The organism is Chromobacterium sp. FG22 (assembly GCF_057809415.1).
The window spans coordinates 1-48,129 of sequence record NZ_JBMDJX010000031.1 but is presented as its reverse complement, the minus strand read 5'-3'; the positions used below and the strand labels follow the sequence as shown (position 1 = coordinate 48,129).

The following is a 48,129-nucleotide window of genomic DNA, read 5'->3' as shown; positions in this document are numbered from 1 at the left end:
CATCCTCTCGGGCGGTCTTCTCCGAGTTTTCTAAGCTGCCTATCCGGCAGTGAACCATTTCAATGTGGTTCGTAAGTTTTTTGCAGTTTTCTAAGCTGCCTATCCGGCAGTGAACAAGAAGGCGAAACAAAAGACAGAGCCAGCGCATTTCTAAGCTGCCTATCCGGCAGTGAACATCCACGGCTATCAGCTCGGCCAGAAATTCTAGTTTCTAAGCTGCCTATCCGGCAGTGAACTAGAGTCTACACCGCCCACAGTCCTTATGGCGTGGGCATTTGCAGCGATTCTTTCGGCTTTGACCCAAATTTTCAGCTTATCGCTAAGTCATTGTTTTTAAATGTAAGCTCCAGGGGGCAAAAAAAAGGGTAGCCCGCGCTGGCTGTCCCTGCGCTCATGCCCATGGCAAGATGCGCTGTCGCGTTCCATCCCGAAGGTATCGCCATGTCCGATTTTTCCCCGTCCGATCTCAAGAGCATTCTGCATTCCAAGCGCGCCAATCTTTACTATCTGCAGCACTGCCGGGTGCTGGTCAATGGCGGGCGGGTGGAATATGTCACCGACGCGGGCAAGGCTTCGCTGTATTGGAATATCCCCATCGCCAACACTAGTTGCATCCTGCTGGGCACTGGCACCTCGGTGACGCAGGCGGCGATGCGGGAGCTGGCCAAGGCCGGGGTGATGGTGGGGTTTTGCGGCGGGGGCGGCACGCCCTTGTTCAGCGCCAATGAGCTGGAGCAGGAGGCGGCGTGGTTTGCGCCGCAAAGCGAGTACCGGCCCACCGAATATCTGCAGTACTGGGTGCGTTTCTGGTTTGACGACGCGCAGCGGCTGGCTGCGGCCAAGGATGTGCAGCTGGCGCGGCTGGGCTGCTTGCAGCGGCATTGGCTGGGTAGCCGCGCCTTGCGCGAAGCCGGTTTTGTGGTGGAGGAGGCCGGTCTGGAGGCGGCCTTGCAGGCTTCGCGCCAGGCGATCGCCCAGGCGCCGGACCACGCGCATTTGCTGACCGAGGAGGCGCGGCTGACCAAGTTGCTGTTCCGCCTGGCGGCGCAGGCCACCGGTTATGGCGATTTCAGCCGCGCCAAGCGCGGCGCCGGCACGGACCCGGCCAACGCCTTTCTGGATCACGGCAATTACCTGGCTTACGGCCTGGGCGCCACCGCGGCCTGGGTGCTGGGCTTGCCGCACGGCCTGGCGGTGCTACACGGCAAGACCCGGCGCGGCGGGCTGGTGTTCGACGCGGCGGATCTGGTCAAGGACGCGCTGATCCTGCCGCAGGCCTTTGTTTCCGCGATGCGCGGCGATGATGAGCAGACTTTCCGCCAGGCCTGCATCGAGGCGCTGACCCGCGGCGAGGCGCTGGACTTCATCATCGACACCTTGAAGGACATTGCCGAGCGGCGGGGGCGGGCGGCATGAATATCCTGCTGATTTCACAATGCGACAAGAAGGCGCTGACGCGCAGCCGGCAGATCCTGGACCAGTTCGCCGAGCGTCGCGGCGATCGCGTCTGGCAAACGCCCATCACCCAGGCCGGGCTGGACACGCTGCGGCGCTTGCTGCGCCAGAGCGCGCGCAAGAACACCGCGGTGGCCTGTCACTGGATACGCGGCCAGGACCATAGCGAGCTGCTGTGGATCGTCGGCGATGCCAGCCGCTTCAACGCCGACGGCGCCACGCCCACGCACAGCACCCGCCGTAATGTGCTGCGCAACGCGGACGAGAACGATTGGCACAGCGGCGAGGACATCCAGCTGCTGGCCGGCCTGGCGGCCTTGCTGCACGACTTGGGCAAGGCTAGCCAGGCGTTTCAGCAACGGCTGCGCGGCGAGCGGAGCGAGCGCAATCTCTACCGCCACGAGTGGGTGTCGCTGCGCTTGTTCCAGGCCTTTGTCGGCGATGACGACGACGCCGGCTGGCTGGCGCGCTTGCGGCAGCCGACGGAGCAGGATCACGCCAGCTGGCTGGCGCGTTTGCAGGCGGACGGCATGGGGGAGGCGTGCGAACCGCCGTTTTCCCGTCTGCCGCCGTTGGCCGCCGCGGTGGGCTGGCTGGTGCTGACGCATCACCGGCTGCCGCTGATACCGGAGTTCGAGCAGGAGCGGCAATGCCGCTTGGGCGGCAAGCTGCAGGGCTTTCAAAGCCGCATGCTGTTGAACATTCCGGCTCATATCGACGCGCGCTGGAACGAATGGCGGGAGACGGAGGCCGAGCCGGCGCAGCTGGCGCCGTATTGGCGTTTCCCGCAGGGCCTGCCGGTGAATACGCCGGCCTGGAGCCGCCGCGCCGCGCGGCTGGCGGACAAGCTGGCGGCGCGGCTGACCGCGCGGGGCGAGACGCGCTGGCTGGACAATCTTTACGCGATGCACGTGGCGCGGCTGAGCCTGATGCTGGCGGATCACCATTTTTCCAGCCTGGATTACGCCCAGCTGCGGCACAAGCGCGGCCAGGCCGGCTATCCGCTATGGGCGAATACCCATGGCCGGTCCGGCGATTTCAATCAACCGCTGGACGAGCATTTGCTGGGCGTGGCGGAGCAGAGCGCCCTGGTATGCCGCGCCTTGCCCGGTTTTGAGCGCGAGCTGCCGCGGCTGTCGCGGCGCAAGCGCTTGCTGCAGCGCAGCGCCGATGGGCGCTTCCACTGGCAGGACCGCGCCGCGGACCTGGCCGCGGGAATGCGCGAGCGGGCGGCGGAGCAGGGCGCTTTCATCGTCAACATGGCGTCCACCGGCTGCGGCAAGACGCTGGGCAATGCGCGGATCATGTACGCCTTGGCGGACCCGGCGCTGGGCCTGCGTTGCGCGTTTGCCTTGGGCTTGCGCGCGCTGACGCTGCAAACCGGCCAGGCCTTCCGCCAGCGGCTGCGCCTGAACGAGGACGATCTGGCCATCTGCGTGGGCGGCAGCGCCAACACCCAGTTGTTCAAACACTATCAACAGCAGGCGGAGGCCAGCGGCTCGGCCTCGCGCCAGGCTTTGTGGGACGAGGGCGGCGAGGTGCGTTACGAGGCCGGCGGCGAGCACCCGCTGTTGTCGCGCGCGCTGCGCGATCCGCAAACGGCCAAGCTGCTGCAGGCGCCGCTGCTGGTGTGCACCATAGACCATCTGACGCCGGCGACGGAAAGCCAGCGCGGCGGGCGGCAGATCGCGCCCATGCTGCGGCTGATGAGCGGGGACCTGGTGCTGGACGAGCCGGACGATTTCGACCTGGCGGACTTGCCGGCGCTGACCCGGCTGGCGCATTGGGCCGGCTTGCTGGGCAGCCGGCTGCTGCTGTCGTCCGCCACCTTGCCGCCGGCGCTGATTGAAGGCTTGTTCGAGGCCTATCTGGCCGGCCGCCGTCAGTTCCAGGCCAATCGCGGCCAGCCGGGGCGGCCACTGGCGGTGTGCTGCGCCTGGGTGGATGAACAGGACCGGGCCCAGGAAGACTGCGCCGATGTCGACGCTTTCCGCCGGCGGCAACGCCAGTTCGCCGGCCGGCGAGCCGATTGGCTGGCCACGCAGCCGGCGCGGCGCCATGCCGAGCTGCTGCCGTTGAGCTTCGGCCAGGGGCAGGCGCCGGCCTTGCGTCGGGAGTTCGCCGCTCAGTTGCAGCCGGCTATCGAGCGCTTGCACCGGCTCAATCAGCAGCGGGACCCGATCAGCGGCCAGGCGGTCAGCTTCGGCCTGGTGCGCATGGCCAATATCCAGCCCTTGTTCGAGGTGGCGCTGGCCTTGTACGCGCTGCCGTGGCCGGCGCACTGGCAGCTGCATTTATGCGTCTACCACTCGCAATACCCCTTGCTGCTGCGTTCCGCCATCGAGCGCCAGCTGGACGAGGCGCTGAATCGTTCCGATCCGCAGGCGGTGTTCACGCTGCCGGCCATCCGCCGCGAGCTGGACGCGGAGCCGGAGCGCGAGCATGTGTTCATCGTGCTGGGCTCGCCGGTGACCGAGGTGGGGCGCGATCACGATTACGACTGGGCGATCGTCGAGCCCTCGTCGATGCGTTCGCTGATCCAGTTGGCCGGCCGGCTGCGCCGCCACCGTCCGGAGCCTTGGGACAAGGTGAATGTGCTGATTGGCGAGCGCAATCTGCGCAGCGTGGAACAGCCAAGGAGGCCGCCAGGGAAACAGCCGGCCTTCTGCTGGCCGGGCTTCGAGAGCGAGACGTTTGCCTTGGACAGCCATCTGCTGAGCGAGCTGCTGGAGGAGGATGAGTACCGGCATCTGGACGCGCGGCCGCGCATCGTGCAGCCGGAGCCGTTGCAGCCGAAGCGGCGCTTGTCGCACCTGGAGCATGCGCGGCTGGCGCAGATGATGTCGCCGGCCGGCCAGGCCAAAGCCGCCAGCAGCCGGCCGGGGCGCGAGGGTCAGGCCATCGCGCCCTTGGGCGCGTATAGCTGTTGGCAGCAGCCGCAGGCGCTGCTCAGCGGAGTGTTGGCGCAGCAGCAGCCTTTCCGCGCCGGCGGGGAGCCGGAGGTGGATTTGCTGTTATTGCCCACCGAGGACGGGGGCAATTATGTGCTGCACCGGGTGGTGGCCCAGCCGTGGCCGAAGCCGCCGGACTTTATTCCGGCTGAGAAACAGAAGAACCAGCGGGTGCCAGACGCGGCGTTGACGCAGCCGAATATCCGAGCCTGGGGCGTCAGCGATTATCCGGCGGCCTTGGCCGAGCTGGCGGCGGAACTGGGCATGGAGCTGGACGCCTGCGCGCGGCGCTTTGGCGGGCTGAGCTTGCCGCAGTCGGACAATGGCTGGCGCTTCCATCCGGCGCTGGGGTTTTGCAGGGCTTGAGGCGCGCTAGTCATGAAAACGGCCGAGGCGGCGTGCGACCTCGGCCGTGTGTCGGTTTTAAGGTCTTGCAAGCCAGGTGCGAAAACCCCGCGGATCGTAAACCAGTCCTCAGCGCAAACCGCTGTGCAGCCCGTCCACCAGCACATGCGGCACGCCCTGGGAGCAGCGCTCCACCCGGCCGCTGACGCCGTAGACGCGGCGCAGGCTTTGGCTGTCTATCACCTCGTCCGGCGCGCCGTTGGCTTGCAGCGCGCCGTCCTTCAGCATCAGCACCCGGTCGCAGTGGCGCAGCGCCACATTGAGGTCGTGCAGCACAATGACGGTGACCATGCCGCGGCGGCGGGTTTCGCGGCGCAGCAAGTCCATCACGTGGAACTGGTAGTTGAGGTCCAGCGCCGACAGCGGCTCGTCCAGCAGCAGCACCGCCGGTTCGCGGATCAGCGCCTGGGCGATGCCTACCAGCTGGCGTTGGCCGCCGGACAACTGGTCCAGGTAGCGCAGCGCCAGTTGCTCGATGCCCAGCGATTGCAGCAGCGCGAACACCTGTTGGTCGTCATGGCGGCGCGACAGGCCGGCGGCGGTGGCCTGGCCGGCCACCATCAGCGATTCGAACACCGACAGATGCACGCTGGGCGGCAGGGTCTGCGGCAGGTAGGCCACTTCGCCGCGCTGGCGGCTGAGCGCGCGCTGGTCCAGGCGGACGTCGCCACTGCTGTGCTGCAGGCCGGCCAAGGCGCGCAGCAAGGTGGACTTGCCGCTGCCGTTGGGGCCCAGCAAGGCCGTGATGTCGCCCGCCCGCAGACAGGGCACGTCCAGCCCGCGTATCACCTGACGCTTGCCGTAGCTGACCGAGAGTTGATGGATGGACAGGGCGGAGCTCATTGGCGGCCTCCGTTGCGCAGCACGATGGCGATGAAGAAGGGGATGCCCACCAGCGAGGTGACGATGCCCACCGGCACGATGACGCCGGGCACCAGATTCTTGGTCACCACCGAGGCCATGGACAGGATGGCGGCGCCGGTCAGCGCGCTCACCGGCAGGTAGAAGCGGTGATCCTCGCCCACCAGCCGGCGCGCGATATGCGGCGCGATCAGGCCGATGAAGCCTATGGTGCCGACGAAGGCCACCGCCAGCGCGGTGAGCAGGCTGGCGCGCAGCAGCGAGCTGAGCCGGAGCCGGCGCACATTGATGCCGAAGCTGGCGGCGCGGTCTTCGCCCAGCCGCAGCGCGGTCAGCCGCCAGGACTGGCTCAGCGACCAGGGCAGGATCAGCGCGAAAGCGCCGAACAGCAAAGCGATCTTGGCCCAGTCCGCGCGCGACAGGCTGCCCATCAGCCAGAACACCAAGTCTTGCAGCGAGTCCGCGGTGGAGACGAATTGCAGCAGGGACACCAGGGCGTTGAAGCTGAAGAACAGCGCGATGCCGAACAGCACCACGCCGCTGGTGGGCATATTGCTCCAGCGCGCCACCACGTCCAGCAGCAGCGCGGAACCGAGCGCGAACACGAAGGCGTTGACCGGCAGCATCCACGGGCCGGGGATGCCGGGGAGGCTGACATCCAGCAGGATGGCCAGCGCCGCGCCGAAGGCGGCCGCCGGCTGCAGGCCCAGGGTGAACGGGTCCGCCAGCGGGTTGTGCAGCACGGTCTGCATTTCGGCGCCGGCCAGACCCAGCGCCAGGCCGGCGGCGATGGCGATCAGCGCATAGGGCAGGCGGATCTGCCAAACGATCACCTCGGTGGCCGGATCGGCGGCGGCCGGGTGCCACAGCGTTTGCCAGAACTCGGCCAGCGGCATGCCGCTGGCGCCGGTGGTGACGTCCAGCGTCAGCGAGACGGCGAGCAGGCTCAGCAGCACGGCCACCAGCAGCAGCCGGCGCAGCAGGGTGCGGCGGTAGTCCGCCGCCACCATGGCGGCGGAAAGCGTTAGGGTTTCGCCGCTCATTTAACGCCCTTGATCCAGTAAGTGCCTTGCGGCTCTATGGCCAGGAAGTCGCGGTGCAGCTGCTTCCAGCTGGCGTCCGGGTCCAGCTTGGCGAAGCGCGTCGGTTGCAGTTCCTTGGCGAAGGCTTCCAGCAGCACGATGTGGTAAGGCGTGTTGTAGAAGTGGTGCCAGGCGCCGAAGGTGCGGCCTTCGCGCACCGCGCGCAAGGCGCCCACCGGGCTGCGCGCGGCGGTGCGCTTGAGCGAGGCCTGCGCCTGCGCCGCGCTGATGTTGGCGCCGAACTGAATGCCGGTCTTGTCGGCGGCGTCCGCGGTGCCGGTGCCGATGTAAAGATCCGGATTGCTGGCCAGCACATGCTCCATATTCACTTCGCCCACCGTGCCGGGAATCAGCTTGTCGGCGATATTGACGCCGCCGGCGGCGTCCACCAGCTCGCCCAGGCTGCCGCGGCCGGCGCTGGTGACGTTGCTGAAGGCGCCGGCGCGAAGGTCCAGGAAGGCCTTGGGCTTTTGCTGCGCCGGGATGGCGGCGACGACTTTGCGGATGGCGTCCATCTTGCCTTGGTAGAAGCGGATGAAGCGCTCGGCCTCGGCCTCGCGCTGCAGCGCCTTGCCCATGATGCGCAGGCTGGGCACGGTGTGTTCCAGCGGCGCGTTGCGGAAATCGACGAAGACCACCGGCACCTTGGCTGCTTGCAATTGCTGCACGATGGGATTGTTCAGTCCCGGGCCGTGGCCGGAGATGCTGAACACGGCGATGTCGGGGCGCAGCGTCAGCACTTTTTCGGCGCTGACCGAGTTCTCGCTGGTTTTGCCGATCAGCGGAATCTGGTCGATGGCCGGGAAGCGTTGTTTGTACTGGGCGTAGGTTTGCGGGTCCAGCTGGCGGAAGTCGCCCTGCCAGCCGGCGATGCGGGCGATGGGCTGCTTGCCTTCCAGCAGGGCCAGCGCGTAGAACAGCCGGCCTTCGCCCAGGAGGATGCGGTTGACCTTGGCCGGCACTTCCACTTTACGGCCGGCGATGTCGGTGACGGTGGCGGCTTGGGCCGCCAGCGTGGCCGCGGCCAGCGCGCCGGCCAGCAGCAGACGGGAGAACAGTGTTTTCATTGTGATTCCTTGAGCGATACGGCTCCGCTGCCAAAGCCCGCCGCGGTGGAGAGGGCGGGTGGACGGGCTTTAGCCGTGGAGCGGGTGGCAAGCATCATACAGAAACGGGAGCCGCCGGGCAGGCCCGGCGCGCTCGGAAAACGCGGCTGGGCTGGGGTTCTTACTCGGTCTTGGCCCAATCCAGTTTCAAGTCCGGCGTCTTGGCCATCAGGCCCAGGTGCTCGTCCATGATGAATTCGATCTTGGCCAGCTTGTCGGCGGCGTCGGCGGCACAGATCATGTCCAGGGTGTCGTCCTGGCGCTGAATCCGGCATTCGCCGATGGGGAAGTGCACATGAGCCTGGTGGCTGTCGAACTCCACCGGGACTTTCAGCGCGTAGTGCTTGCACAGCTTGTACAGCACCTTGTCGGCATTGGGCGTGGTCAATTGGGCGCGGCTGCTCAACATCATCAATTCTCCAATCGTAAAAACGGGAACAGGCAGTTGGCGAATCCGGCGGATTCGGCAACTGCCGTGCGGTGTTTCCGGCCCGTCCGGGGACGGGCCGTCAGGGTGCGGCTTAGAAGCTGTTCACGGTGTTTGTGAACCCGTGAACCCCTTCTTAGAACTTGCCGGTCAAGGTCAGCCAATAGCGGCGGCCCTCGTCGACCATCCAGTTGCCATCAAGACCGCCGTCGCGATCGCGGTTGTCGACAGCGACAGTACGGTCGGCCAGGTTGTACACGGCGAAGTTGACGTCAAAGCTCTTGTTCAGCTTGTAGCTGCCGCCAAAGTCCCAGGTGCTGGAACCGCCTCGGGTACGTACGTTGTTGGCGCCGTTGCGGAAGCCGGTGTAGTACTGTTTGCCCTCGAAGTTCATGCGCGTGTACAGATCCAGCTTTTCCATCGGTGCCCAAGCCAGTTTCACATTGCCGGAGTGTTCCGGTGTTTTATCCAGCGGTTTGCCATCGAGAGAGTGACCATCGAAAGTGGTTTCTTTGCCGCCTTCGCGTTTGGACTTGGTGTAGGTGTAATTACCGGATAGCGTCCATTTCGGCATGAAAGTCCAGCTGCTGGACAGTTCTAGGCCACGGATGTTTACCGAGTCAACATTGTCATATACATAGACAGTTTGCGGAGTGCCTTGAACCGGTGGAACGAGGGGGTTGACGACGCCAGTATCGAAGCTGACGACTTTGTTCTTAAAGTCGTTATTGAACAAAGTAGCGTTTGCGCTCAAGCCTTTCTCATTATCAAAGTACAAGCCCACTTCATAAGAAGTGCTTTCCTCTGGCTTCAGGTTTGGATTGCCGCATAGCGTGCCGCGTTTTTTGGAGGAAGACCCCGTCGGCATGCAGAAGTTCGCGCTGCTTTGGCGAATGGTTGGTGCTTTGAAGCCTTTACCTACGCCGCCTTTTAGTGTCCATTGCGAGCTGAGGTGGTCAACAAAATACAAGCGCGGAGTAAAGTGTGTGCCGAAAGTGCTATGGTGATCGACTCGCGCACCCGCAGTAATGGTGAGGCTATCGGTTGCCTCATAGCTGTCTTCTGCAAATAAGGCCCAAGTATTGACTGTGACTTTGTCGGGATTAGCAGCGCCTTTGTAGCCACGAATTGCTTCGGTATTGCTCAGCCCACTAGCCTCCTGATTACCGAATTGGACCCCCGTCTTAAGGGTATGGCGATCCAATAAGAAGGAAAGTTGGCCATCCAAGGTAGTATTAATAACCTTGATATTTTGATTGTTGCTGACATTGTTAATGTCTTGACGACTCTTTTCTATCTCTTGATAAAGAGAGAGATTAGAACGGACATTACTATATTTACCATTGTGGCTGAGGCTCCAGTGGTCGCGGGTATCCAATTTGTCGTACTTGTTGTCACCTGCTAAAGATTTGCCGGGTGTTGTGGTCTTGCGAAGCTTATTATGACCAGCTTCAAAAGTAATGTCGTGGTCTTGGTTAGGAGTGAACGTCAGCTTGGCATTAATATCAGCTACGTGATTAGTATCCTTGCCGCCTACATCACCAGGAGAGTAGTAGATACTATCTTCGGCTTGGTTGTTCAGCGCGCCGTAGACTTGCAGCGACAGCAGGTCTTTCATCAGCGGACCGCCCAGCCAGAAGCTGCTCTGACCGGTATTGCCTTCGTTCGAATGTTCGGTGATGGTGCCGCCCAGCGTCATCGAGCCGTGCCATTCCTTGGGGGCTTTGCGGGTGATGATGTTGACCACGCCGCCCATGGCGTCGGAACCGTATAGCGAGGACATCGGGCCGCGCACCACTTCGATGCGCTCAATCGCCTCCATCGGCGGGATCTGGTATTGCTGGAAACCGCCGGTGCCGCGGCTGCGAGCCTCGCGGGTATTTTGGCGGCGACCATCCACCAAAATCAGCGTGTATTCGCCGGGCATGCCGCGGATGGAGATATCTTTGTCCGTTGGGTCTGCGCCATTGATGCTGACGCCTTCCAGATCACGAATGGCGTCGGTCAGGTTGGTGAACGGTTTCTTTTCCAGATCTTCGCGGGTAATCACCGAGATGCTGGCCGGGGCTTGTTTGATTTTTTGCTCGTAACCGGAAGCGGTGACCACGACCGAGGGCAGCGTGGCTTCGACTTCCGCCGCGTGGGCGGCGGGCAGGTAGAGGGCGGAAACCGCCGCGGACAACAGGGCAAGGCGCACGCCGTGACGGGCGGCGGAGTCAAAGGTTTTCATTATCGTGGATACCTGGAAATCATCACATGAACGAAGCCCATTTGATCCGCGTCCCGGCAAGGCCGGCGCTGTGTGCATGCCGTTGGCGTTTAGTTTGCGCAAGGAATGTCAAATGGGACCATAAGTATCCCACCGAATTAATGCGAACGCAAATGCGAATCGTTATTGATTGAGGGTGTGATTGTACTCGGTCGCCACAAATCTGGCGCGGATATGACCTGGCTCAAACTTTGCGCGGGGTGGGAGAAATGGCGAAATGGCTTGGGAACCAAGGCGCTATCCGTCAGTCTCAAGCCTGTTCCGGACTCAGCCCCCTACCTGAATCGATGCCTATTCGTCTGCCCTTGCTACTGTTGCTAACGTGTCTGCTGCTCTTGCCGCAGGCGGGTTGGAGCATGGGCGGACGCGTGGACGCCAGCGCGCCCTGCGTCTGGATGGCCGACGACGGCGCGGCTTGCCATACCCAGCCGGCCAGCGCCGCTCAGGCCGCCGCTTGCTGCCAGTTGCCGGCCGCCCCATGGCCGGCGGCGCCCAGCCTGCCCTTGCAGGCGATCCGCCCGGTGCTGCAGGCCAAGGCTGAAATAGTGTGGTCCGGTTTCATCCCCGCGCCGCCGGAGCGGCCTCCCCAATCTGTTGAATGATCCTTTTTTTGCGCCAACCGCGGTTTTGCGGGCTGGTTCGCTTTTTAATTCAAATAGCATTGGATTTCATCTCATGAATAAACGCATGTATTGGGCCGCCGCCGCGCTGGCAGTTTCCTTGATGTCCCCCGTGGTGGCCGCCGCCGGCGGCGTGATGCACAAGGACCCGTATTGTGGTTGCTGCACCGCCTGGGCCGAGCATATGCAGCAGAACGGCGTGGCGCTGCAAAGCCGCAATGAGGCGGATATGTCAGCGTTGAAGGCCCGCTTGAAGGTGCCGGCGGATCTGCGTTCCTGCCATACCGCCGAGATCGGCGGCTATGTGTTCGAAGGCCATGTGCCGGCGGATCTGGTGAAGAAGGTGCTGAAGGACAAGCCCAAGATCGTCGGCCTGGCGGTGCCGGGCATGCCCATGGGCAGCCCGGGCATGGAGGGGCCGAGCAAGCAGGCCTATCAGGTGTTGAGCTTTGATGGGCAGGGGAGGCGCAGCGTCTACGCCACGCGTTAAGACCCGCTAACAAAACCCCCTGATCCTGCGTTGCGCCTCCTTGTCGTACGACTTGTACTGCCTGCGTCGGCGCGCCTTGGCTCTGGTACGCTGCGCGGTTTTGTTAGCGACTCTAAGAACCTGTTTACGATCTGCTGCGCTGCGGCGGGATGGATAGAAAAGGGCGTTGGAAAAGACCTCAGAATGCTGATGTACCGTATGTACATTCCGCTTCTTCGGTCGTTTCCGCCTTGTCTCGCTCTAGCTCGCAAGACTTTGAACAGACTCTAGATTAGCGATGCGCCAGCCGCCTTGCAGCGGCTTGCTTGAGTGTATGACGGGCGTTCCGGCAAGCCGGAACGCCCGTCTTGCGTCAGCGCATTGAGAACGCCTCGTGGTGGAAAGTCGGCGCCTGCGCGCCGCGTTGTTTCAGGCCGCGCCGCAGCGCCTCGCCCAAGCCTTGCGGGCCGCAGAACCAGACCTCGTCCACTTCCGGCAGCATGCCGGCGTTCAACTGTGCCCCGGCTTCGCTTTCGATCAGATGCAACCGCACGCCGTGCTGATGGCAGGCTTGCCGCATTTCTTCCAGCCGCGCCGCTTCGCCGCGGCTGCGCACGCAATAGTAGAAGTCCACGTCCAGCTGCTTCTCCTTCAGTTCCCGGCTTTGCAGCCAGGCCAGGAAGGGGGTGACGCCTATGCCGCCGGCCACCCAGGCCTGACGCGCGCCGCCGCGCGGCTGGAAGCGGCCGTAAGGGCCTTCCACGGTGACGGCCTGGCCGATCTGGAGTTCGGTTGGCAGGCGGCGGGTGTAATCGCCCAGCGCCTTGATGATGAAACGCAGCCGGCCGTCGCCATGGTCGGCGCTGGCGATGGTGAAGGGGTGGGCGCCTTCGGCGGCGTCGAAGCTGACCAGGGCGAATTGTCCGGCGCGGTGGCCGGGCCAGGCGTCCATCTGGCAGATCACTTCCAGTTGTCCGGCCGGCAGCGCTTCGATGTCGCACACCCGGCCGGCGCATTGGCTCTGCTTGCCGATGCGGCCGGCCAGCGAGTAGAGCGCGCAGCCGGAGCCGATCAGCATCAGCGCGGCCAGCAGCCAGCCCACCGGCTGCGCCCACATCTCGGCCGGCATCAGGATCAGGCCGTGGAAGGCGCCCATCAGGTAGAGCGGGGCGAACAGCTGGTGCAGCTTGCGCCAGAAGCGATAGGGCACGGCGCGCAGCAGCGCCAGGATCACCATGGCCAGCACCGCCCAGGCCGCCCATTCGCCCACGTCCTTGGCCAGCGAGACCAGCGGGTCTTTGCCGCCGCCGCCGCTCTTGATGCGCGGGGCGACCCAGTCCAGCGCCAGCATCAGCTTGGGCGACAGCTTGATCAGCCAGTGAGCCGCCAGCAGCAGGCCGGCGGCGATGCCCAGCTGCTTGTGCAGCGCGTAGAGGCGGTCCAGGCCGCCCAGCAGCGGTTCCAGCCAGCGCGGGCGCGCGGCCAGCAGCATGGCGGCGCTCATCACGGCCATCAATTGCACGCCGCTGAGCAGCACCAGTTCGTGTCGCCATTGCCAGTAGTTGGCCGGCAGGCCGCTTTGCCACAGGCTGGCGGCGGCGTACAAGGCGCCGCTGGCGAGCAGCAGCAGGCTGAGCAGGGGGAGTCTAGGGTTCATCGCCATGTCCTTTCTTGCGATAGGGGATTAAGGCGATTGGAACACCGCAAACTTAAGCGCAGCTTAAACGCGGCGCGGGGGCGGGTTTAGCGCGGCGGCGCGTCGGCGGCTAAGGCGCCGCCGCCCAGCGCCTTGTACAGCGCGATCAGGTCGGCGGACAGCGTTTGCCGCGCGGCCAGCCGCTGTTCGCGCAATGCGGCAAGCTGCAATTGCGCTTCCAGCGCATGGCTTTGCGCTGCCTCGCCGACGGCGACGCGCTGGCGGGCGTAGCCAAGCTGGCGTTGCAGCGCGGCTTCTCCCTCGGCCAGCCGCGCGTCCTGGACGCGGCCGGCCTGGCTGCGCAGCAGCGCGGTTTCCACATCGGCCAGCGCTTGCAGCACCGCCTTGCGGTATTGCGCCAGCGCGGCGTCGTAGCCGGCCTCGCGCGCCCGGACCTGGGCTTGCAGCCGGCCGCCGGCGAACAGCGGCAGGCTCAGTTGCGGCCCCAAACTCCAGTAGCGGCTGGCCTGGGAGGCGAAGTCGCCGGGGCGGACGCTGTCCCAGCCGCCGCTGGCCAGCAGGCTGAAGCGCGGGTATTGCTCGGCCGCGGCCACGCCGATGTCGGCGCTGGCGGCCGCCAGCTGCCGTTCCGCGGCGCGCAGGTCCGGCCGGCGCAGCAGCAGTTCCGACGGCAGGCCGGCGGCGGGCGCGGCGGGCAGCCGCGGGGCGGGCGCGGCGGCGTCCAGCAGCGCGCGCAGCTGTTCCGTCGGCAGCGCGGTCAGCGGGCCCAGTGCGGCGAGCGCGGCCTGGCGGGCGGCGAGCAGCGGTTGCAACTGCGCGTCGGCGCGCAGCTTTTCGGTTTCCGCCTGATCCAGTTCGCCGGCGCCGGCGAGGCCGGCCTGGACTTGCAGCCGGCTCAGCCGCGCCAGTTCCGCGCGCCAGCGGACCTGGGCGGCGGCGTTGTCGGCGCGTAAGCCCCAGTAGCGGTAGTCCAGCGCCAGCCGCGCGGTTTCGGCGGCCACGCGCAAGGCGGCGTCGGCGGCTTGCTCTCGGCTGGCGTCCAGCCGGGCGCGGCCGGCTTCCACGCTGCGGGCGGTATGGCCGAACAGATCGATTTCCCAACTGGCGTCGAAGCCGGCGCGGTAGTCGGTAAATAGGGTTTGTGGGTTGGCGAAGGGGATATTGGCCAGCGCTTCGCCGCGGCGGCTTAGTTGGTCGCGGCTGATGCGGCCGCCGGCGTTGAGTTGAGGCCATTGCGCGCCGGTGTTGATCTCCAGCGCGGCGCGCGCCTGACGGATGTTGGCGTCGGCGCTGGCCAGGTCCGGGCTATGGCGCAGCGCGGCGCCGACCAGGCGGTTCAGCGCCGGATCCTGGAAGGCCTGCCACCAGCCGGCGGCTTCCGGCTCGGTTTCCGCGCTGGCGGCGGGCAGCAGTTGCGCCGGCGTTGGCGGCCGGTAGTCGGGGCCGATGGCGCAGCCGGCGAGCAGGGCTAGCAAGACACAGATGGCGAGGCGAGATGGATTCATTGTCCGCTCCGGTGACGGAAGATCAGGTAGGCCAGGCCAAGGGTGGCGGCGGCGATGAGCAGCAGCGGCCACAAGTGCGGCCAGGCCTCGGCCGCGCCGTAGCCTTTGAGAAACAGGCCCTTGATCACGATGATGAAATGGCTGAGCGGGTCCGCGGCGCTGAGCGCGCGCAGCGGCCAGGGCATGTTTTCCACCGGCGCCATATAACCGGACAGAATCACCGCCGGGGCCATGAAGCCGAACACGCCGAGAAAGGCCTGCTGCTGGTTGGCGCACAGCGCCGAGATCAGCAGGCCGCAGCCGGACAGGGCCAGGCCGTAACACAGCATGGAAAGATAGAGCAGGGCGATGCCGCCGCCGAAGGGTACTTGGTAGATCCATACCGCGGCGGCGGAAATGACGCTGCCTTGCAGCGCGGCCACCAGCATGCCGGGCACGGCCTTGCCGGCCATGATGTAGCCGGGGGTCAGCGGGGTGACCAGCAATTGGTCGAACGTGCCTTCCTCGCGTTCGCGCGCCAATGACAGCGCGGTGACCATCAGACAGCCTATGGTGGTGATGATGGCCACCAGGCTGGGCAGCACGAACCAGCGGTATTCCAGATTGGGGTTGTACAGATGGCGAACCAGCAACTGGGCCGGCGGCGGCGCGGGGCTGAGTTCGCGCGCGTACTGGGCGACGATTTGCTGGGCGTAGCCGAAGGCGATTTGCGCGCTATTGGAGCGGCGGCCGTCGATGACGGCTTGCAGCGGCGGCGCGCTGCCTTGAGCCAGCCGCCGGGAGAAATCCGGCGGAATGCGGATGGCCAGCAGCGCTTGCTGGCGGTCTATGGCGTCGCGCAACTGGGCTTCGCTGCGGATATTGAGCAGTTGCGGAAAAGCCTGGGCCGCGGCCAGGCGCTGGGACAGTTCGATGGAGGCGGCGCCGCCGTCCTGGTTGTAGATGGCCAGGGTACTGTTCTTGACTTCCAGCGTGGCGGCGAAGGGGAACAGCAGCAGTTGCAACAGCACCGGCATGATCAGCAGCCGGCGGCTTTGCGGGTTGGACAGCAAGGCCCGCAGTTCTTTGTGGATCAGGGTTAGCAGTGAGTGCCACATGAGAACCCTTTCTAACCGTCCAGCCGACGGCGGAATTTAAGCGCGGTCAGCCCCAGCCAGAAGGCCGCGGACAGCAGCAGCCAGACGGTGTTGAGCAACAACACCGGCCAGATGTCGCCGGCCTGGAACAGGGTTTGCAGCGCGTTGACGAAATAGCGCGCCGGCACCAGATAGGTGGCGGCCTGCACCGGCGGCGGCATGCTGTTGATCTCGAATACGAAGCCGGACAGCATGGTGGCCGGCAGGAAGGCGGCGGTGAGCGCGCCCTGGGCGGCGACGAACTGGTTGCGTGTGACGGTGGAGAGCAGCAGGCCCAGGCCGAGGGCGCTGCCCAGGAAGAGGCTGCTGACGATGAACAATAGCCACCAGGAGCCGCGCAGCGGCGCGTCCATCAACAGGGTGGCCGCCAGCACGCAGACCAGCATCGCGGCCATGCCCAGCAGGTAATAGGGCAGGATTTTGGACAGCAGCAGTTCGGCGCGGGTCACCGGGGTGGACAGCAGCGCCTCCATGGTGCCGCGCTCCCATTCGCGCGCCACCACCAGCGAGGTGAGCAGCGCGCCGATGATGGTCATGATCACCGAGATGGAGCCGGGCACCAGATAGTTGCGGCTGACGGTGTCGGGATTGAACCAGTAGCGCGGTTCCAGCCGCAGCTGGGCCGGCGGCGGCTGGCCGCGATCCTGCGCGCGCTGGGTCTGCCAGATCTGCCAGGCGCCTTGCAGATAGCTGGCGAGGAAGTTGGCGGTATTGGGCTCGGCGCCGTCGGTGAGCAGCTGCGCCGCGGCCGCGCCGCGTCCCTGGAGGGTTTTGGCGGAGAAGTCGGCGGGAATCACCACCATGCCGCGCACTTCGCCGGCGGCCAGCCGCGCGCGCATCTCGGCGCGGTCATGTCCGGCACGGACGTCCAGATAGGGCGAGCCCGCCAACGCGTCGGCGAAGCGGCGGGCTTCGACGCCGCTGTCTTCCAGCACCACGCCGATGCGCACCTTGTTGGCGTCCAGATTGATGCCGTAGCCGAAGATGAACAGCAGCACCATCGGCAGCACGAAGGCGATCAGGATGCTGCTGGGGTCGCGCACGATCTGCATGGCTTCCTTGCGGCACAAGGCCAGCAGGCGGGCGGGTTTGACGGCGGCGCTCATGCGGGGGCTCCGGCGCGGTCGTCGGCCGCCACCAGGCGGATGAAGGCTTCCTCCATGGTGATGTCTTCATCGACGCCGGCGGCCTGGCGCTTGAGCTGGTCCGGCGTGCCGCTGGCGATCAGCCGGCCGCGGTAGACCAGGCCGATGCGGTCGCAGTATTCGGCCTCGTCCATGAAGTGGGTGGTGACCATCACGGTGACGCCCTTGTCCACCAGTCCGTTGATATGGGTCCAGAATTCGCGGCGGGTGATGGGGTCGACGCCCGAGGTGGGCTCGTCCAGAAACAGCAGCGGCGGCCGGTGCATCAGCGCGCAGGCCAGCGCCAGCCGCTGTTTGAAGCCCAGGGGCAGCGCGCCGGCGAGCATGTCCAGATAGGGCGCGAGCGCGAACACACGGACCATTTCGGCGACGGTGTCGCGTTGCGTCTGGCCGCTCAGGCCGTAGATGCCGGAGAAGAAGTCCAGATTGTGGGCGACGCTGAGATTGCCGTAGAGCACGAATTTCTGCGCCATATAGCCCAGCTGCCGGCGCGCGCGGCTGGCGCTGCGTTTCAGGTCTATGCCCATCACGCTGGCCTGGCCGGCGCTGGGCCGCAGCAGGCCGCACAGCATTTTGAAAGTGGTGGACTTGCCGGCGCCGTTGGGGCCGAGCAGGCCGTAGATCTCGCCGCGCCGCACCTGGAAGTCGATATTGTCGGCGGCGACGAAATCGCCGAAACGGCGTGTGAGCTGTTCGGCGCGGATCACAGCGTCCGGGTCCACGCCGGCCGGCAGTTGCGCCGGCGGCATCTGCTCGGCCAGGCCCGAGTCGCCGCCGGGGCCGCCGCCCAGCAGTTCGATGAAGGCGTCCTCCAGCCGCGGCGGAACCACGACGAAACAGGCGTCCGGCCCGGCCTGCAAGGCGTTCAGCTCAGGCGGCCGGCCGGCCAGGCGCAGCACCAGGCGCAGCGCCTGGCCCTGGATCACCCCGTCCAGCACTTGCGGCTGACGCAGTGCGCGCCGCAGTATCTGACGAGGGTTGCCGGCGATGCCGCGCAGTTGCACGCTGCGGCCCTCCATGCGTCGGATCAGCTCGCCGGGCGCGCCGGCGTAGCTCAGCTGGCCGGCGTTGATCAGCAGCACTTCGTCGCAGCGTTCGGCCTCGTCCAGATAGGAGGTGCTCCACAGCACGGTCATGCCGTCGGCGGCCAGTTCGCCCACCATCTTCCACAGTTCGCGCCGGGAAATCGGATCGACGCCGACGCTGGGCTCGTCCAGCAGCAAGACCCTCGGCTCGCCCAGCAGCGCGCAGGCCAGGCCCAGCTTCTGCTTCATGCCGCCGGACAGTTTGCCGGCCGGCCGAGCGGTGAAACGGGCCAGGTCGGTGAAGGCCAGCAGGCGTTCGAAGCTGTGCCGGCGGCGCTCGCCGGCGACGCCGCGCAGATCGGCGTACAGCTCCAGGTTTTCCAGCACCGTCAGGTCTTCGTACAGGCCGAATTGCTGCGGCATATAGCCGATCAGCGCGCGCAGCGCGTCGCCGTCGGCGATGGGGTCCAGCCCTTCGACGCGGACGGCGCCGTCGCTGGCTTGCAGCAGGCCGGCCAGCAGCCGCAGCAAGGTGGTCTTGCCGGCGCCGTCCGGCCCGGCCAGGCCGGTGATCGCGCCGCGGCGTATCGTCGCGTCTATGCCGGCCAGCGCCTCGTGCGCGTCGAAGCGCTGGCGCAGCCCGCGCAGGACGATGGCGTTTTGCGCATCCATCTCAGCGGCCGTCCGCCAGCGTCACCGTCACCGGCATGCCTTGGCGCAGCGCGGCGTCCGGGTTTTGCACCACCACGCGCAGCCGGTAGACCAGAGCGGTGCGCAGGTCCTGGGTTTCCACGTTCTTGGGAGTGAATTCAGCGCTGGGGGAGACGAAGCCGACCACGCCGTCGTAAGGCTGGGCGCGGCCGTCGCTGCGGACTTTGACCTTGGTTCCGGGGGCTACCTTGCCCAGCTCGGGCTCGGCGACGTAGGCGCGCACCCACACGGGCCGGGTCAGTGACAGGGTGAACACCGGGCCGCCGGCGCTCAGCATGCCGCCGGGTTCGACCGCGCGGGTGAGGATGACGCCGTCGGCCGGGGCCAGCAGCCGGGTGTCGGCCAACTGCAGCTGGGCCTGGGCCTGCTGCGCCGCCGCGCGTTCTGCGTTGGCGTCGGCCTCGGCGATTTCCTCCTTGCGGTAGCCGCGCTTGAGCGCCTGCCATTGCTGGCGCGCCGCCTCGGCCTGCGCCGCCGCCTGGTCGCGCTGCGCGCGGGCCTCGTCCAGCGCGCGTTGGGCGGAGGCGCCGGTGTCGGCCAGTTGGCGCTGGCGCTGGTAGGTCTGCTCGGCGTTGAGCCGCGCGGCGCGACGCGCGTCCAGATTGGCCTGCGCCTGTTCGATGTCCTCGCCGCGCGGGCCGGCGCGGTACAGCGCCCTGCGCGCCTGCGCGGCGGCCAGGCCGGCGTCGGCGTCGCGCAAGGCGTTCTGATAAGGCCGCGCGTCCAGTTCGCCCAGCAGCTCGCCGGCGCGTACGCTGGCGCCTTCGTCCACGTTCAGGCTCCGCAAGCGGCCGGCCACCCGGAAGGACAGACTGACTTCGCGGATGTCGACGTTGCCGGACAGGCTCAGGCGTTCTTGGGCGAGTTGCCGTTGCCGCCAGGCGTAGCCGCCTCCGGCGATCAGGGCGACGACGATGAGGCCGATGAGCAGAGGGGGACGCTTCATGGCTGTGGCTCCAATGGGCGCAAACCGCGCAGCGCCCATTGCAGGCGTTGCTCGATATGGCGCGGATCGATGGCGTAGGTGTTGAAAGCTTGCTGGATCAGGCCGGGCAGCAGCGGCTTGCCGGCGATGATGTGCTGGGCCAGCGCCGGCAGACCCAGCGCCGACATCAGGAACAACGCCTGGTGCAGCGGGTCGCCGCGCTCCAGTTCGCCGGCCTGTTGCGCGTCGGCAATACTTTGCAGCAGCAGCTTGGGATGACGGGGCGCCAGCGTGGACAGAAAGCCCTGCGCGGCGGTTTCGCCGGCGGCCGCGTCCAGCAGCATGTGGGCGATCAGCTCGCCGTGTTCGGCGACGAAGGCCAGCAGTTGGCGCAGCAGGGTCTGCAGCCGCGGCAAGGCCGACGCTTGCTGCTGCAACTGCGATTGCATGTGCCGGAACAGCGGCGCGTACCAGTTTTCCAGCAGTTCGGCCAAGTAGCGGTCGCGGCTGCCGAAGTGGTAGACGAAGCTGCCCGGATTGACCCCGGCGCGCTGGCACAGGCCGCGCACGGTGAGCGCGCGCAGACCGGCTTCCTTGGCCATGGCCAGTCCGCAGTCCAGCAATTGCTGTCGAGTCGCGTTGTTCGGTTTCATACCTCTATTCTTATACGAACGTATAAGTCCATGCAAACCGAATTTGTACATCTGTATAAATCATCGGGAATTCCAGGCGGCTCGCCAAGTGCTTGTTTTCAAAAGCGGCCGTCGCCAGCCTTGCGGCCGCGGGTAAATTCACCGCGCGGCGGCATGTGCCGGCGGAAAATAATCGGCCATAATTGGAGCGTCGGCGCTCCGCCGCAAGCAAGAATCCCACAGCCGCCCAGCTCAGGCCGCGGCAAAAACAGCGATTCGTCGCGCCATTACAAGGGGACACATCATGTTGGCCATCATCGGCGGCAGCGGCCTGGCCCAGCTGCCCGTATTGGAAGTCACCCACCGTCAAGTTGTGCGCACCCCGTACGGCGATCCCTCCTGCGCGCTGACCTTCGGCCTATTGAACGGGCAGAACGTGGTGTTCATCGCGCGCCACGGCTACGGCCATTCGCTGGCGCCGCATGAAATCAATTACCGCGCCAATATCTGGGCGCTGCACGATCAAGGCGTCAAAGGCGTGATCGCCATCGGCACTGTGGGCGGCATCCGCCCCGACATGCCGCCGGGCCGCCTGGTGGTGCCGGACAACATCATCGACTACAGCTGGGGCCGCAAGCACACTTTCTTCGAGGGGCTGGACCGCCCTGTGGTGCACGCCGAATTCTCCTCGCCTTATGACGAGGCGTTGCGAGAGCGCCTGATCCGCGCGATGGCGGACAGCGGCCACAGCGGCGTGGTGGGCGGCGTTTACGCCTGCACTCAGGGGCCGCGTTTGGAAAGCGCCGCGGAAATATTGAAGTTGGAGCGGGATGGCGCCGATATAGTCGGCATGACCGGCATGCCGGAGGCGGCCTTGGCGCGGGAGATGAATCTGCCTTATGCGCATCTGTGCCTGGTCAGCAACTGGGCGGCCGGCAAGGGCGGCGCGGCGACGGTGGAGTTCGACGCCACCACCGGGGCGATGGGGGTGGAGATGTGCACCGGGGTGTTGCAGGCCTTGTTGAGCGCAGCGGCCTGAGCGAGAGAGAGGCTTCCACATGACAAACGCCCGGGCATGCCCGGGCGTTTGTCTTGGGGGCGTTTATTTAAACGCTTGAGTGGGGTGGTCGGCCGCCAGCACTTTGGCGCGCCCTTGCTTGATTTCGGGGATGTCCATATCGCTGTAGCGGCTGTAAATCTCAATGAAGTCCTGTTTCATGCCCTGCCAGGCACGCACGGTGCGGGAGTCGTATTCCTGACCGTTGCCGAGTCGGCGGCGGACTTGCACGGTGATGTCGTTGAAGTGGACAAAAGGAATGGCCCGCGACAGGCGGATCAGCAGGTCCCAGTCCTCGTGTGAGGGCAGTTCCTCGTCAAAACCACCTACCTGATCGATGATCAGAAGCGGATGCGCCAGCACATTGATGGGAATGTAATTGGTGATTTGCAGACGGTTGAAGTCGAACTGTTTGCAGGCCATTAGGGCGCGGCCTTTTTCTTCGCGTAGGCCGCAACTCAGTTGCTCAGTGATGAAGTGGGCGTTGCCGAAGACCAGGGCGCCGGGGTGCTTGCTGGCCTCATGGTGCAAACGCGCCAAGTGGTGAGCGTACATGATGTCGTCGTCGTCCAGATATACCACGTACTGGCCTCGGGAGAGACGCAGCGCCAGGTTGCGCGCCGCGGCCACCCCGCGATTGGGTTGGCGCACATAGGTGACCTGAATATCCTTGCCCAGCCATTCGACCAGCGATTCCTGAGGCAGGCCGCCATCATTGACCACGATGACTTCGAAGTCGCGGAAGCTTTGGTCGGCGATGCTTTGCAACGCGTTGACCGCCAGATGAGGACGGTCGTATGTGGTGAAAATGATGCTGAAGAAGGGCTGGTCCGGGTTAGCCTCCCTCGCGGTGCTTTCCTGCGGCAGCGTGGACTCGGTGAAAGACTGGGCGCTGTCTTGCGAGTGCTGGCTAATCTGTCGCTCAATGCCGGTGAGGATGTCGTTGGCGCGCTGTTCCGCCAGCGCCTTGCGCTCCTGAAACTCCGGCAGCGCCTGGCTGAGGAAGTACTCGAATTTGGACTGGTAGAGCCGGATGATGTCGGCGAGATGGGGCAGCAGTCGTTCGAGATGTTCCGCGGTGAAGTATTTTTCCAGCAGGATGGAGTGCTCGAAGAAGGCCAGGCCGGAGCGGCCGTAGCGATCGCCGGAGGAGGCCTGCTCGTCGTGCAAGCGGAAGATGGAGATGTTTTTGTTGATGAAAGCGCTTTTCACGCCGCGCAGCGACAACTTGATCATCTTCTCCCAATCCGTGGCGCGGAAGAAGCGCTCGCTGTCGAAGGCGGATAAGGAAGTGTCGAAGAAATCTTCGTCGCCAAGGGTTTCCTTGCGGAACATGGCGGCGCCGATATTGATATAGCAATCGAACTTCAGCAGATTGGGAAATTCGTCGCGGCTGCCAAAGTAGTCCTGATTCAGCCAGCCGGGGTGTTGCAGCGGAATATGCTGGTTGTGGCTGTTGATCATGGTGTAGCGGCCAAATGCGTAACCGCAGTCCGGGTGCTGATCCAAGGCCTGCTTCAGCGTGTTCAGACTGCCTGGTGCCAGCATGTCGTCGGCGCCGATCAGGACGATGTAGTCTCCATTGGCTTTTTTGATGCCCTGATTGATGTTCGGCGTCGCACCCAGATTCTTTTCGTTGAGAAAATAGTGAATGCGGGAGTCCTGCTTGGCGAAGCCTTCGACCACCGCGCGGGTGTCGTCGGTGGAGCAATCGTCGCAAACGATGATTTCCATATCGTCCACGCCTTGCTGCAACACGCTGTTCAGGGTGTCAGGCAGGTACCTGGCATAGTTGTACGCCGGAATGACAATCGAGATCATAGAACGGGATTTCCAATAAACGAATCGGGCGGGCCGGGCAGCGGCGCCGCCCGGCTAAGCTGGAGTGTATTATATAAAGTTGATGTGTTCCGGCGGGTTCTTCAAATCCCAGAGGAATTTATTGACATAGTCCTGGCGGCAGCCGATGGCGCAGTCCTTGTGCACGTCCACGGATTCGCTGACGTCCTTGTGCACCGCCCAGTAACGGTCTCCCATCACTATGTCGAAGAACGACTGTTCGTGCAGGTCGCCGATATAGAAGCGTTCCTTGTTGAAGAAGGGGCCGCAGGGGTAGATCTTGCCATTGCCGGAAATTTGCAGCAGGAAGGGCGTGCCGTGGCAGACGTCGTACTTACGGAAGCCGTTCTTGTATAGGGCGGATTCGGAGGCCGCGTTGATCTTGTTCCACTTGGCCTGCACTACGTAGTCAGTAGTGGAATACCCTTCCGCTTCCTTGAGCATGTCGCCTATCGTCAGATATTCATCATAGTTGATGCCGATTTCCTTGTACTCGGAGTCGGAGCAGTGTTTGATGACGAAGTAATCCACGCCGAGTTCTGCGCCCAGTTTGGCCTCGGGAATGACTTCGTCGAAGCATTCCGGGATCAGCACCATCTGCAAGCCCAACGTGCACTTGTAGCCGTACTCTTTCTTGATCTGCACCAGTGCGCGGATCTTTTCCACCAGCAGGTCGAAGTTGGCTTCCTTGGATTGGTGCACGCGACGGAAACCCTCGCGAGTGCCGGCGGACAGGTTGAAGCGGATCCAGCTCATGTTCTTGAGCAGGTCGTGGGCGCGGTCCATGTCCAGGAGCAGTCCATTGGTGGCCATCGAGGTGTCCACACCCAGTTCGCCGGCCAGTACGGTGGCGTCGTACAGCGCCGGGTTGAGCGTGGGCTCGCCGTCGCCGATGAAGCCGATGGAACGCACCCCCAGGCGGCCGCAATCCTTGATGTAGGACAGCAGCGCATCACGGCCTATCATGGTGCCCTTGGTCATGTTCTGCACCACCGCGTAGCAGTAGATACAGGCGGTATTGCAGAACTTGGTCAGGCCCATATCGATATGGATGGGCGCGAAGCGCTCGCCACGCTGCCAGGCCAGCACACGGTCCAGATGATGCATCATCTTGTGGCCGTCGAAGCGGAAACGCTGCGGCGGGTTGCGGAAGCTGGGGCCGGTGAACTGGTTGGGCACATGTTCGTCGCCGTCGCCCTCCGACATGCGGATCACGCCAATCTGGTTGCCTTCGCTGTAAAACTGGATCTTCTGGCCAGTGCTTTTTTCCAGCTGATAACTATCCAGCTGCGCTTCGGCATCGGTCAGCGCCTTGCGATTGACGATGACGTTGGAAGTGCGCAACTTGTGGCCGGGATTGCGGGCCAGCGGCGCCTCCTCCGGAATCATGGTGGTGGTCTTTTGACCGAAGCGATTGACGCCTTCCTTGGGTTTGTTCTCGCTCATGGCAAGCTCCTTAAGTCTTTCAGAATGGCCCGGTGAACCAGTCCCCCGGCACATCGTGGTGGGAACGGGCGGGGGGGAGGGCATCCAGGGGAAGGGTTGCCAATCCCAACATGTCGCCGACGGCTGTGATGATGTCGGCGGCTTCTGTGTAAAACGCCTTGCTCAAGCCATAGCTGGTGGGTTCCGGACAATCCGGCGCGCACAGGCGTCGCGGCGGGCAACGGAACGAGGACCAGTGGCTGATGCTGAGCCGGGCGATGATTTCGCCGGCGACGGATCCGGTGGCCGCGCCGGTGTCCAGCACCAGCAGACGGCCGGTCTTGGCCAGAGAACGCTCCAGCGCGGGCATGTCCAGCGGCTTGATGCTGCGCAAGTCGATCAGATCGCAGTGCACGCCTGCCTGGGCCAAGGCCTGGCAGGCGTGGCGCGCTTCCGCCACCAGATAGGACATGGCGACGATGGTGACGGCATCGCCCTCCATTACGGTCTTGGCTTTGCCGATGGGAACACGGACATCGCCTTCGGGTACGTCGTCGGTGGCCGGATGCACCCAGCGGTGCTCCAGAAAGACCACAGGGTCGTCGTCGAAGATCGCCGACAACAGCAGGCCTTTCGCATCGGCGGCGCTGGCTGGCATCACTACTTTCAAGCCTGGCACATGGGCGAACCAGGCTTGCAGGTTTTGCGAGTGCGTGGGGCCTTGGCCCCAACCGCGCCCTAGGATCAGCCGCAGCGTGAAGGGCACCCGGTGCTGCGCGCCGAAGGTATAGCGCCATTTGGCCGCGTTGTTGACCAGTTGATCCATGGCCAGCAGGAAGAAGTCCAGCCGCTGGTGACACATCACCGGCCGCAATCCGCCCAGCGCCGCGCCGACGCCGATGCCGGTCATCGCGTTTTCCGAGGTGGGCATGTCGAACACCCGCTGCGGGCCGAACTGCTGTTGCAGGCCGGAGGTGGTGCCGAAGATGGTTTTGGGGTCGTCTACGCCCAGGCCATAGCAGATGACCGCCGGGTCTTGCTCCATGGCCAAGCGCAGCGCCTGGTTGATGGCCTGGGCGGCGTTGATCATGCTCATGCTCGCTCTCCCAGTGGCGTGGCGTAGATGCCGTCTTGCGCGCTGTCCGCGTCAGGGAACGGCGCGGCCTCGGCTTTGGCGAAGGCCGTATCCACGCGGGCGGCGACGCGCGCCTCGCAGGCGGCCAGCCATTCGCGGCTGACGCCGGCGCGCTCGATCTGGCGCGGAATCGGGTCGCGCTCCTTCCAGACCTGCAATTCGCCCTCCGGCCGGTAGTTCAGATGGTCGTCGTCAAACGCGCCGCAATGCTCAAGCCAGCGATAGGTCGGCATCTCGATGAAACAAGGGCCGGCGCCGTTGCGGATTGTTGTAACGGCTTCGCATGCCGCGGCGTAGACGGCCTCCGCGTCATTGCCGTCCACGGTGATGGCGCGCAGGCCGATGGCTTCGGCGAAGCCCGCCAGCGAACGGCCGGCGGGCTGGCGTTTGGACAGAGGGCTATAGACTGAGTAAAGGTTGTTCTCGCAGGCAAACAGCACCGGCAGCTTGCGCACGATGGCGAAGTTGGCGCTTTCAAAGAACACGCCTTCTTCCGTAGCGCCGTCGCCTAGAAAGACGCAGCTGATTTGGCGAGAGCCTTGCTGCTGCTGGGCCAACGCCATGCCGACGCCAATGGGTATGCTGTTGCCGACGATGGCAGTGCTGGCCAGGAAGCCGGCTTGCGGGTCGGACAAATGCATAGAACCGCCGCGGCCGCCGCAGCATCCGCTGGCCTTGCCGTACAGTTCGGCGATCATCGCGTCGAGGTCGCCGCCCTTGGCCAGGTAGTGGGCGTGGGCGCGGTGGGTGCTGACCGCCTGATCCTGCCGCTCCAGCGCCAGACCGACGCCGGCGGCGGCGGCCTCCTGGCCTATGGACAGGTGAACCGGGCAGCGCATCCGTTGCTCCGGATAGCGGCGGGCGATGGCCTCTTCCGTACGCCGGATCAGCAGCATGTTTTCCAATAATGCGTGAGCGGAGTTCATGGCGGCGCTCAGATGAAGTTGATGTGAGGTACCGACTGGTTCACCAGGCGGTCTAGATAACGGTTGATTTCATCCATCCGGCAGTTGCGGCGGCAATCCTTGATGTCCAAGTGATTGCGGATGAAATGGAAGCTTTCCTTGCGACGTTCGCCTTCCCAGATTTCCTGGAAGCCGGCCTGGTTCAGGTTGCCGTATTCGAAGCGCTTGTCCAGCAGATAAGCGCTGCAGCCGTAGACGCTGCCGTCGGCCATCACATAGCCCCAGACAAAGGGCGTGGCATGGCATTTCTGATAACGGGCCTCCGGTTTTTCCAGATACTTCTGCATGGTGTGGCTGCGGAAGATCAGCTGGAAATCGGGGCCGTTGAACGCCGCCAGTTCTTCTTCCATCGCTAGATAGGGATGGTAGTTGATGTCTTCGTACTGATGGGTCTCGCTGTACAAGTGTTGGGAGTAGGGCTTGATCACCAGGTAGTCGGCGCCGATCTCGTCGCGGCAGATGCGCGCCAGTTCGGGCATGTCCGCGGCGTTTTCCGGCAGCAGCACCGCTTGCACGCCTATGGTGCAGGCAATATTGTGCTGGCGCTTATAGGCGGCGGCGTATTTCAGATTGTCCACCACGCGCTGGAAGTCGCGCTCCCGGGTCTGATGCACTGCGGCGTAGGAAGCGGCGGTGCCGGCGTTCAGCGAAACCTTGATCCAGGAGGTTTTGTCCAGTGAGCGTTCGACAAACTCAGTGTTCAGCAGCACGCCATTGGTGGTGAAGGACACATCGATGCCGGAGGCCTTGGTCAAGGCGACGATCTCGTTGATCTTCTTGTGCAGCAGCGGCTCGCCCTCACCGGCGTACATGATGCTTTTCACGCCGAGCCGCCCCATTTCCGGCAGCCTTTGTTCCAGCATCGCGTAATCCAGCATCACCGACTTATAGCCGATGTAGTCCACCGCACAGAAGGTGCAGCGATGGTTGCAGGCGCCTACCGGCGACAACTCCAGATAGATCGGGTAGATGTGTTTGGCTTTTTCCCAGTCGTCGCCGGACTCTATCAGGTCGGCGACGCGGCGCGGGTGGTAGACCAGCTTGTGGCTGTCGATCAGAAAGGTGTCCATGAGCGTTACTCCTTCACTTCAACAGCGTGGTCGCATACTTGGCGAACAGGACCGGGTCGATCGGCTCGCGGTTGCAGACGATTTGGACATCCAGCGCCGCGGCGATGCTGCCGGCCAGCACTGCCATTTCGGACGAAGCGCCCGAGGCCATGCACAGGCCTGCCAGCGACAGGAAGGCGTCGCCGGCCCCGATACGGTCCACCACGTGTGAGGACAAGGCCGGAATGGGCACCGCGCGGTCGTGGTCGACGATCAGCGCGCCCTTGGCGCCGCGGGTGATGGCCATCGCCCGAGCATCCAGCTGGGCGCGCAGGTCGGCGGCGACTTCTTCCAACGGGGACTGGCGGTCATGGGTGGCCAGCCGCGCTTCCGGCTCGTTCAGGCAGAGGAAGTCCGCCTTCGGATAACGGGTGATGATGTGGTAGCCGCGGTTGCCGCTGTTGATTTGGGTATTGATCGCCAGGAAGGCCGCATGCTGGGAGATGCTGTGCGCCATCTTGCGGCTGATCAGGCCGTTGCCGAAGTCGGGCACGATTACGGCGTCGAAGGCGCCGGCGTGCAGGGCGATCCAGTCGCAGAAGGATTGTTCCAGCGCTTCGTCCTCCTGCTCTTCGCCGCCAAAGTAAATCTCGAACAGACGCTGCAGCTCCTGATCGACGAAACGGCGTTTGATCAGTGTCGGGGCGGTTTTGAAGAAGCGGTGCTCTAGTTGGACATTGGCCTTTAATTTACTGCTGACGTATTCCAGCGAATCGTCGTGTTGGCCCAGCGCGGTCAACAGGGTGACGTTGGCGGCGAAGCCGGCGATGTGGTTGGCTACCGCGATGGCGCCGCCGGCGAAGCGTTCCTCGCTTTGATAGCGCACCGCCAGCGAGGTGCCCTTGCCGGTCTGCCCCAGGGTGTGGACGTAGTGGTATTCATCAATGATGGCGTCACCAACTACCAGCACCTTCATCTTGGCCAGCGCCTGGACATGGGCCAGGAAATCTTCCAAGGGGCAACTTTTCTTGAAGCTTTCCAGAAACAGGCGGGTGTCTTGCGGCAGAACGTCGAAATGGTCGTTCAGCAACTTGGTGGAACTGAAGGTGATTTCGTCGGTGAAGTAGACATCGCCTCCGTGCTGGCGTACGGCGGCGACTTCGCGCGCGATATTGCCGCTGGGGTCCTGGCTGGCGTCGGCGTAGTCGCTGCCCTTCACGTAGAGATGGGGTTGGATGTGTTCAATGGCGGTGCTCGCGGTTTCGGCGTCGCTGATCGCCAGATAGTCGACGCAGGCCAGTGCCGCCAGATTCTCCGCTCGCAGCAGTTCTGTGAAGACCGGTCGTCCCGGTCCCTTGCGCACGAAGGCGTCCGAGGTAACGGTGACCACCAGCATGTCGCCTAATGAGCGAGCATGCTGCAGATGCTTGATATGCCCCGTGTGCATCAGGTCGAAAGTGCCATGGCAGTGGATCACTTTGCGGCCCGCTTGCTTGGCCTGTTGCGCCAGTTCACCCAGCGCGTCCAGGCTTTTGATTTTTTCCGTGCTCATGCTATTTCTCTGCTAGCGCGTCCGACAGGTAGTGAAGTATCAGCTGGTGTCCGACTTCGACTTCGCCGTAATCGTCCGACGGCAGCCAGATGTTGACATGACCGGCGCCGCGCAAGGGATTGTCGGGCGCGAAGCCGGACAGGGTGATGATTTGGGCTGACCGGGTGGACGCGGCTTCGGCGGCCGCCAGGATATTGGCGGAACGGCCGGAACTGCTGACCGCGATCAGGATATCACCGCTTCTGAGATAGCGTTCCAGCAATTCCGCATAGGCGCGGGAGTAACCGTAGTCGTTGCTCATGCAGGTCATCAGCGCCGGCTCGTGCAGCACATGGGCGCGCAGCCGCGCCTTGTTGACCAGGTCGTTCTGGACGTGCGCCACCAGTGCGGCGCTGCCGCCATTGCCTATCAAGTAGACCGCGCGGTCTTCCGCTTTGGCCCTGCGCAGCAAATCAAGCGTGCGCAGCAAGCCGGTTTCGGCCGCCAGTTCCTGGCCTGCCGCCGTGACGCGCAGGCTGGACAGGACTTGCTGGAAGCGGGCCAGCGCCGCGGAAAAACTATGGGTGATCATGATGCTTGTCCCAGATGGGTGAACCAGCTGCGGGTGGCGGTATCGATGCTGCTGGGGGTCCAAACCGGCGCGTCGGCCCAGTCCTGAATGCAGCGGCGCATGATGTCCACGCCTTGTTCGAAACTAACTTTGGGTTGCCAGCCCAGGCGTTCTCTGATCAGGCGGGTATCGGCAAAAGTGCAGTCCGGTTCGCCGGGGCGCTTGGGGATGTAGGTGCGTTCGCCGCCCAATAAATCCACCAGGTAATTGACGCTGTAATGGTTGCCGCTGCCGACGTTGAGCGCTTCGCCGCTTAGGGAGGAGCCGGCTGCGGTGACAAAGGCGTTGGCGACATCGGTGACGAAAGTGAAGTCGCGGGTTTGACTGCCGTCGCCGACTATGGTCAGCGGCAGACCTTTGAGCTTTTGTGCCAGGAAGACGCCGAATACCGCGCCGTAAGCGCCGTTGGTGCGGGAGCGCGGGCCGTAGACATTGAACAGACGCAGCGACAGCGCGGGCAATTGGTAGACGCGAGCCCAGTGCAGCACCAGTTCTTCGCCCATGGCCTTGGTCAGCGCATAGGGGTACTCAGCCTTGATCGGGGTGTTTTCCGGAGTCGGATACGTGTCGGGGATGCCGTAGCTGGAAGACGACGCGGCGTAAACCAGTTTTTTTACGCCATGCTGTTTGGCGGCTTGCAGCACGTTCAGCGTGCCGTTGACGTTGACGTCGAAATAGTCTTCCGGCTGTTCGATGGAAGGTACGATGTCGGAGCGCCCGGCCAGGTGAATGACCCAGTCGACGCCGGCGAAATGAGGTTTGATGGCTTCGCGCTCGCGGATGTCTGCGCGCACGAAACGGAAATGGGTGTGTGCGGCAAATGCAGACAGATTGCGCTCGTTGCCGGTGGACAAATCGTCCAGTGCAACGACGGAGTGGCCTTCGTTCAGAAGCAGATCGCAGACATGGCTGCCGATGAAGCCGGCGGCTCCAGTTACCAAGACTTGCATGGAGGATTCCTTGTGATGCCAATGTGTGCGGGCTAGCATTTTATCGTCTGGCGCACCTTAAACTTGAGTGGCAGCAGACTATAGAAAGGGCATGCTTGCGGCAAGGTCGACAATGGCGTAAACCAAGGCGGGCATTGATCAAAATTGCAAGATATCGCAAAAGAAAAGCACTTGGCATGTGATTTTTGCCTTATTGCCAGTTTGGCCATTTCAGTTTTGCATCCTTTGTTCTGCATATCGGGTCGGCGCCAGGTTCGCGCGTCGCTGCGGAACAGGGGAGGGCAAGGGGGCGCGTCCGCCCCTGTGTTTTCGCGCCTTTGACCTGGGCTTCGAGTCGAAGCGCAGCGGTTTGGCGGGGATGAAGAGCCGCGCCGCATGTTTTTGATATAGTGGAGTGAGACCGTTTATGGCGAGCTTCCCTTAAGACGTCGATGAACGGGACATCACTTGTCCGGCTGTTGGAACAGCGCCAGAATGCGCCTTTCGGCCGAAGGTTCAGCCGCATCCTCCCATTAAGAAAGAGACCCGAAAATGAGTGAGAGCAAGCTTCAGCATCGTCTGCTCGACATGATCAACAAAAAGCCCAAGGTGGGAGTGTTGACGCGGGACGGTCTGGACGCCGCCTGCTTCAGACTGCGCTTGGGCGATGTGCTGAACATGTTGTCTCCCGTATTCGAGTCTTGCCTGTATCGCAATTCGGCGATTCATATGCCAAACGGAAACTATCCGTTCGCCAGCGATGAGGAGTTTGTGGCCGCCATGGATATGTTCGTGGTGCAGCGCGCTTTTCCATCTTCGTCGTATCAGCCGCTATTGCAAGCGATGGTGGATTCCGGCAAGCCGATTATTTACGAAGTGGACGACTGGCTGCTGGGCATGCCGGAAAGCCACCCGATGTACGATGACTTCCATACCTTGTTCCCGGTGATCGAGTGGCTGATGCCCTTGTGCGCGCAAGTGATCGCGGCGACCGAGCCATTGGCGGAGCGGGTGCGGCGCTATAACAGCAATGTGGCGGTATTGCCCAACCGCCTGGCATCGGCGCGCTTGGTGGCGCCGCTGGAACGCAGCGATCCTCTGGTCACCATCGGCTTCGCCGGCACCGGCACGCATAAAAAAGACCTGGATCATCTGTCCTCGGCCCTGTTCCGCATTTATCACGACTACGCCGGCCAGGTGCGCTTCGTGTTCTGGGGAGAGGTTCCGCCCTCCCTGGTGGGGCTCAAGGGGGTGAGGCAGGTATCCAGCTTTCTGCCCTACAGCGAGTATTTGCCGACTCTGGCGGACTTGCGCATCGATATTGGCCTGGCGCCGTTGAAGTCCAGCGAATTCAACGACGGCAAATCCGACTTGAAGTGGCTGGAATACTCCTTGGCCGGGGCCGCCAGCGTGGTGTCCGACGTGCCGGCTTACGCTTGGCTAAAGGGCACGGGCCTGGCCGCCGTGGTGGAAAACACCGAGCAGGGCTGGTTCGATGCGATCGCCGCCCTGATAGACAAGCCGGAAGCGCGCCGTGCGCAGGCCGAAGCGGCGCGCCAGCATGTCTTGGAGCACCGCTTGCTGGATCAAGCGATGCCGCAGATTTTTGAGCTGTGGAATCACGTGCTGCCGCCGCTGCAGCGCAAGGCCATGCCCGCTCAATGGGGCGAGGTGGATGCTTCGCCGATGACGGGCTGGGATATCGCGGAACTGATGCGTTACCACCATTGGTTGAAAAATTACAACTTCCGCGAAATTCATGTCGAGCAGTTGGCCGAAAGCATGATGAAGCAATGGAGCACGCGGCCGACGTTCAATTTGCTGTGCCTGGCGAGCCAGCCGGAACTGACGCGATTGGCGGAAAGCTTCAAGGCGATGGAGAGCCAGCTGTATCCGCATTGGCGTCTGATCGTGCTGGCCGATACGCCGGTGCCGGATCCCGTGTTCGAAAACAGCGATCAGCTGGGCTGGTTGCAATTGGCCGACCTTTCCGATTATGAAACGGTGGTGGCCGCCGTCAACGGCGTGATCGCGGATGTGCCGGCGGAATGGACCATGCTGTTGCCCGCCGGCTTCCGGCTGCAGCCACAGGCCTTGTTGCGCGTGGGAGAGGCGATTTACGCCCGGCCGGATTGGCAGGCGGTTTACTTTGACCATGACGTGGTGTCGCCGATGGGCGAGCGCTTTTTACCGGCCTTCCTGCCGGAGTTCTCGCCGGATTATCTGCGCTCCATGGACTACATCGGCAGCGCGGTGGCGTTTTCCACCGCGGGCTTGGCGAAGCTTGGCGGCTTTCAGACCTTTCCCAACGCCTACCACTACGACGCCTTGTTGCGCTTGCTGGCGGCCGAGGGCGAGAGCGTCATCGGTCATGTCGACGACATCCTGCTTTCATTGCCGTGGCGACGACTGGAGGCGGACCCGTTGGGCGGGGCCGCGCGCCTGGTCGCCTTGCAGAACCACGCGGCCAGTCTGCCGATGCCGGCGGAAGTCAGCGAGGGACTGGCGCTGGGCACTTACCATTTCAATTATCGAGTGATGGGTCAGCCGCTGGTGTCGGTGGTGATTCCGACTCGCGACAAGCTGGAATATCTGATGCCCTGCGTCGAGAGTCTGTTCCAGAAGACGGCCTACCCGCATTTCGAGTTGCTGCTGGTGGATAACCGCTCGGAGCAGCCTGAAACCGCCGAGTACTATCAGCAATTGGTGGAACGCTATCCCGACCGGGTGCGGGTGCTGCAGTACGACGCGCCGTTCAACTTCTCGGCGCAATGCAATCTGGCCGCCGAGCAGGCCAAGGGCGAGTATCTGCTATTGCTGAACAATGACACCGAGGTGATCCTGCCCTCCTGGCTGGAGCGCATGCTGGGCGCGGCGCAGCAGCCTGGCGTCGGCGCCGTCGGCGCGCGCCTGATCTACCCGGAAATCGGCAAAATCCAGCACGCAGGCATCGTGATGGGCTTGCCGGGCACGATGCATTCGATTGGCGAGCATGTGTTCGAAGGGCAGGATATCACCGAGAACGGCTACCTTAACCGCGTGGTGACCATGCAGAACTACTCCGCCGTGACCGGCGCGTGCCTGCTGGTGCAAAAAGAGATTTATGCCGCGGTTGGCGGCATGGATGAAGACGCGTTCAAGGTTTGCTTCAATGACGTCGATCTGTGTTTGAAGATACAGGCGGGAGGATTGCGCAACCTTTATAACCCGTTTGCGGTGTTGTATCACCATCATGCCAAGAGCATCGGTCGCAAAACATCGGACCCCGTGGTTCTGCTGGAGGCCGCGGTTAGAGAGCGCGGCGAGCGCGAAGCCATGTTGCACCGCTGGCTGCCCGCATTGGCCTATGACCCAGGGTTTAATCGCCACTTGTCGTTGCGAGGCCGCTGCATGGAGTTTGAAGTGCGCAGCATTGTCTCCTGGGACCGCAAGGTGGCTGGACGGCAGCGGGTGCTTGGCCTGCCGGTGCCTGGCGGCAGCGGCGAGTATCGCCTGAGCCAGCCTTTGTCGGTGCTGCAGGAGCAGGGCAAGCTGGATGGCGAGATCCACCAGCCCTCCCACGGTCTGCTGTCGATTGTTGAAATGGCCAGGCATGCGCCCGACGCCTTCTTGGTGCACACCGGCATCAATGACGCCATCTATGAGGCTTTGACCGCGTATCGGGAGTTCATTCCCGATATGAGAGTGGTGTTCGGCCTTGACGATTTGATTGGCGGAACACCGGAAAAAAGCAATCTATACGATCAGTGGAAGCGTTTGTACCCGGACGCCAAGCAGCGTTTGCGCAAGGCGCTGCGATTATGCGACGCGCTGGTGGTCTCCACCGAGCCGCTGGAGCAGTTCACGCGCGACATGATTGATCAACGCATCGTGATTCCCAACCGGCTGCGCAGGAGCGTGTGGGGCGATTTGCGCGCTCAGCGACGCGTAGGCCGCAAGCCGCGGGTTGGTTGGGTGGGCGCGTCGCAGCACCGCGGCGACTTGGAGTTGTTGTTGGAAGTGATCAAACAGACGGCGGACGAGGTGGAGTGGGTCTTCATGGGCATGTGCTTGCCGCAGTTCCGCCCCTATGTCGCGGAAGTCCATCATTCGGTGCCGTTTGCCCAATACCCCGAAGCCGTCGTAAAGCTGAACCTGGATCTGGCTGTGGCGCCGTTGGAGATCAACGCCTTCAACGAGGCGAAGAGCAATTTGCGCTTGCTGGAGTATGGCGCGATGGCTTGGCCGGTGGTGTGCACCGATATCTTCCCTTATCAGACCAATGACGCGCCGGTATGCCGGGTGCCGAACGAAGCGAGCGTCTGGGTCGAGGCGATTCGCAGCCGCATCCATGATCTGGACGCCACCGAGAGTGAGGGCGACGCCTTGCGCGCCTGGGTGGAACAACATTACTGGCTGGAAGATCACAACGACGACTGGTTCCGCGTTTTGAGCGGCTGAGCGGGCGTTGTTGTCCTGAGGCTGGCGGCGCGCGTGGATTCACGCCCGCCGCCAGCGGGCCGCCTCGGTTTTCCTTGCCTGACGAATATTTGGTAAAAATACCATTTTGGTCAAGTTTATTAACCTTTAGACGATCTAGTAAGCATGCTGCGCAAATTACGGAATTCCGCTCTTGACGCAGATGGATCTCTAGGGGAATAACATGGCTATTACAGTAAACACCAACATCGCGTCGCTGAATGCGCAGCGCAACCTCGGCAACTCCAACAACTCGCTGCAAGTTTCGCTGCAACGCCTGTCTTCCGGTCTGCGCGTCAACAGCGCCAAGGACGACGCCGCAGGTCTGGCCATCTCGCAGACGCTGACCTCGGCCATTCGCGGCAACAACCAGGCGATCAAGAACGCCAACGACGGCATCTCCGTCGGTCAGACGGCGGAAGGCGCCTTGGGCCAGCTCGCCAACAACCTGCAGCGCATTCGTGAAATCGCGGTGCAGGCTTCCAACGGCTCGGTCAGCAACACCAACCGTTCGCAGCTGCAGAACGAAGTGGACCAGCTGACCCAGGAAATTTCGCGTATCGTGCAAACCACCCAGTTCAACGGCACCAGCCTGTTGTCCGGTGGTTCGGTACTGACCTTCCAAGTGGGCTCGTCCGGCGCGACCACCAACCAAGTGTCGATCTCGTCCACCGACCTGACTTCGGCCGGCGTGATGAACGCGTACAACTCCGGTCTGACCAATACCGGCACCATCAATGTCACCACGCAGGCCAACGCTTCCGGCGCGCTGTCGTCGCTGGACGCCGACATCGCCCAGATTTCGAACATCCGTTCGACCTTCGGCGCGGTACAGAACCGTTTCGACGCGGTGGTAGCCAACCTGCAGAACTATACTGAGAACCTGACCGCAGCCAACAGCCGCATCATCGATGTGGACTTCGCGGCGGAAACGGCCAACCTGACCAAGAACCAGATCCTGCAACAAGCCGGCACTTCGATTCTGAAGAACGCCAACTCGCTGCCGCAGTCGGCGCTGACTTTGCTGCAGTAAGGTGAACGCGTAGCGGAGAACTCCGCCCGCAAGGGCGGGGTTCTTTATCGGGTGTCGTGTTGGAAAGCGGGGCGCGGGCGTGTCGGTAAAATTTACATTGCTGCTATAAAGTTTATTATTGCCTTGACGATATGGTGAATAAGCAAGTCGCTTTGCCCAACTGGACATCAGGAGAATCACCATGGCTATTACCGTCAACACTAACATCGCTTCGCTGAACGCGCAGCGCAACCTCGGCAACTCCAACAACGCGCTGCAAGTTTCGCTGCAACGCCTGTCTTCCGGCCTGCGCGTCAACAGCGCGAAGGACGATGCCGCCGGTCTGGCGATTTCCCAGACCTTGAGTGCCGCCATCCGCGGTAACAACCAAGCGATCAAGAACGCCAACGACGGCATCTCCGTCGGTCAGACGGCGGAAGGCGCCTTGGGGCAGATCGCCAACAACCTGCAGCGTATCCGTGAAATCGCGGTACAAGCGTCCAACGGTTCGGTCAGCAACACCAACCGTTCGCAGCTGCAAAACGAAGTGGACCAGCTGACCCAGGAAATCTCGCGTATCGTGCAAACCACCCAGTTCAACGGCACCAGCCTGTTGTCCGGCGGTTCGGTACTGACTTTCCAAGTAGGCTCGTCCGGCGCGACCACCAACCAGGTGTCGATCTCGTCTACCGACTTGACTTCGGCCGGCGTATTGAACGCGTACAACTCCGGTCTGACCAATACCGGCAGTATCAACGTGACGACGCAAACCAACGCTTCCGGCGCGCTGTCGTCGCTGGACGCCGACATCGCCCAGATCTCGAACATCCGTTCGACCTTCGGCGCGGTGCAGAACCGTTTCGACGCGGTGGTGGCCAACCTGCAGAACTACGTGGAAAACCTGACCGCAGCCAACAGCCGCATCATCGATGTGGACTTCGCGGCGGAAACTGCTAACCTGACCAAGAACCAGATTCTGCAACAGGCCGGCACTTCGATTCTGAAGAACGCCAACTCGCTGCCGCAATCGGCACTGACCCTGCTGCAATAAGTCTAGAATGATGGTATGAGCCAGCGGCGGCTCCGGTTGGTTGGGCAACCGGAGCTGCGCGCGTCAGGAGAGTAGCCATGCAAATACCTTCTTTACAATCGCTGCCGATTGCCAACGCGGGCGCTTCCGCGCCGCGGCAGCAAACGGTGGAGCTGGCGCAAAGTGGGCAGGGCGCCGACAAAGCCACCGCCTTGCCGGATAATGCCCAGGCTGTTGCCGCCACAGGACAAGCGCAGCAGCAGCAGGCGCAAAACACCGCGGCCAAGAACAAGCCATCAGTTACCGAGCAGCTGCAGTCATCGTTGAAGCAGCTGAATAGCGTGGCCTCGCTGTACAATAACCAGCTGGAGTTCTCGGTGGACAAGGACACCGATCTGCAGGTGGTGAAAGTCGTGGACAAGGAAACTCAGAAGGTCATTCGGCAGATACCTTCCGAGGATGCAATCCGGATCGCCAAGGCGATCGGCGACTTCAAAGGCATGCTGCTGAAGGACAAAGCTTGAGTCCCGGGAGCGGCTCAACCAATACACATTAAAGGGTGATGAACATGGCAGGGATAACCACAGCAGTCGGCGCGCTCGACGTCCAAACCATCGTAAGCCAGTTGATGGCGATTGATTCCCGGCCATTGGTCGCCAGCCAGAAAAAACTGGAGGGCTACAACACCCAGCTGAGCGATCTCGGCAAGATCGGGTCCGCGCTGTCCGCGCTGCAAAGCGCGATCACCAGCCTGTCTTCCGGGTCGTTTTTGCAAGCGTTCAAAGCCTCATCCAGCGACTCATCCGTCGCGGGAGTGAGTACCACCTCCGGAGGCGTCAGCGGCACCTATGTAGTTAACGTCACGAAGCTGGCGACGTCCCGGCAACTGGTGTTCGATCAGTTCAATAATACAGACATCAAGGATGCGCAAGCCGAACTCGCCAGCGCGCCGGATACGCTGAAGTTCACCATTAATGGTAAAGAACAGACGGTCAAGCTACGCGAGAAGCCCGGCGAAAAAGTCACCCTGCAGTCCATTTCCGACAAGATCAACGCCGAAGGCATGGGTATTAACGCGTCCGTGGTGAAAAACGGCGAGAACTACAAGCTGGTGCTGGCATCGACAGCCTCCGGCACCGACAATAAATTTACTATCAGCGTCGGCGGCACCGACTCCGGCGGAACCAGCGGTTCGACGCTGGCGGGATTGTCGCAAAGCGCGACCGCTGCCACCGAATCCAAAGATGCTGGCAATGCGGACCTGACCGTAAATGGCGTTCAGGTGACTTCAGGTAGCAACAAGGTCAGCACGGCGATTCCCGGTGTCGACTTGGACCTGTATAAGGCCAGTTCGTCGACCACCATTACCCTGAGTCAAGACTCCGCCGGTATCAACAAAGGCGTGCAAGGCTTTGTCGACGCTTATAATCAGGTGCTCAGCGCGATCAAAGATGCGCGGGGTGGCAGCATGAAAGGGAATGCCTCCATTCTGTCCATCCAGCAGCAGCTGCAGAATGTACTGACTAAGTCGATTCCAGGTGTCGACCCGGTCAACTCCTACGCTTATCTGTCTCAGGCGGGGATATCGATCCAGAAGGACGGTACGCTTAAACTGGATACGACCAAATTCAACGATGCGTTGAAAAAAGATCCCACGGCGATCAAGAATCTGTTTGGCAACACCAGCAATAACGGCATCGCTCAACTGTTGAACAAGGAAATCAATAGTTTGTTGGGACCGAACGGCGTGGTGGAAAGCAGTAAAAGTTCGATAAACTCGCGCATCAGCACCGAGAAAGCCTCGCAGGATTCTCTAAGCGCCCGGCTGACCGCGCGGCAGAAACAATATATCCAGCAATACACCGCGTTGAACTCAACGTTGGCTAAAATGCAGGCCTCGACCAATAATTTGAACGGTCTGATGTCTCAAGTATAAGCTTGGCACTTCGACATGATTTTACGCTGAGGCCGGATCGGGCTGGATCGCCCGCCGACCCGGCACAGCCGGTGGCAACAATATGCTGAACTCCAGAATGTTGAAGCAATTCAACAAAGCTTATGAAAACGACGCCCTGAAGGCCGCGGTGTACGGCGCCAGCCCGATCGGGATCGTGGTCATGCTGTACGAAGGCGCGATCAAGGCGATCATGACCGCCGGCATTGCGATCGAAGCTCAGCGCTTCGATGAAAAGGCGCGCATGATCTCGAAGGCGATGGACATCATCGAAGGCCTGCGCATCGCGCTGGACGTGGAAGCCGGCAGCGAGGCGGCCGTCAACCTGAACGAGCTGTACCTCTATATGAAGACGCGCTTGGGACAAGCCAGCCTCAAGAACGATCTGACCATTTTGGGGGAAGTCCGCAGCCTGTTGGAAACGATTCTCCCCGCTTGGCAGCAAGTCGACCGCAGTCAGCCCGCGGCCAGCGCGGCGGCGGGCGCATGACGGCGACGGCGCGCGCGACGACCTTGGGACAGCTGGTGGCGGAACTGGAAGCCTTGACGCCTCAGGTGTCCGCCGCGGTGTTCGCCAAGGACTACGAGCGTTTCAACGCCTTACAGGCGCAGCAGGAAAAGCTGATGTCGCGCCTGTTGGCCTCGCTGACCCAGGAAACGTTGTCCGGCTTGGAGGAGGCTCAGCGTGACAGACTGCGCGAACTGGTGCGGCGGCGCGAGGAGATCCAGGCCGATCTGGTCCAGTGGTCGGAAGCGTTGCGCTCGGAGCTGGTGCTGATCAATCAGAGTTCCCGGGTGCTGAAACACTATCGTTGACCGTAAGTCGCCGCGACGGCCCGGCCAGGACGGCGGAGTCGATTTGATGGCGGGTTGGCCTTGGGTTGTTGGAGGTTTCGCCATAAAATTAAGTCACGGCGGAAACTCTTCCATGGGGAACCAAGATGTCCGGCACCTTTTTCCCATACCTGATGGTCGTGCTCTGGCTGATGCTGGCCATGGCGGTGGCGTATGTCTACTGGCGCGTGCTGCGTCTGGAAACCAAACGCGACAGCTTGACCACCATGTATCTCGACCAGCAGCAACAGCAGATCAGCGCTATGCAGCGGGATATGTCGCGCCTGTTGTCCCGGGTGGAGCAGCAGGCGCACGGGGATGTCGGACTCAGCCCTTACAATCAGGCGATCGAGATGATACGCCAGGGCTTGACGGCTTCCGAAGTGGCCTCCCGCTGCGGCATCTCCCGCAGCGAGGCTGAGTTGATCGTTTCCCTGTACCGAAATAGTCCCACCTCATGATTCCGTCGATCAATACCGGCGTCTTGCCGGCGCAGCAGATCAACCCCTCGCAGCTATTGGGCGAGGGCGCCAAGCTGCTGCTGGAGACCGCGACCCTTCCCAGCCGCTTGCCGACGCTGCTGTTGGGCGAGCAGGTGACGGCGCGCGTGGCGGATCGCCTCGACAATAATCAGCTGGCGGTATTGATCAAGAATTCGCTGTTCACGCTTAACCTGCCCCAAGGCGCGACGGTAAGCGGCGATACGTTGCAGCTGAAGGTGGCGTCGCTGCAACCGGCGCTGACCTTTTTATTGCAGGACGGCGGCAAGGAGAGCGCGGAGCAGACCAAGGGCAGTTCGGTGCAAGTGGCCCTGAGCCCGGCTTCCCGTTATCTGACTCATCTGCTGTCCACCCAGACCAGCGACGCCGGCAAGCCGGTGCTGGTCAACGCGGCGCAGCAGCCGCCGCCCAAGGTGGCGGAGGATTTGCAGCAGGGCGTGGCCAAGAGCGGTCTGTTTTACGAATCCCACCTGAAGGATTTCGCCGACGGCCGCACCAGCCTGGCCGAGATCAAGCAGGAGCCGCAGGCCAAGATGAGCCAAGCCTTGGCCAATACCGAGCACGCGGCGGCCAGCGCGCGGCCGCAGGCGCAGGCTCAAGCCCAGGAGTTGGGCAATCTGGTGCAAAGGCAGCTCAACGGCCTGGAAAACCAGCAACTGCAGTTTCAAGGCATGGCCTGGCCCGGCCAGCCCATGCAGATGGTGATCGAACAGGAAAAGACCGAGGCCGACCGCGAAGGCAACGGCCAGCAGGAGATGCAGGCCTGGTCGACCAATCTGTCCTTGAATCTGCCGGCCCTGGGCGGCATGGCCGCGCGCATTCGTCTGGTGGGCCAGTCGGTGCAGGTGTCGTTCTCCGCCGAGGACGAACAGGCCGGGCAGTTGATCACCCAGAACGCCGGCCGGCTGGAGGCGGGTTTGGCCTCGGCCGGCCTGGCCTTGGCCAGCCTGGTGGTGAAGGACGATGGCGCGGCCGCCGAGTGAGGACAAGCGCCGCTCCGCGGTGGCTTTGTCTTACCAGGAGGGGCACCGTTCGCCCAAGGTAGTCGCCAAGGGTTATGGCGAGCTGGCCGAGCGCATCATAGACCGCGCGCGGGAGGCCGGCGTGTTCGTGCACGACTCGCCGGAGCTGGTGTCTTTGCTGATGCAGGTGGACCTGGACAAGAACATTCCGCCGGAGCTCTACCGCGCGGTGGCCGAGGTCCTGGCCTTCGTCTACTTTCTGGAGCATCACGCCTCCGGCAAGGATTATGAATTCGAGGCCTGGCTGGGCGGGCGCAAGCCCGCGCCTTTGCCCGAGCCCTGATTCTCCCCGCCGCGCGCTGGCGTTGCGGCGCGCTTCCCCTTATCCTCGATGAATCTCGTCGTTTTCATCGTGGAGTCGCAAATGAAAGTCGCTTATATCGGTCTGGGCATCATGGGCCGTCCCTGCGTATTGAACCTGCTGAAGGCGGGCCACCAGGTGACGGTGTGGGCGCGCAGCCGCGAACGGGCCGAGCCCTTGTTGCAGGCGGGCGCAAGCTGGGCGGACAGCCCGGCCGAGCTGGCCGGCCAGGTCGAGCTGCTGATCACCAATGTGTCGGACACCGCGGACGTGGAACAAGTGCTGCTGGGCGAGCAAGGCGCGGTTCACGGCGCCGGCGCGGGCCTGGTCTGCGCGGACATGAGCACCATCGCGCCCAACGGCGCGCGCCGCATCGCGGAGAGACTGGCGGCTTACGGCGTGGACTTTCTGGACTGTCCGGTGTCCGGCGGAGAGTTGGGCGCCGTCAACGGCACGCTGACCATCATGGTCGGCGGCAAGGCCGAGGCCCTGGAGCGCGCGCGTCCGGCCCTGCAGGCCATGGGGCAGACCATTACCCATATCGGCGCCAGCGGCGCCGGCCAGGTGGCCAAGGCCTGCAACCAGATCGCGGTCGGCGTCGGCGTCGCCGCGGTGGCGGAAATCATGAAGCTGGCCCAGGCCTGCAATGTCGATCCCGCGCCGGTGCGAGCCGCGCTGCTGGGCGGTTTCGCGCAGAGCAAGGTGTTGGATGTCCACGGCCAGCGGATGATAGACGACAACTACGCGCCGGGCTTCAAGGCCAAGCTGCACGCCAAGGACATGCGCATCGTGCTGGAGACGGCGCGCGAGCAGGGCATCCGCTTGCCGGAGGCGGAACGGGTGTCGGGCCTGATCGATCAGCTGGTGGCCGAGGGCGAGGGCGAGCTGGATTCGTCGGCGATCGCGCGGCTGATCTGGCGGCAGAACTGAGACGGCGGACAAAAAAACGGCGAGGCCCGGCCTCGCCGTTTTAGCAGAAGCGCCGGAGGGTGCCTCAGGCGACCTTGTCTTTCAGCTGCTTGCTGGGCAGAAACACCACTTTGCGCTTGGCGGCGATCTCGATGGTCTCGCCGGTCTTGGGATTGCGGCCGGTGCGGGCGGCGCTTTCCTTGACTTTGTATTTGCCCACCACGGTGGTGATTTCGTCGCCGTTGGCCAGCGCGTTTTGCAGCACTTCGTCAAAAGCGCCCAACACCCGGAGCACGTCGGCCTTGCTCAGGCCGGATGTCTCGGCCAAGGCCGCGATCAGTTCTGCTTTGGTCATGTTTTGGTCTTTCCCTAAGGTCTAGGAGGGCTTGCCGCGGCGGCTCTGGCCGCCGGCGCCGCGCTTACTCGATATTCTGGATCTGCTCGCGCATCTGTTCAATCAGTACTTTCAACTCCACCGAGGCCTGCGTGGTTTCCGTGGAGACCGATTTGGACCCCAGCGTGTTGGCTTCGCGATTCAACTCCTGCATCAGGAAGTCCAGACGCTTGCCGGACTGACCGCCGGCTTTCAGGATGCGGCGCACTTCGCTGAGATGGGTGCTGAGGCGGGCCAGTTCTTCATCGACGTCTATTTTCTGAGCGAACAGCGCGAATTCCTGCTTCAGCCGGTCTTCGTCGACATTGCCCAGCGCCTCTTGCAGGCGGCTGGACAGTTTGGACATATGAGCGTCCAGAATGGCCGGCAGCTTGGGCTTGATGGCGACGACGATGGCTTCCATGCCGGTGATGCGTTCTTCCAGCACCACCTTGAGTTTTTCGCCTTCGCGGCCGCGCGAGGCGTTGAAGTCCTTCAGCGCCACCGCCAGGCTTTCCGTGCACAGCTGCTGCAGCACTTCCGGCGGCAACTCGTTGGTTTTCATCACGCCGGGCCAGCGCATCAGCTCGCCTACCGACAGGCCGCGGTTTTCGCCGGCCTGCTCGCGCACCTGCTGCGAGACCTCGATCAGGCGCTGCAGCACGGCCTGGTTCAATTCCAGCGTCGGCACGGCGCTGTCCACCTGATTGATGCCGACGCGGCATTCCAGCTTGCCGCGGCTGACCTTGGCGGAAATCAGCTCGCGCAATTGCGGCTCGATCACGCGCAATTCTTCCGGCAAGCGCATTTGCAAATCAAGGTAACGGTGGTTGACCGAGCGAATTTCTAGGCTCAGCAAACCGCCGGGAAATTCCCTGCTGCTTGCGGCAAAGCCTGTCATACTTAAAATCATCAGACACCCCCTTAGATGAGCGGATTGTTTACTTTCTCAAGGCTGGGCCCGAATTGCTTTGCTAAGCTCAATCCAAGGCCTGTGGACACTATAACAACTGACACCCCATGACTCAATCGAACCAGCAGACCGCTTTGCCGGCCGGCTCCCGGCTGGGCGAGTACACGATTGTCCGCCAACTCTCTGTGGGCGGCTTCAGTGTTGTCTATCTGGCGCTGGACGATCAGGACAATAAGTTCGCGATCAAGGAGTACTTGCCGCGCAATCTGGCGCTGCGCGACGAGGACGGCCACGTGACGGTGCCGCATGAGTTGGACCGCGAGGCCTTCAATCTGGGCCTGAAATGTTTTTTCGAGGAAGGGCGCATTCTCTCCGGCATTTCCCACCCCACCGTGGTGCGAGTGATCAATTTCTTCCGCGCCAACCAGACGGTTTATATGGTGATGGAGTACGCCGACGGCCGCTCGCTGGTGCGGGAACTGGAACTGGCCGGCGGACGGCTGGACGAGCGCCGCCTGCGCAAATGGTTCGCCGCGCTCTTATCCGGGCTGCGGGAGGTTCATCTGCAGCGTCTGCTGCATCTGGACATCAAGCCCGCCAATATCTATCTGCGCCGCAACGGCGCGCCGCTGCTGCTGGATTTCGGCGCGGCCAGGCAGACCTTGTCGCGCCGCGACAAGCACTTCGCCTCGATGTACACCCCGGGCTTCGCCGCGCCCGAGCAATATGAAAAAGACGCGCCGCTAGGGCCGTGGACCGACATCTACGCGCTGGGCGCCTGTCTTTACGCTTGCATGGGCGGCGGCACGCCGCAGATTTCCAAGGAGCGCAAGGAAAGCGATCGGCTGACGCCGGCGAGCAAGGCCTTCCGCCATTTGTACTCCCGCGAGCTGCTGGAGCTGACTGATCAGTGCCTGGCGCTGTCTCCGGAGGAGAGGCCGGCCACCGTGCCGGGGCTGCAAAAGCGCCTGATGGCGGAGGAGTACAGTCCGCCGGAAGAACTGGCGGGCAGCAAGTGGGTGGGATGGATAAAAAACCTGACTGGCGGGCGCTCGTGATGAGGGGATCGGCATGAAACTATCCATCTATCAGGAAAGCCGCATCGGCGGGCGAGCGTACAACCAGGACAGGCTGGTGATCGCCCACTCGCGCGACACCGTGATGCTGGCGGTGGCCGACGGCATGGGCGGGCATATGCGCGGCGAAGTGGCGGCGCAAATCACGGTGGACCTGCTCAGCGAGCTGTTCTATCAGCAAGCCACGCCGACGCTGACGCATCCCAATCGCTTTCTCGTCAACGCGGTCAGCACCGCGCATCAAGTCATTCTCGATTACGCCGCCGACCACCGGCTGCCGGAGGTGCCGAGCACCACGGTGGTGGCGGCCATCATCCAGCAGGGGCAGTTGTACTGGTGTCATGTCGGCGATTCCCGGCTCTATCTGCTGGACGAGAAGGGCTTGCGTCTGCGTTCGCGCGATCATTCCCAGGTGCAGCGCCTGATCGATCAGGGCCAGTTGAGCGAGGACGCCGCCAAGGTGCATCCGGAACGCCACAAGATTTACAACTGTCTGGGCGCGGCCAGCGATCCGGACATCGACGTCGGCGAGAAACAAAGCGTGGGCGCGGGCTGCTCCATCCTGCTGTGCTCCGACGGCCTGTGGTCGCAGGTGATGGACCCGGAGCTGGAAAAGGTCTTCGTCCGCCGCAATGTCAGCCAGGTCTTGCCGGCGCTGATGAATGTGGCGGAGCGCCGCGCCGGCGCCGGCGGGGACAATCTGTCCGCGGCGGCGGTCACCCTGCTGGACGAGACGCAGGACTACGGCGAGCGCGAGGACGTGCTGGACACGGAAACGGCGACGCCGCGTCAGATGGGACGGATGATTCTGGACTCCAATCTGGAAACCATGCATCAGGAGATTCTGGCCAGCCGGGTGGCGGGCAAGCGCGACTAAGCGCCGTCGTCGGTGGCGACTGATATAATCGTCGGCATTTACCGTTCTGGACGATGACATGATGCGACCTTCCCAACGCCCGGCCGATGCCCTGCGCACGGTGCGGATCAGCCGCCACTACCTCAAGCACGCCGAAGGTTCGGTGTTGATCGAGTTCGGCGACACCAAGGTGATTTGCACCGCCAGCGTGGACGACGGCGTGCCGGGCTTCCTGAAGGGCAAGGGCCGCGGCTGGGTGACCGCCGAGTACGGCATGCTGCCGCGCTCCACCGGCTCCCGCATGCGCCGTGAATCCTCCGCCGGCAAGCAGTCCGGCCGCACCCAGGAGATTCAGCGCTTGATCGGCCGCTCGCTGCGCGCGGTGGTGGATCTGGAGAAGCTGGGCGAGCGCCAGATCCAGATCGATTGCGATGTGATCCAGGCCGACGGCGGCACCCGCACCGCCAGCATCACCGGCGCCTACGTGGCCTTGGCCGACGCGATCGGCCTGCTGCTGCGCGAGGGCAAGCTGAGCGAGAACCCGCTGCGCGACCAGGTGGCCGCCATTTCGGTGGGCCTGTACCAGGGCATGCCGGTGCTGGATCTGGATTACGTGGAAGACTCCAACTGCGACACCGATATGAATGTGGTGATGACGGGCGACGGCCGCTTCGTTGAGGTGCAGGGCACCGCCGAGGGCGAGCCGTTTGGCGATCAAGAGCTGCAGGCGATGCTGGGCCTGGCCCGTTCCGGCATCCGCGAGCTGGTGGCGCTGCAGCGCCAGGCGCTGGCGGAGTGAGGGCGCAAGCCCTGAATAGTAAAAAGCCCCGTCGCCGGGGCTTTTTTCATGGCTTGGCGCTCTTGCTGATGAACTGCTGCAGCGCATCGTAGAACATCGGCGCGCTGACGCTCATATTGTCTTCTTGCTTGCGCCGCGCGGCGGTGGGGGCGGAGCTTTGCACCGCGACGATGACCGGCTGTCCCGGCCCCATCACGAACACCGGCGAGCCGCTATTGCCTTCCAGCGTGTCGCAGCGGTGGGTCAGGCGGCCGTCCGGGCGCAGCTTGGTCGCCTTGCAGGCGTTGTGCACCAGCAGGTGTTTTTGATCGTCGATGGGGTAGCCGCCCTGGGTCAGCGTCCAGCTCCGCTGGTTCAGCAATTCGCGCAACTGCTTGGCGTTGCCGCTGAAGACGGGCAGCACGCCCTGGGTGTCGCCCAAGGGGGTGGCCAGGCGGACGAAGGCGAAGTCGCGCGGCGCGATGCGCGGCGGGATGTAGAGGCCGTCGGCGCGGCGGTCCAGGCCTTTGAGGAAGCTCTTGTCCACCTGCACTTCCAAAATCTTGCTGCGCGCGGTGAATTCATCGCCCCACAGGCCGACGGTGAAGCTGACCGCCGGATCGAAACGGCCTTTCTCGTCGACGAAGCAATGGCCGGCGGTCAGCACCACGTCGCGCGCCACCAGCGCGCCGGTGCAAATGGTGCGGGAGCGGGTTTGCAATTGTCCGACGGCGAGCCAGGGTTGATGGTCGGGGCGAGTGCGGACGCGATCGTCCTGGCCGAAGAACAGGATCTTGTGTTCCGCGGAGACGGTGGGGGCGGCGGACGCCGGCAGGGCAAGCAGAACACTGAGGACAAGCAGCGGGAGTTTCATCGAGTTTGGCCTTGCAAATGAAAACGGGGCGCCGAAGCGCCCCGAATTATGTGCGATTGCCGGAGGTTCCGGCAATGCTCGCCGCCTGATTACTTGGCAGCGGAAGCAGCTTTTTTGGAAGCTTTCTTCTCGGCTTTCTTGGCCGGAGCGGAAGCTTCTTTCTTAGCGGCTTGGGCTTTCTGAGCAGCGGAAGCCTCTTTCTTGGCTACGTGCTTTTTGTGCTTTTTAGCGGCTTTTTTGGCCGGAGCGGAAGCGTCGGCTTTAGCGGCTTGAGCTTTCTGAGCAGCGGAAGCTTCT

The 48,129-nt window shown here is 63.2% G+C and carries 43 protein-coding genes; 19 read left to right on the top strand and 24 right to left on the bottom strand.

Annotated elements, in window-relative coordinates; translation table 11 throughout:
- The first annotated feature begins 441 nt into the window (after positions 1-441).
- On the top strand, positions 442-1,416 hold the full coding sequence (cas1f, locus tag ACODSD_RS21785; protein ID WP_488878312.1) for a type I-F CRISPR-associated endonuclease Cas1f: 975 nt from the start codon (positions 442-444) through the stop codon (positions 1,414-1,416).
- Positions 1,413-4,772, top strand: coding sequence for a type I-F CRISPR-associated helicase Cas3f (gene cas3f / locus ACODSD_RS21780; protein WP_488878311.1), 3,360 nt, complete (start codon positions 1,413-1,415; stop codon positions 4,770-4,772). Before cas1f ends, cas3f begins: the two co-directional genes overlap by 4 nt.
- A gap of 108 nt (positions 4,773-4,880) precedes the next feature.
- Here the strand turns inward: cas3f and ACODSD_RS21775 are convergent, their stop codons facing one another.
- The 5 genes from ACODSD_RS21775 to ACODSD_RS21755 all read right to left on the bottom strand — a co-directional run bounded on the left by ACODSD_RS21775 (position 4,881) and on the right by ACODSD_RS21755 (position 10,517).
- On the bottom strand, positions 4,881-5,654 hold the full coding sequence (locus ACODSD_RS21775) for an ABC transporter ATP-binding protein (RefSeq protein ID WP_107800469.1): 774 nt from the start codon (positions 5,652-5,654) through the stop codon (positions 4,881-4,883).
- Positions 5,651-6,715 (bottom strand): FecCD family ABC transporter permease, encoded by a 1,065-nt coding sequence (locus tag ACODSD_RS21770; RefSeq protein ID WP_488878310.1) that lies wholly within the window; start codon positions 6,713-6,715, stop codon positions 5,651-5,653. Before ACODSD_RS21770 ends, ACODSD_RS21775 begins: the two co-directional genes overlap by 4 nt.
- On the bottom strand, positions 6,712-7,821 hold the full coding sequence (locus ACODSD_RS21765) for an ABC transporter substrate-binding protein (protein ID WP_488878309.1): 1,110 nt from the start codon (positions 7,819-7,821) through the stop codon (positions 6,712-6,714). Before ACODSD_RS21765 ends, ACODSD_RS21770 begins: the two co-directional genes overlap by 4 nt.
- 160 nt (positions 7,822-7,981) lie before the next feature.
- Positions 7,982-8,272 (bottom strand): DUF2218 domain-containing protein, encoded by a 291-nt coding sequence (locus ACODSD_RS21760; protein WP_227104831.1) that lies wholly within the window; start codon positions 8,270-8,272, stop codon positions 7,982-7,984.
- A 151-nt stretch (positions 8,273-8,423) separates the two neighbouring features.
- Entirely contained in the window at positions 8,424-10,517 is a 2,094-nt protein-coding gene (locus ACODSD_RS21755) for a TonB-dependent receptor domain-containing protein (protein ID WP_488878308.1), read from the bottom strand.
- A gap of 326 nt (positions 10,518-10,843) precedes the next feature.
- Between ACODSD_RS21755 and ACODSD_RS21750 the strand changes: the two genes are divergently transcribed.
- Both ACODSD_RS21750 and ACODSD_RS21745 read left to right on the top strand, forming a co-directional pair.
- Positions 10,844-11,158 carry a hypothetical protein gene (locus ACODSD_RS21750; RefSeq protein WP_253313764.1) on the top strand — a complete coding sequence of 105 codons (315 nt, stop codon included), beginning with the start codon at positions 10,844-10,846 and terminating at the stop codon, positions 11,156-11,158.
- Between the two features lie 73 nt (positions 11,159-11,231).
- Positions 11,232-11,666 carry a DUF411 domain-containing protein gene (locus tag ACODSD_RS21745; RefSeq protein WP_488878307.1) on the top strand — a complete coding sequence of 145 codons (435 nt, stop codon included), beginning with the start codon at positions 11,232-11,234 and terminating at the stop codon, positions 11,664-11,666.
- Between the two features lie 352 nt (positions 11,667-12,018).
- Here ACODSD_RS21745 and ACODSD_RS21740 read toward each other — a convergent pair whose 3' ends face one another.
- The 7 genes from ACODSD_RS21740 to ACODSD_RS21710 form a co-directional block, all read right to left on the bottom strand.
- Positions 12,019-13,302, bottom strand: coding sequence for a ferredoxin reductase family protein (locus tag ACODSD_RS21740; RefSeq protein ID WP_488878306.1), 1,284 nt, complete (start codon positions 13,300-13,302; stop codon positions 12,019-12,021).
- Between the two features lie 86 nt (positions 13,303-13,388).
- Positions 13,389-14,807 carry an efflux transporter outer membrane subunit gene (locus tag ACODSD_RS21735; RefSeq protein ID WP_488878305.1) on the bottom strand — a complete coding sequence of 473 codons (1,419 nt, stop codon included), beginning with the start codon at positions 14,805-14,807 and terminating at the stop codon, positions 13,389-13,391.
- On the bottom strand, positions 14,804-15,904 hold the full coding sequence (locus ACODSD_RS21730; RefSeq protein ID WP_488878304.1) for an ABC transporter permease: 1,101 nt from the start codon (positions 15,902-15,904) through the stop codon (positions 14,804-14,806). Before ACODSD_RS21730 ends, ACODSD_RS21735 begins: the two co-directional genes overlap by 4 nt.
- 11 nt (positions 15,905-15,915) lie before the next feature.
- Positions 15,916-17,049, bottom strand: coding sequence for an ABC transporter permease (locus tag ACODSD_RS21725; RefSeq protein ID WP_488878303.1), 1,134 nt, complete (start codon positions 17,047-17,049; stop codon positions 15,916-15,918).
- Positions 17,046-18,785 carry an ATP-binding cassette domain-containing protein gene (locus ACODSD_RS21720; RefSeq protein WP_488878302.1) on the bottom strand — a complete coding sequence of 580 codons (1,740 nt, stop codon included), beginning with the start codon at positions 18,783-18,785 and terminating at the stop codon, positions 17,046-17,048. The genes ACODSD_RS21725 and ACODSD_RS21720 overlap by 4 nt, the downstream gene beginning before the upstream one ends.
- A 1-nt stretch (position 18,786) precedes the next feature.
- The gene (gene hlyD, locus ACODSD_RS21715) at positions 18,787-19,770 is read right to left on the bottom strand and encodes a secretion protein HlyD (RefSeq protein WP_235086871.1); all 984 of its coding nucleotides are present in this window, start codon (positions 19,768-19,770) and stop codon (positions 18,787-18,789) included.
- On the bottom strand, positions 19,767-20,402 hold the full coding sequence (locus tag ACODSD_RS21710) for a TetR/AcrR family transcriptional regulator (protein ID WP_158274330.1): 636 nt from the start codon (positions 20,400-20,402) through the stop codon (positions 19,767-19,769). Before ACODSD_RS21710 ends, hlyD begins: the two co-directional genes overlap by 4 nt.
- A gap of 283 nt (positions 20,403-20,685) precedes the next feature.
- Between ACODSD_RS21710 and ACODSD_RS21705 the strand changes: the two genes are divergently transcribed.
- Entirely contained in the window at positions 20,686-21,420 is a 735-nt protein-coding gene (locus ACODSD_RS21705; RefSeq protein ID WP_107800457.1) for an S-methyl-5'-thioinosine phosphorylase, read from the top strand.
- A gap of 63 nt (positions 21,421-21,483) precedes the next feature.
- Here the strand turns inward: ACODSD_RS21705 and ACODSD_RS21700 are convergent, their stop codons facing one another.
- The 8 genes from ACODSD_RS21700 to ACODSD_RS21665 all read right to left on the bottom strand — a co-directional run bounded on the left by ACODSD_RS21700 (position 21,484) and on the right by ACODSD_RS21665 (position 30,963).
- Positions 21,484-23,259, bottom strand: coding sequence for a glycosyltransferase family 2 protein (locus tag ACODSD_RS21700; protein ID WP_107800456.1), 1,776 nt, complete (start codon positions 23,257-23,259; stop codon positions 21,484-21,486).
- 69 nt (positions 23,260-23,328) lie between these two features.
- The gene (locus tag ACODSD_RS21695; protein WP_107800455.1) at positions 23,329-24,723 is read right to left on the bottom strand and encodes a radical SAM protein; all 1,395 of its coding nucleotides are present in this window, start codon (positions 24,721-24,723) and stop codon (positions 23,329-23,331) included.
- A gap of 19 nt (positions 24,724-24,742) precedes the next feature.
- Positions 24,743-25,798, bottom strand: coding sequence for an alpha-ketoacid dehydrogenase subunit beta (locus ACODSD_RS21690; protein ID WP_107800454.1), 1,056 nt, complete (start codon positions 25,796-25,798; stop codon positions 24,743-24,745).
- The gene (locus ACODSD_RS21685; protein ID WP_107800453.1) at positions 25,795-26,763 is read right to left on the bottom strand and encodes a thiamine pyrophosphate-dependent dehydrogenase E1 component subunit alpha; all 969 of its coding nucleotides are present in this window, start codon (positions 26,761-26,763) and stop codon (positions 25,795-25,797) included. Before ACODSD_RS21685 ends, ACODSD_RS21690 begins: the two co-directional genes overlap by 4 nt.
- Before the next feature lie 8 nt (positions 26,764-26,771).
- Positions 26,772-27,872: a radical SAM protein gene (locus ACODSD_RS21680; protein ID WP_107800452.1), complete on the bottom strand. Its 1,101-nt coding sequence runs from the start codon at positions 27,870-27,872 to the stop codon at positions 26,772-26,774.
- Positions 27,873-27,885: 13 nt separating this feature from the next.
- A complete protein-coding gene (locus ACODSD_RS21675; protein ID WP_488878301.1) occupies positions 27,886-29,403 on the bottom strand; it encodes a PfkB family carbohydrate kinase in 1,518 nt (505 codons plus the stop codon).
- A 1-nt stretch (position 29,404) separates the two neighbouring features.
- Positions 29,405-29,974, bottom strand: coding sequence for an SIS domain-containing protein (locus tag ACODSD_RS21670; RefSeq protein ID WP_107800450.1), 570 nt, complete (start codon positions 29,972-29,974; stop codon positions 29,405-29,407).
- Positions 29,971-30,963, bottom strand: a complete 993-nt coding sequence (locus ACODSD_RS21665; protein ID WP_488878300.1) for an SDR family oxidoreductase — start codon at positions 30,961-30,963, stop codon at positions 29,971-29,973. The genes ACODSD_RS21670 and ACODSD_RS21665 overlap by 4 nt, the downstream gene beginning before the upstream one ends.
- 531 nt (positions 30,964-31,494) lie before the next feature.
- Here ACODSD_RS21665 and ACODSD_RS21660 point away from each other — a divergent pair.
- The 11 genes from ACODSD_RS21660 (at position 31,495) to ACODSD_RS21610 (ending at position 42,983) form a co-directional block, all read left to right on the top strand.
- Positions 31,495-35,382: a glycosyltransferase gene (locus ACODSD_RS21660; RefSeq protein WP_488878299.1), complete on the top strand. Its 3,888-nt coding sequence runs from the start codon at positions 31,495-31,497 to the stop codon at positions 35,380-35,382.
- 202 nt (positions 35,383-35,584) lie between these two features.
- Complete coding sequence (locus ACODSD_RS21655) at positions 35,585-36,433, top strand: flagellin N-terminal helical domain-containing protein (protein WP_107800448.1); 849 nt, start codon at positions 35,585-35,587, stop codon at positions 36,431-36,433.
- A gap of 181 nt (positions 36,434-36,614) precedes the next feature.
- Positions 36,615-37,463, top strand: coding sequence for a flagellin N-terminal helical domain-containing protein (locus tag ACODSD_RS21650; RefSeq protein WP_107800447.1), 849 nt, complete (start codon positions 36,615-36,617; stop codon positions 37,461-37,463).
- Positions 37,464-37,540: 77 nt separating this feature from the next.
- Positions 37,541-37,966 carry a flagellar protein FlaG gene (locus ACODSD_RS21645; protein ID WP_488878298.1) on the top strand — a complete coding sequence of 142 codons (426 nt, stop codon included), beginning with the start codon at positions 37,541-37,543 and terminating at the stop codon, positions 37,964-37,966.
- 44 nt (positions 37,967-38,010) lie between these two features.
- Positions 38,011-39,378: a flagellar filament capping protein FliD gene (gene fliD, locus ACODSD_RS21640; protein ID WP_107801947.1), complete on the top strand. Its 1,368-nt coding sequence runs from the start codon at positions 38,011-38,013 to the stop codon at positions 39,376-39,378.
- Between the two features lie 97 nt (positions 39,379-39,475).
- Complete coding sequence (gene fliS / locus ACODSD_RS21635; RefSeq protein ID WP_233246726.1) at positions 39,476-39,886, top strand: flagellar export chaperone FliS; 411 nt, start codon at positions 39,476-39,478, stop codon at positions 39,884-39,886.
- Positions 39,883-40,212: a flagellar protein FliT gene (fliT, locus tag ACODSD_RS21630; RefSeq protein WP_488878297.1), complete on the top strand. Its 330-nt coding sequence runs from the start codon at positions 39,883-39,885 to the stop codon at positions 40,210-40,212. Before fliS ends, fliT begins: the two co-directional genes overlap by 4 nt.
- A gap of 125 nt (positions 40,213-40,337) precedes the next feature.
- Positions 40,338-40,691, top strand: a complete 354-nt coding sequence (locus tag ACODSD_RS21625) for a DUF2802 domain-containing protein (protein WP_081545453.1) — start codon at positions 40,338-40,340, stop codon at positions 40,689-40,691.
- Complete coding sequence (gene fliK, locus ACODSD_RS21620) at positions 40,688-41,713, top strand: flagellar hook-length control protein FliK (protein ID WP_107800443.1); 1,026 nt, start codon at positions 40,688-40,690, stop codon at positions 41,711-41,713. Before ACODSD_RS21625 ends, fliK begins: the two co-directional genes overlap by 4 nt.
- A complete protein-coding gene (locus tag ACODSD_RS21615) occupies positions 41,694-42,035 on the top strand; it encodes an EscU/YscU/HrcU family type III secretion system export apparatus switch protein (RefSeq protein WP_019103813.1) in 342 nt (113 codons plus the stop codon). The genes fliK and ACODSD_RS21615 overlap by 20 nt, the downstream gene beginning before the upstream one ends.
- Positions 42,036-42,116: 81 nt before the next feature.
- Entirely contained in the window at positions 42,117-42,983 is an 867-nt protein-coding gene (locus ACODSD_RS21610; RefSeq protein ID WP_488878296.1) for an NAD(P)-dependent oxidoreductase, read from the top strand.
- A gap of 64 nt (positions 42,984-43,047) precedes the next feature.
- On the opposite strand, the gene ACODSD_RS21605 is transcribed toward ACODSD_RS21610, so the two are convergent.
- Both ACODSD_RS21605 and ACODSD_RS21600 read right to left on the bottom strand, forming a co-directional pair.
- Positions 43,048-43,317, bottom strand: a complete 270-nt coding sequence (locus ACODSD_RS21605; protein WP_048414328.1) for an HU family DNA-binding protein — start codon at positions 43,315-43,317, stop codon at positions 43,048-43,050.
- 64 nt (positions 43,318-43,381) lie between these two features.
- On the bottom strand, positions 43,382-44,248 hold the full coding sequence (locus ACODSD_RS21600) for a YicC/YloC family endoribonuclease (RefSeq protein ID WP_107800441.1): 867 nt from the start codon (positions 44,246-44,248) through the stop codon (positions 43,382-43,384).
- 107 nt (positions 44,249-44,355) lie between these two features.
- On the opposite strand from ACODSD_RS21600, the gene ACODSD_RS21595 reads away from it, so the two are divergent.
- The 3 genes from ACODSD_RS21595 (at position 44,356) to rph (ending at position 46,979) form a co-directional block, all read left to right on the top strand.
- Positions 44,356-45,306 (top strand): serine/threonine protein kinase, encoded by a 951-nt coding sequence (locus tag ACODSD_RS21595; protein ID WP_081545449.1) that lies wholly within the window; start codon positions 44,356-44,358, stop codon positions 45,304-45,306.
- Between the two features lie 13 nt (positions 45,307-45,319).
- Complete coding sequence (locus tag ACODSD_RS21590) at positions 45,320-46,201, top strand: PP2C family protein-serine/threonine phosphatase (protein WP_235086925.1); 882 nt, start codon at positions 45,320-45,322, stop codon at positions 46,199-46,201.
- 61 nt (positions 46,202-46,262) lie between these two features.
- The gene (gene rph, locus ACODSD_RS21585; RefSeq protein ID WP_488878313.1) at positions 46,263-46,979 is read left to right on the top strand and encodes a ribonuclease PH; all 717 of its coding nucleotides are present in this window, start codon (positions 46,263-46,265) and stop codon (positions 46,977-46,979) included.
- Positions 46,980-47,025: 46 nt separating this feature from the next.
- Here rph and ACODSD_RS21580 read toward each other — a convergent pair whose 3' ends face one another.
- Positions 47,026-47,832 (bottom strand): trypsin-like serine peptidase, encoded by an 807-nt coding sequence (locus ACODSD_RS21580; protein ID WP_107800439.1) that lies wholly within the window; start codon positions 47,830-47,832, stop codon positions 47,026-47,028.
- Between the two features lie 89 nt (positions 47,833-47,921).
- A partial coding sequence (locus ACODSD_RS21575; protein ID WP_488878295.1) for a hypothetical protein occupies positions 47,922-48,129 on the bottom strand: 208 nt, incomplete at its 5' end.

What these genes read in the sequence shown, in the direction of transcription:
- ACODSD_RS21595 (WP_081545449.1), top strand. Translation starts at nt 44,356, where the DNA reads ATGACTCAATCGAACCAGCAGACCGCTTTGCCGGCCGGCTCCCGGCTG.
- ACODSD_RS21675 (WP_488878301.1), bottom strand. Translation starts at nt 29,403, where the DNA reads ATGAGCACGGAAAAAATCAAAAGCCTGGACGCGCTGGGTGAACTGGCG.
- ACODSD_RS21645 (WP_488878298.1), top strand. Translation starts at nt 37,541, where the DNA reads ATGCAAATACCTTCTTTACAATCGCTGCCGATTGCCAACGCGGGCGCT.
- ACODSD_RS21670 (WP_107800450.1), bottom strand. Translation starts at nt 29,974, where the DNA reads ATGATCACCCATAGTTTTTCCGCGGCGCTGGCCCGCTTCCAGCAAGTC.
- ACODSD_RS21745 (WP_488878307.1), top strand. Translation starts at nt 11,232, where the DNA reads ATGAATAAACGCATGTATTGGGCCGCCGCCGCGCTGGCAGTTTCCTTG.
- cas3f (WP_488878311.1), top strand. Translation starts at nt 1,413, where the DNA reads ATGAATATCCTGCTGATTTCACAATGCGACAAGAAGGCGCTGACGCGC.
- ACODSD_RS21770 (WP_488878310.1), bottom strand. Translation starts at nt 6,715, where the DNA reads ATGAGCGGCGAAACCCTAACGCTTTCCGCCGCCATGGTGGCGGCGGAC.
- fliT (WP_488878297.1), top strand. Translation starts at nt 39,883, where the DNA reads ATGACGGCGACGGCGCGCGCGACGACCTTGGGACAGCTGGTGGCGGAA.
- ACODSD_RS21750 (WP_253313764.1), top strand. Translation starts at nt 10,844, where the DNA reads ATGCCTATTCGTCTGCCCTTGCTACTGTTGCTAACGTGTCTGCTGCTC.
- ACODSD_RS21580 (WP_107800439.1), bottom strand. Translation starts at nt 47,832, where the DNA reads ATGAAACTCCCGCTGCTTGTCCTCAGTGTTCTGCTTGCCCTGCCGGCG.
- ACODSD_RS21690 (WP_107800454.1), bottom strand. Translation starts at nt 25,798, where the DNA reads ATGAGCATGATCAACGCCGCCCAGGCCATCAACCAGGCGCTGCGCTTG.
- fliD (WP_107801947.1), top strand. Translation starts at nt 38,011, where the DNA reads ATGGCAGGGATAACCACAGCAGTCGGCGCGCTCGACGTCCAAACCATC.
- ACODSD_RS21740 (WP_488878306.1), bottom strand. Translation starts at nt 13,302, where the DNA reads ATGAACCCTAGACTCCCCCTGCTCAGCCTGCTGCTGCTCGCCAGCGGC.
- ACODSD_RS21625 (WP_081545453.1), top strand. Translation starts at nt 40,338, where the DNA reads ATGTCCGGCACCTTTTTCCCATACCTGATGGTCGTGCTCTGGCTGATG.
- ACODSD_RS21650 (WP_107800447.1), top strand. Translation starts at nt 36,615, where the DNA reads ATGGCTATTACCGTCAACACTAACATCGCTTCGCTGAACGCGCAGCGC.
- ACODSD_RS21700 (WP_107800456.1), bottom strand. Translation starts at nt 23,259, where the DNA reads ATGATCTCGATTGTCATTCCGGCGTACAACTATGCCAGGTACCTGCCT.
- ACODSD_RS21665 (WP_488878300.1), bottom strand. Translation starts at nt 30,963, where the DNA reads ATGCAAGTCTTGGTAACTGGAGCCGCCGGCTTCATCGGCAGCCATGTC.
- ACODSD_RS21755 (WP_488878308.1), bottom strand. Translation starts at nt 10,517, where the DNA reads ATGAAAACCTTTGACTCCGCCGCCCGTCACGGCGTGCGCCTTGCCCTG.
- ACODSD_RS21775 (WP_107800469.1), bottom strand. Translation starts at nt 5,654, where the DNA reads ATGAGCTCCGCCCTGTCCATCCATCAACTCTCGGTCAGCTACGGCAAG.
- ACODSD_RS21615 (WP_019103813.1), top strand. Translation starts at nt 41,694, where the DNA reads ATGGCGCGGCCGCCGAGTGAGGACAAGCGCCGCTCCGCGGTGGCTTTG.
- ACODSD_RS21710 (WP_158274330.1), bottom strand. Translation starts at nt 20,402, where the DNA reads ATGAAACCGAACAACGCGACTCGACAGCAATTGCTGGACTGCGGACTG.
- hlyD (WP_235086871.1), bottom strand. Translation starts at nt 19,770, where the DNA reads ATGAAGCGTCCCCCTCTGCTCATCGGCCTCATCGTCGTCGCCCTGATC.
- ACODSD_RS21660 (WP_488878299.1), top strand. Translation starts at nt 31,495, where the DNA reads ATGAGTGAGAGCAAGCTTCAGCATCGTCTGCTCGACATGATCAACAAA.
- ACODSD_RS21720 (WP_488878302.1), bottom strand. Translation starts at nt 18,785, where the DNA reads ATGGATGCGCAAAACGCCATCGTCCTGCGCGGGCTGCGCCAGCGCTTC.
- ACODSD_RS21655 (WP_107800448.1), top strand. Translation starts at nt 35,585, where the DNA reads ATGGCTATTACAGTAAACACCAACATCGCGTCGCTGAATGCGCAGCGC.
- ACODSD_RS21680 (WP_107800452.1), bottom strand. Translation starts at nt 27,872, where the DNA reads ATGGACACCTTTCTGATCGACAGCCACAAGCTGGTCTACCACCCGCGC.
- cas1f (WP_488878312.1), top strand. Translation starts at nt 442, where the DNA reads ATGTCCGATTTTTCCCCGTCCGATCTCAAGAGCATTCTGCATTCCAAG.
- rph (WP_488878313.1), top strand. Translation starts at nt 46,263, where the DNA reads ATGCGACCTTCCCAACGCCCGGCCGATGCCCTGCGCACGGTGCGGATC.
- ACODSD_RS21600 (WP_107800441.1), bottom strand. Translation starts at nt 44,248, where the DNA reads ATGATTTTAAGTATGACAGGCTTTGCCGCAAGCAGCAGGGAATTTCCC.
- fliK (WP_107800443.1), top strand. Translation starts at nt 40,688, where the DNA reads ATGATTCCGTCGATCAATACCGGCGTCTTGCCGGCGCAGCAGATCAAC.
- ACODSD_RS21590 (WP_235086925.1), top strand. Translation starts at nt 45,320, where the DNA reads ATGAAACTATCCATCTATCAGGAAAGCCGCATCGGCGGGCGAGCGTAC.
- ACODSD_RS21765 (WP_488878309.1), bottom strand. Translation starts at nt 7,821, where the DNA reads ATGAAAACACTGTTCTCCCGTCTGCTGCTGGCCGGCGCGCTGGCCGCG.
- fliS (WP_233246726.1), top strand. Translation starts at nt 39,476, where the DNA reads ATGTTGAAGCAATTCAACAAAGCTTATGAAAACGACGCCCTGAAGGCC.
- ACODSD_RS21695 (WP_107800455.1), bottom strand. Translation starts at nt 24,723, where the DNA reads ATGAGCGAGAACAAACCCAAGGAAGGCGTCAATCGCTTCGGTCAAAAG.
- ACODSD_RS21760 (WP_227104831.1), bottom strand. Translation starts at nt 8,272, where the DNA reads ATGATGTTGAGCAGCCGCGCCCAATTGACCACGCCCAATGCCGACAAG.
- ACODSD_RS21705 (WP_107800457.1), top strand. Translation starts at nt 20,686, where the DNA reads ATGTTGGCCATCATCGGCGGCAGCGGCCTGGCCCAGCTGCCCGTATTG.
- ACODSD_RS21610 (WP_488878296.1), top strand. Translation starts at nt 42,117, where the DNA reads ATGAAAGTCGCTTATATCGGTCTGGGCATCATGGGCCGTCCCTGCGTA.
- ACODSD_RS21605 (WP_048414328.1), bottom strand. Translation starts at nt 43,317, where the DNA reads ATGACCAAAGCAGAACTGATCGCGGCCTTGGCCGAGACATCCGGCCTG.
- ACODSD_RS21730 (WP_488878304.1), bottom strand. Translation starts at nt 15,904, where the DNA reads ATGTGGCACTCACTGCTAACCCTGATCCACAAAGAACTGCGGGCCTTG.
- ACODSD_RS21735 (WP_488878305.1), bottom strand. Translation starts at nt 14,807, where the DNA reads ATGAATCCATCTCGCCTCGCCATCTGTGTCTTGCTAGCCCTGCTCGCC.
- ACODSD_RS21725 (WP_488878303.1), bottom strand. Translation starts at nt 17,049, where the DNA reads ATGAGCGCCGCCGTCAAACCCGCCCGCCTGCTGGCCTTGTGCCGCAAG.
- ACODSD_RS21685 (WP_107800453.1), bottom strand. Translation starts at nt 26,763, where the DNA reads ATGAACTCCGCTCACGCATTATTGGAAAACATGCTGCTGATCCGGCGT.